This window comes from Rothia koreensis, assembly GCF_004136575.1.
Taxonomy (GTDB): Bacteria; Actinomycetota; Actinomycetes; order Actinomycetales; family Micrococcaceae; genus Rothia; species Rothia koreensis.
Genome location: NZ_NOIQ01000006.1, coordinates 1 through 57,671 on the forward strand (window position 1 = coordinate 1; position 57,671 = coordinate 57,671).

General features: G+C 64.7%; 46 protein-coding genes and 1 pseudogene (1 of these 47 running past the window's edge). 9 read left to right on the forward strand and 38 right to left on the reverse strand.

All coding sequences use genetic code 11. The features are described 5' to 3' along the window. The first annotated feature begins 114 nt into the window (after positions 1-114). A complete protein-coding gene (locus tag EWU68_RS06480; RefSeq protein WP_238692356.1) occupies positions 115-432 on the forward strand; it encodes a hypothetical protein in 318 nt (105 codons plus the stop codon). Positions 433-491: 59 nt separating this feature from the next. Here EWU68_RS06480 and EWU68_RS06485 read toward each other — a convergent pair whose 3' ends face one another. Both EWU68_RS06485 and glnA read right to left on the reverse strand, forming a co-directional pair. Next, the gene (locus EWU68_RS06485; protein ID WP_129315313.1) at positions 492-3,578 is read right to left on the reverse strand and encodes a bifunctional [glutamine synthetase] adenylyltransferase/[glutamine synthetase]-adenylyl-L-tyrosine phosphorylase; all 3,087 of its coding nucleotides are present in this window, start codon (positions 3,576-3,578) and stop codon (positions 492-494) included. Between the two features lie 4 nt (positions 3,579-3,582). Further along, a complete protein-coding gene (glnA, locus tag EWU68_RS06490) occupies positions 3,583-4,923 on the reverse strand; it encodes a type I glutamate--ammonia ligase (protein WP_129315314.1) in 1,341 nt (446 codons plus the stop codon). 89 nt (positions 4,924-5,012) lie between these two features. Between glnA and panB the strand changes: the two genes are divergently transcribed. After that, the gene (gene panB, locus EWU68_RS06495; protein ID WP_129315315.1) at positions 5,013-5,876 is read left to right on the forward strand and encodes a 3-methyl-2-oxobutanoate hydroxymethyltransferase; all 864 of its coding nucleotides are present in this window, start codon (positions 5,013-5,015) and stop codon (positions 5,874-5,876) included. A 19-nt stretch (positions 5,877-5,895) separates the two neighbouring features. On the opposite strand, the gene EWU68_RS06500 is transcribed toward panB, so the two are convergent. Beyond that, positions 5,896-6,108, reverse strand: a complete 213-nt coding sequence (locus EWU68_RS06500; RefSeq protein ID WP_129315316.1) for an SPOR domain-containing protein — start codon at positions 6,106-6,108, stop codon at positions 5,896-5,898. A 43-nt stretch (positions 6,109-6,151) separates the two neighbouring features. On the opposite strand from EWU68_RS06500, the gene map reads away from it, so the two are divergent. Both map and ppgK read left to right on the forward strand, forming a co-directional pair. Further along, on the forward strand, positions 6,152-7,066 hold the full coding sequence (gene map / locus EWU68_RS06505; protein WP_129315317.1) for a type I methionyl aminopeptidase: 915 nt from the start codon (positions 6,152-6,154) through the stop codon (positions 7,064-7,066). A gap of 37 nt (positions 7,067-7,103) precedes the next feature. Beyond that, entirely contained in the window at positions 7,104-7,988 is an 885-nt protein-coding gene (gene ppgK / locus EWU68_RS06510) for a polyphosphate--glucose phosphotransferase (RefSeq protein ID WP_129315318.1), read from the forward strand. Between the two features lie 387 nt (positions 7,989-8,375). Here ppgK and nrdR read toward each other — a convergent pair. The 25 genes and pseudogenes from nrdR to dinB all read right to left on the reverse strand — a co-directional run. Next, positions 8,376-8,834, reverse strand: a pseudogene (gene nrdR / locus EWU68_RS06515) (transcriptional regulator NrdR); the annotation flags it as partial. 1 nt (position 8,835) lies between these two features. Beyond that, positions 8,836-10,167, reverse strand: a complete 1,332-nt coding sequence (hisD, locus tag EWU68_RS06520) for a histidinol dehydrogenase (protein WP_129315400.1) — start codon at positions 10,165-10,167, stop codon at positions 8,836-8,838. Between the two features lie 84 nt (positions 10,168-10,251). Next, positions 10,252-13,767, reverse strand: a complete 3,516-nt coding sequence (gene dnaE, locus EWU68_RS06525; RefSeq protein WP_156265408.1) for a DNA polymerase III subunit alpha — start codon at positions 13,765-13,767, stop codon at positions 10,252-10,254. Between the two features lie 69 nt (positions 13,768-13,836). Further along, positions 13,837-14,811 carry an RluA family pseudouridine synthase gene (locus EWU68_RS06530; RefSeq protein WP_129315321.1) on the reverse strand — a complete coding sequence of 325 codons (975 nt, stop codon included), beginning with the start codon at positions 14,809-14,811 and terminating at the stop codon, positions 13,837-13,839. Then, positions 14,808-15,362, reverse strand: a complete 555-nt coding sequence (lspA, locus tag EWU68_RS06535) for a signal peptidase II (protein WP_238692357.1) — start codon at positions 15,360-15,362, stop codon at positions 14,808-14,810. The genes EWU68_RS06530 and lspA overlap by 4 nt, the downstream gene beginning before the upstream one ends. Before the next feature lie 121 nt (positions 15,363-15,483). Beyond that, a complete protein-coding gene (locus EWU68_RS06540) occupies positions 15,484-16,290 on the reverse strand; it encodes a DivIVA domain-containing protein (RefSeq protein WP_129315323.1) in 807 nt (268 codons plus the stop codon). 236 nt (positions 16,291-16,526) lie between these two features. Continuing rightward, complete coding sequence (locus EWU68_RS06545; RefSeq protein WP_129315324.1) at positions 16,527-16,829, reverse strand: YggT family protein; 303 nt, start codon at positions 16,827-16,829, stop codon at positions 16,527-16,529. A gap of 45 nt (positions 16,830-16,874) precedes the next feature. Beyond that, positions 16,875-17,612 carry a cell division protein SepF gene (locus EWU68_RS13475; protein ID WP_129315325.1) on the reverse strand — a complete coding sequence of 246 codons (738 nt, stop codon included), beginning with the start codon at positions 17,610-17,612 and terminating at the stop codon, positions 16,875-16,877. A gap of 110 nt (positions 17,613-17,722) precedes the next feature. Continuing rightward, positions 17,723-18,532, reverse strand: coding sequence for a YggS family pyridoxal phosphate-dependent enzyme (locus tag EWU68_RS06555; RefSeq protein ID WP_238692358.1), 810 nt, complete (start codon positions 18,530-18,532; stop codon positions 17,723-17,725). Between the two features lie 49 nt (positions 18,533-18,581). Continuing rightward, positions 18,582-19,376 (reverse strand): purine nucleoside phosphorylase YfiH/LACC1 family protein, encoded by a 795-nt coding sequence (locus EWU68_RS06560; protein ID WP_129315327.1) that lies wholly within the window; start codon positions 19,374-19,376, stop codon positions 18,582-18,584. Between the two features lie 104 nt (positions 19,377-19,480). Beyond that, positions 19,481-20,740 (reverse strand): cell division protein FtsZ, encoded by a 1,260-nt coding sequence (ftsZ, locus tag EWU68_RS06565; RefSeq protein ID WP_129315328.1) that lies wholly within the window; start codon positions 20,738-20,740, stop codon positions 19,481-19,483. A gap of 246 nt (positions 20,741-20,986) precedes the next feature. Beyond that, complete coding sequence (locus EWU68_RS06570; RefSeq protein WP_129315329.1) at positions 20,987-22,096, reverse strand: cell division protein FtsQ/DivIB; 1,110 nt, start codon at positions 22,094-22,096, stop codon at positions 20,987-20,989. Continuing rightward, a complete protein-coding gene (murC, locus tag EWU68_RS06575) occupies positions 22,093-23,550 on the reverse strand; it encodes a UDP-N-acetylmuramate--L-alanine ligase (RefSeq protein WP_129315330.1) in 1,458 nt (485 codons plus the stop codon). Before murC ends, EWU68_RS06570 begins: the two co-directional genes overlap by 4 nt. A 53-nt stretch (positions 23,551-23,603) precedes the next feature. Continuing rightward, a complete protein-coding gene (gene murG, locus EWU68_RS06580) occupies positions 23,604-24,719 on the reverse strand; it encodes an undecaprenyldiphospho-muramoylpentapeptide beta-N-acetylglucosaminyltransferase (protein WP_129315331.1) in 1,116 nt (371 codons plus the stop codon). A 69-nt stretch (positions 24,720-24,788) separates the two neighbouring features. Then, a complete protein-coding gene (gene ftsW / locus EWU68_RS06585) occupies positions 24,789-26,051 on the reverse strand; it encodes a putative lipid II flippase FtsW (protein WP_129315332.1) in 1,263 nt (420 codons plus the stop codon). Continuing rightward, positions 26,048-27,610: a UDP-N-acetylmuramoyl-L-alanine--D-glutamate ligase gene (gene murD, locus EWU68_RS06590; RefSeq protein ID WP_129315333.1), complete on the reverse strand. Its 1,563-nt coding sequence runs from the start codon at positions 27,608-27,610 to the stop codon at positions 26,048-26,050. The genes ftsW and murD overlap by 4 nt, the downstream gene beginning before the upstream one ends. Further along, positions 27,610-28,731 (reverse strand): phospho-N-acetylmuramoyl-pentapeptide-transferase, encoded by a 1,122-nt coding sequence (gene mraY, locus EWU68_RS06595; protein WP_129315334.1) that lies wholly within the window; start codon positions 28,729-28,731, stop codon positions 27,610-27,612. Before mraY ends, murD begins: the two co-directional genes overlap by 1 nt. An 18-nt stretch (positions 28,732-28,749) precedes the next feature. After that, positions 28,750-30,231: a UDP-N-acetylmuramoyl-tripeptide--D-alanyl-D-alanine ligase gene (locus EWU68_RS06600; RefSeq protein WP_129315335.1), complete on the reverse strand. Its 1,482-nt coding sequence runs from the start codon at positions 30,229-30,231 to the stop codon at positions 28,750-28,752. Next, positions 30,228-31,928, reverse strand: coding sequence for a UDP-N-acetylmuramoyl-L-alanyl-D-glutamate--2,6-diaminopimelate ligase (locus EWU68_RS06605; protein ID WP_129315336.1), 1,701 nt, complete (start codon positions 31,926-31,928; stop codon positions 30,228-30,230). Before EWU68_RS06605 ends, EWU68_RS06600 begins: the two co-directional genes overlap by 4 nt. 90 nt (positions 31,929-32,018) lie before the next feature. Next, positions 32,019-33,869 carry a peptidoglycan D,D-transpeptidase FtsI family protein gene (locus EWU68_RS06610; protein ID WP_238692359.1) on the reverse strand — a complete coding sequence of 617 codons (1,851 nt, stop codon included), beginning with the start codon at positions 33,867-33,869 and terminating at the stop codon, positions 32,019-32,021. A 207-nt stretch (positions 33,870-34,076) separates the two neighbouring features. After that, positions 34,077-34,832 (reverse strand): cell division protein FtsL, encoded by a 756-nt coding sequence (ftsL, locus tag EWU68_RS06615; protein WP_129315337.1) that lies wholly within the window; start codon positions 34,830-34,832, stop codon positions 34,077-34,079. After that, positions 34,829-35,839 (reverse strand): 16S rRNA (cytosine(1402)-N(4))-methyltransferase RsmH, encoded by a 1,011-nt coding sequence (gene rsmH / locus EWU68_RS06620; protein ID WP_238692366.1) that lies wholly within the window; start codon positions 35,837-35,839, stop codon positions 34,829-34,831. Before rsmH ends, ftsL begins: the two co-directional genes overlap by 4 nt. A 169-nt stretch (positions 35,840-36,008) precedes the next feature. Beyond that, positions 36,009-36,440: a division/cell wall cluster transcriptional repressor MraZ gene (gene mraZ, locus EWU68_RS06625; RefSeq protein ID WP_129315338.1), complete on the reverse strand. Its 432-nt coding sequence runs from the start codon at positions 36,438-36,440 to the stop codon at positions 36,009-36,011. Positions 36,441-36,768: 328 nt separating this feature from the next. Beyond that, a complete protein-coding gene (locus EWU68_RS06630) occupies positions 36,769-37,164 on the reverse strand; it encodes a DUF3040 domain-containing protein (RefSeq protein WP_129315339.1) in 396 nt (131 codons plus the stop codon). 94 nt (positions 37,165-37,258) lie between these two features. Continuing rightward, positions 37,259-38,560, reverse strand: coding sequence for a DNA polymerase IV (gene dinB, locus EWU68_RS06635; protein WP_238692360.1), 1,302 nt, complete (start codon positions 38,558-38,560; stop codon positions 37,259-37,261). 98 nt (positions 38,561-38,658) lie between these two features. Here dinB and EWU68_RS06640 point away from each other — a divergent pair, with 98 nt between their 5' ends. Then, positions 38,659-39,798 (forward strand): polyprenyl synthetase family protein, encoded by a 1,140-nt coding sequence (locus EWU68_RS06640; RefSeq protein WP_238692361.1) that lies wholly within the window; start codon positions 38,659-38,661, stop codon positions 39,796-39,798. Positions 39,799-39,852: 54 nt separating this feature from the next. On the opposite strand, the gene EWU68_RS06645 is transcribed toward EWU68_RS06640, so the two are convergent. Then, complete coding sequence (locus EWU68_RS06645) at positions 39,853-40,221, reverse strand: Rv2175c family DNA-binding protein (protein ID WP_129315341.1); 369 nt, start codon at positions 40,219-40,221, stop codon at positions 39,853-39,855. A gap of 66 nt (positions 40,222-40,287) precedes the next feature. Between EWU68_RS06645 and EWU68_RS06650 the strand changes: the two genes are divergently transcribed. Continuing rightward, entirely contained in the window at positions 40,288-41,697 is a 1,410-nt protein-coding gene (locus EWU68_RS06650; RefSeq protein WP_129315342.1) for a protein kinase domain-containing protein, read from the forward strand. A gap of 89 nt (positions 41,698-41,786) precedes the next feature. Here the strand turns inward: EWU68_RS06650 and EWU68_RS06655 are convergent, their stop codons facing one another. Continuing rightward, the gene (locus EWU68_RS06655) at positions 41,787-43,178 is read right to left on the reverse strand and encodes a class II 3-deoxy-7-phosphoheptulonate synthase (protein WP_129315343.1); all 1,392 of its coding nucleotides are present in this window, start codon (positions 43,176-43,178) and stop codon (positions 41,787-41,789) included. A 124-nt stretch (positions 43,179-43,302) separates the two neighbouring features. Further along, the gene (locus tag EWU68_RS06660) at positions 43,303-44,283 is read right to left on the reverse strand and encodes a 1-acyl-sn-glycerol-3-phosphate acyltransferase (RefSeq protein ID WP_240896349.1); all 981 of its coding nucleotides are present in this window, start codon (positions 44,281-44,283) and stop codon (positions 43,303-43,305) included. Between the two features lie 143 nt (positions 44,284-44,426). On the opposite strand from EWU68_RS06660, the gene EWU68_RS06665 reads away from it, so the two are divergent. Both EWU68_RS06665 and EWU68_RS06670 read left to right on the forward strand, forming a co-directional pair. Next, positions 44,427-45,284, forward strand: coding sequence for an alpha/beta hydrolase (locus EWU68_RS06665; RefSeq protein WP_129315345.1), 858 nt, complete (start codon positions 44,427-44,429; stop codon positions 45,282-45,284). Beyond that, positions 45,281-47,116: an AMP-dependent synthetase/ligase gene (locus EWU68_RS06670; protein WP_129315346.1), complete on the forward strand. Its 1,836-nt coding sequence runs from the start codon at positions 45,281-45,283 to the stop codon at positions 47,114-47,116. The genes EWU68_RS06665 and EWU68_RS06670 overlap by 4 nt, the downstream gene beginning before the upstream one ends. 101 nt (positions 47,117-47,217) lie before the next feature. Here EWU68_RS06670 and EWU68_RS06675 read toward each other — a convergent pair whose 3' ends face one another. Together EWU68_RS06675 and EWU68_RS06680 are read right to left on the reverse strand one after the other, a co-directional pair. After that, on the reverse strand, positions 47,218-48,636 hold the full coding sequence (locus EWU68_RS06675; RefSeq protein ID WP_129315347.1) for a mycothione reductase: 1,419 nt from the start codon (positions 48,634-48,636) through the stop codon (positions 47,218-47,220). Between the two features lie 195 nt (positions 48,637-48,831). Continuing rightward, positions 48,832-52,278 (reverse strand): pyruvate carboxylase, encoded by a 3,447-nt coding sequence (locus EWU68_RS06680; protein ID WP_129315348.1) that lies wholly within the window; start codon positions 52,276-52,278, stop codon positions 48,832-48,834. Positions 52,279-52,549: 271 nt separating this feature from the next. On the opposite strand from EWU68_RS06680, the gene EWU68_RS06685 reads away from it, so the two are divergent. Beyond that, on the forward strand, positions 52,550-53,347 hold the full coding sequence (locus EWU68_RS06685) for a ParA family protein (protein WP_129315349.1): 798 nt from the start codon (positions 52,550-52,552) through the stop codon (positions 53,345-53,347). Between the two features lie 69 nt (positions 53,348-53,416). Here EWU68_RS06685 and EWU68_RS06690 read toward each other — a convergent pair whose 3' ends face one another. From EWU68_RS06690 to EWU68_RS06710, 5 genes are all read right to left on the reverse strand, one after another. Then, positions 53,417-53,998: a MerR family transcriptional regulator gene (locus EWU68_RS06690; RefSeq protein ID WP_129315404.1), complete on the reverse strand. Its 582-nt coding sequence runs from the start codon at positions 53,996-53,998 to the stop codon at positions 53,417-53,419. A 258-nt stretch (positions 53,999-54,256) separates the two neighbouring features. Continuing rightward, a complete protein-coding gene (gene ftsR, locus EWU68_RS06695; RefSeq protein ID WP_129315350.1) occupies positions 54,257-55,000 on the reverse strand; it encodes a transcriptional regulator FtsR in 744 nt (247 codons plus the stop codon). A gap of 12 nt (positions 55,001-55,012) precedes the next feature. Further along, entirely contained in the window at positions 55,013-55,465 is a 453-nt protein-coding gene (locus EWU68_RS06700; protein ID WP_129315351.1) for an FHA domain-containing protein, read from the reverse strand. Between the two features lie 250 nt (positions 55,466-55,715). Further along, the gene (gene gcvH, locus EWU68_RS06705; protein ID WP_129315352.1) at positions 55,716-56,102 is read right to left on the reverse strand and encodes a glycine cleavage system protein GcvH; all 387 of its coding nucleotides are present in this window, start codon (positions 56,100-56,102) and stop codon (positions 55,716-55,718) included. 99 nt (positions 56,103-56,201) lie between these two features. Further along, positions 56,202-57,671 carry the 3' portion of a bifunctional proline dehydrogenase/L-glutamate gamma-semialdehyde dehydrogenase gene (locus tag EWU68_RS06710; protein ID WP_129315405.1) on the reverse strand. The gene runs 1,977 nt beyond the window's last position, so only the last 1,470 of its 3,447 coding nucleotides appear in the window; its start codon lies beyond the right edge, outside the window; it ends in the stop codon at positions 56,202-56,204.

Below are 57,671 nucleotides of genomic sequence, written 5' to 3' on the forward strand. Positions count from 1 at the left end.
CCCCCGACCAGAGGGTCAGTCCGGTCAGACCGATCGTGGTGGCTCCAGCTCTGAGCCCGAAAGGTAGACCATGGTGTACTGCCTTTCCTCCTCGACCCGAATATCGTGGGCACCATGACGACATACTACGAAGGATTGAACCACAACTCCCCCGACGTCGAAGACGCAGGTCGCCGCCCCGTCGCCGTCCACGGCGGCACCGGTCTCGGTACAGCGAGTCTGGTGCTCGGGATCTGCTCGATCGCGGCCGGATGGCTGGTGGTGGCACCGTTGATCGGCCTGGTTCTGGGCATGAAATCTCGGCAACGGGAGCCGCTGGCGCGGGGCAGGTCGCTGTGGGGCATCATTCTCAACGGAGCGTGCCTGGCAGTGTGGATCGTGCTGGGCATCATCATGCTCGCAGGCATCATCCTTGGAGCCGTCAACAGATAGGCAGACCGCCGCCGAGACGTCCGTCGGCAGAGCCGCCCGGCTTCTGGACGTCCCGGCCGCTACTCCATGTGGCCGTAGAACAGCTTCTCGACGACGGACCGTGCTCGACGAGTGAGCCTGAGGTAGTCCTCCTCAAGATTCGCGGCATTCCCGGACCCGTATCCGCTCCAGCGGGCGGTTGCCTCCAAATCCTTGCGGGACGACGGAAGCGAATCCGAGGCGCGGCCGTGCCGCAGCACGTTGGCCCCTCGAATACGAGTCGCGAGTCTCCAGGCGGATTCCAGAATGGCGGCATCCTCGGCGTCGACGATGCCGACGTCCACCGCGGCCTGGAGAGCACGGAGCGTGCTGGTCGTCTTGAGCTCAGGATGTTCATGGGCGTGTTCGAGCTGAATGACCTGGACCAACCACTCGACGTCGCTGAGCCCACCGCGCCCGAGCTTGACCTGCCGGTCGGGATCGGCCCCTCGGGGCATACGCTCCGCCTCGACTCGAGCTTTCATGCGTCTGATCTGCCGCAACTGGTCCTCGGAGAAGTTCGCCGGATACCTGTACGGATCGATCAGCCTGATGAATTTGTCGGCGACCTCGGCCGACCCAGCCAGCGGGCGCGCGCGCAGCAACGCCTGGTATTCCCAGGTATCTGCCCACCGCGCGTAGTACTCGGCGTAGGAATCCAGGGTTCGGACCATGGGACCGGATTTTCCCTCCGGTCGAAGGTCGGCGTCGATTTCCAGTGCCTTCTCCGCCCGGATGGCGGGTTTCATGGGGATCTTCAACAGTTGCGTCGTGCGGCTGATCAGCGCGTTCGCCTGCGCCACCGCTTGGCCCTCATCAGCATCTTCTCGCGGCTGGTGCACGTACATGACGTCCGCATCCGAACCGTAGCCGATCTCGGCACCTCCCTGACGCCCCATGCCGATCACGGCGACGTCGGTCAGGACCTCCTCGCCCTTCTTCTGGTAGAGCTCCCGTTCGGCGGTGTGCAGGGCCCCCAGGATGGTTGCCTGGTCGGCGTCGGAGAGTCCCTTCATGACGTCGTCCAGGTCGGTCACGCCGGCGGTCTCCCCCAGCGCCGTCCTCAGGATCTCCCGACGGCGGATGAGCCGGATCATCCGGATCGCGGACATGGCATCGGAGTGCCTGGATATCTTGGATCTGATTTCGGCCCAGAGCGTCTCGAAGGTTTCCGGTCGGAGCCTCTCGTCCCGGTCCAACCAGGAAATCGACTCGGGCTCGTCCTCCAGGAGGTCCATGACGAACCTGGACGACGAGAGGACCGCGCACAGGCGCTCGGCGGCCGCCGGCGAGTCCCGAAGCATTCGCAGGTACCACTGGGTCTGGCCGAGCGACTCGGAGACACGACGAAAGCCCAACAGCCCGGCATCGGGATCGACCCCCTGTGCGAACCAGCCGAGGAGCACCGGCAGAATCGTTCTCTGGATCTCGGCGCGGCGCGAAACCCCCTTGGTCATGGCCTCGATGTGGCGCATCGCGCCCTTGGGATCCAGGTAGCCCAACGCCGCCAGACGATCCTGGGCCGCCTCCGGGGTCAGCGCGACTTCGTCCGCCGACAGCTTGGACACGGCGGCCAGGAGCGGGCGGAAGAACAACCGTTCGTGGAGTCCCCGCACGGTCCGTTGGGATCGCCGCCGCTGTTTGAGGAGGTCCTCCGGCGTGACCCTCGCCCTGTCGCCCAGCCCTCGCATTCCGCGAGCGACGGCCGCCTGTTCGCTCTCCTTGACCGGCATCAAATGGGTGCGCCGCAGACGCAACAATTGCACCCGGTGTTCGAGAGTGCGCTGCCAGCGGTATTCGTGGTCGAGGCTGCTCGATGCGTCTCTGCCCACGTAGGAGCGGTCTCTCAGCGCGGCGAGCGCTTGCGTCGTCGAGCGTTCACGCACGCAGTCGTCGGTTCGGCCGTGGACCAGCTGCAGAAGCTGGACCGTGAATTCGACGTCGCGGAGCCCGCCCGGGCCCAGTTTGATCTGGCGATCGCGTTCGTCGTCGGGGATATTGTCCGTGACCCGGTGGCGCATGGACTGGACCGAGTCCACAAAGTGGGGTCGGCCGGAGGCGTCCCAGACGAACGGCCAGATCGCCTCGATGTACTCTTCTCCCAGAGGCCGGGACCCGGCCACGGGCCTGGCCTTGAGGAGCGCCTGGAATTCCCAGTTCTCGGCCCACCGCTCGTAGTAGACGCGGTGGGATTCGACGGTCCTGACCAGTGGGCCGTCCTTGCCTTCCGGGCGAAGGTTCGGGTCGACTTCCCACAACCCCGGCTCCGGTCCGACGCCGTGGACCACTTTCGTCATGGCCTTGACCAGTTCGGTGCCGATCCTGCCCATGGCTCGTTCGTCCGGCTCGTCGAGGTCACCGCGAACCTCGACCGGTGCGGGACCGACGGCGTAGACGACGTCGACGTCCGAAATGTAATTGAGTTCTCGGGCGCCGCATTTGCCCATGGCGATGACGGCCAGGTCCACCGAAGCAGTGGCCGGTTCCTCCTCGGAGACCTCTGCTCGCGCCACCGCGAGAGCGGCGTCGAGCGCGGCACCCGCCAGATCGGCGAGGGCCGCACCGACCTTGGGCAGATCCTCCACCGGGTCGTCCGACATGAGGTCTGCCAAGGCTATTCGCGTCAGATACTCACGATACGAGGTCCGTACGGCCAGTTTGGCGTCGTCGCCGGTCATCCTGGCGACGGGCTGCGGGGACGCGGCGTCCGCGCCGACCGCCCCGAGCAGTTTGTCGCGGTACTCGTCGGCCAGGTCGGTATCCGAGGGGTCAGGCAGGGAGCGCGGTTCCCCGTCGAAAAGACGCAGGTGTTCCGGGTGTCGCATGAGGAACTCGCCGAGCGCTTCGGAGGCCCCCAGGACCCTGAACAGGCCCGCTGCCTCACGGCCTCGTTCGACGTATTTCCGCAGCTCGGGAGAATCCGTGAGCATGCGGACAATGGCTTTGAGCGCCAGGTCCGGTGACGGGCTCAGGGTGAGCCCGTCGAAGAGCGCCGCCTTGTCGATGCCCTCCAACTCGGGCGAATCCAACCACCGGTTGGCACCGCCGAGATCGCTGAACCCGACGGCGGCCAGGCGTCTCTTGGCCTCGGGCCCGGCGTGGTCCTTGCTGCTTTCCTGGGCCACCATGTCGTTACAGGAGACCCAGGTTGTACTTCAGCTCGTACGGGGTCACTTCCATGCGGTACGCCGTCCAGTCGTCCTGCTTGTTGCGCAAGAACTGGTTGAACACCTGCTCCCCCAACGTCTCGGCCATGAATTCCGAGTCCTCGGTCAGGCGGATGGCGTCATGCAGGGAGGAGGGCAACGGATCGTGCCCCAGGCTGCGCCGCTCGGTTGCCGACATCGACGCGACGTCCTCCGCTTCGGCCTCCGGCAATTCGTACTCGTTCTCGATGCCCTTGAGGCCGGCGGCGAGCAACACGGCGTAGGCCAGGTAGGGATTGGCCGCCGAGTCGATGCCACGGTATTCGATGCGGGCCGACTGCATCTTGTTGGGCTTGTACAGCGGCACCCGGACGAGCGCGGAACGGTTGTTGTGGCCCCAGGACAAGTAGCTCGGCGCCTCGCCGCCGCCCCAGAGCCGCTTGTACGAGTTCACGAACTGGTTCGTGACCGAGGTGAATTCCGGCGCGTGCTTCAGGATGCCGGCGATGAAGTGACGTGCGGTGCGGGACAGCTGATACTCGGCTCCGGCTTCGAAGAACGCGTTGGTGTCCCCTTCGAAGAGGGAGAAGTGCGTGTGCATGCCGGACCCGGGGAATTCGGTGAACGGCTTGGGCATGAAGGTCGCGTAGATGCCCTGCGAAAAGGCGACTTCCTTGATCACCGAACGGAACGTCATGATGTTGTCGGCCGTCTGAAGGGCGTCCGCATGGCGGAGATCGATCTCGTTCTGGCCCGGTCCGCCTTCGTGATGGCTGAACTCCACGGAGATCCCGACGGCCTCGAGCATCGTGACGGCCCGGCGTCGGAAATCCTGGACGACGCCGCCGTACACGTGGTCGAAATACCCCTCACGATCGACCGGGACGGGGCTGCCCTCGGCGTTCAGCTCGGCCGACTTCAACAGGTAGAACTCGACCTCGGGAGCCGTGTAGCAGGTGAAACCCATGTCGCCGGCCTTGGACAGGATGCGCTTGAGCACTCCGCGGGAGTCCGCCGACGAAGGCTCCCCGTCCGGGGTGAGGATGTCGCAGAACATGCGCGAGGTCGGTTCGGTCTCGCCTCTCCACGGAAGCAGCTGGAACGTGGACGGGTCGGGTTGGAGGAGCATGTCGGATTCGTGGACACGGGAGAGGCCCTCAATGGATGAGCCGTCGAAGCCCAGCCCTTCCTCGAAAACCGTTTCGACCTCGGCGGGCGCCAAGGCAACGGATTTCAGCGTGCCGACGACGTCGGTGAACCACATGCGGACGAACCGAACGTCTCTTTCCTCGATCGTCCGGAGAACGAATTCCTGCTGACGGTCCATGACACTCCTCCGTGGTCGATGTGCCGGGTTGGCGGTCTGGTTCCAACTCTATCCGAGACGCGACCTCGGCCCCGCGTAGACTGGTCACCATGGCTTCGTACCTCCAGGACCCCCAGCAGAACACCCCCGACGACGACGATTGGCTCGGCTCCGTGCGCAGGATCCGAACCACGCACCTGCAGCGGTGCAAGGACCGAGACCAGCGCTTCTCCATGCTGACGTGCTACGACGCCCTGACGGCAGGGATCTTCGACGAGGCCGGGATCGAGGTTCTCCTGATCGGCGACTCCGCGGGCAATACCGTCTACGGGTACGAGTCCACGGTCCCTGTGACGCTGGATGAACTGATCCCCCTGACCCGAGCCGTGTCAGGGGCCGCTCAGCGGGCCATGGTTCTCGTTGATCTGCCGTTCGGCAGCTACGAGCAGTCCCCCTCCCAGGCTGTAGCCAGCTCGGTCCGCCTCATGAAGGAAGGCGGAGCCCACGGCGTCAAGATGGAAGGCGGCGCCTACTACGCCGACCACGTCCGCGCCATGGTTCAAGCCGGCATCCCCGTGATGGCGCACATCGGGTTCACCCCGCAATCCACGAATTCATTGGGCGGCTTCCGCGTCCAGGGCAGAGATGACGCCGCCACCGCGCTCCTCGAGGACGCCCGTGCCCTGGCGCAAGCGGGAGCCTTCGCCGTGCTCATGGAGATGACGGCCAGCCCCGCCGTGGAAACTGTCACGTCCGAGATCACCGTGCCGACGGTCGGTATCGGTGCGGGCGCCTCGACCACAGGTCAGGTTCTCGTGTGGCAGGACATGGTGGGGCTCACCCCCGGGAAGGCACCGCGTTTCGTCAAGAAGTACGCCGACCTGCGCTCGGTCATCGCCGAGGCAGCGGGGTCATACAGAAAAGACGTGCTCAAGGGCAGTTTCCCAGCCCCGGAGCACGTCTTCGACGAGTGAGTAGTTGCTCACGCTCTGATCAGGAGTCGCCTCTCCAGCGAGCGTCTTCCTCGTCCCACTTCTCGTTGCGCTCCTGCGCGGTCTCCAAGGCGTTCTCCGCGTCCTTGCGGGTCGCGTAGGGGCCCAACAGCTTGCGGTAGTCCGACTGCGCGCCCTCCTCGACCTGATGCGTGTAGGTGTTGAACCAGAACTGCCGGTCTTCCTCGCCCTCAGTGCTGTCGATGATGCCCATCCCATGACCTCCTCGTCGACGAAATTGTCCTAGAGTTGACTATATGTCCCGTACCAATACTTCCACGACATCCCACAATGTGCCCACGGGCAAGGGCGGCGCTCCTCTGGGCAATCTGACGCCCGGCGTCGTCGGTCCGACCCGGAAGGTCCCCCGGACCATCGAGCGTCCCGAGTACGTCGGCAAGGCGACCGCGCAGGAAGGCCAGGGCTCGAATTTCTACACCCCGGAAGAAGTCGAGCTGATCCGTGAATCGGGGCGGATTGCCGCCGGATCGATCGTTGCCGCGGAAGAGTACTGCGTCCCCGGGCGGACCACGGAGGAGATCGACCGCGTCGTCCACGAGTACATGTGCGACCACGGGGCCTATCCCTCGACCCTCGGCTACAGAAATTTCTGGAAGTCGGTCTGCACGTCCCTCAACGAGGTGATCTGCCACGGGATCCCCGATTCCACGGTCCTTGAGGACGGGGACATCATCAATCTCGACGTCACGGCGTACAAGAACGGGATGCACGGGGACACCAACCGAACGCTGTTGGTCGGCGACGTCGACGAAGAATCCCGTTTGCTGGTCGAGCGGACCGAGGAATCCCTCAACAGGGCCATGAAGGCCGTGAAGCCCGGCCGCGAGATCAACGTGATCGGGCGCGTCATCGAAAAATACGCGTCCCGTTTCGGATACGGAGTGGTCCGTGACTTCACCGGGCACGGGGTCGGTCGGGAATTCCATTCGGGCCTGATCATCCCCCACTACGACGCCGCTCCGGCCTACAACACCGTGATCGAGGAGGGCATGGTCTTCACCATCGAGCCCATGCTGAACCTGGGCACCGTCGATTGGGAGATGTGGGACGACGACTGGACCGTCGTGACCAAGGATCGCAAGCGGAGCGCCCAGTTCGAGCACACCATGCTCGTGACCGCCGACGGCGTCGACATCCTGACCCTCCCGTAGTTCGCCCGAGACACACAGAACACCCTCTAGGAGACTCATGCCTCATTCTTCGCCGGACCGCCCCGAGGTCGCAGTACAGCAGGATCTCAGCGCCGGTCACGAGCTGCCCCAGCCCAAACCGCACGAACTGGCCATCGGCGTCGACATCGGCGGAACCGGAATCAAGGGTGGCGTGGTGGATCTGCGCAACGGTTCGCTGGTCGGCGAACGGTACCGGATCGACACCCCGAGTCCCGCGACTCCGGACAATGTGCTCCCCGTCGTGCGCGACATCGTGGAAGAGCTCCAGTCTCGAGAGACCGTCCCTGTGGCCGAGAGCGCCATCGGTGTGGACTTCCCGGCGATCGTCAAGAACGGCGTCACCTGGTCCGCCGCCAACGTGGACGAGTCCTGGATCGGGGCCGAGCTGCGGAATCTCGCCGAGGAGCATCTGGGAAGAACCGTCTACGCCGTCAACGACGCCGACGCCGCCGGGCTCGCCGAAGGAATCTACGGACAAGGGCGGGACAACGACGGCCTGATCATGGTCATCACGCTGGGCACCGGCATTGGCTCCGCGATCGTCCACAACGGCGTCCTGGTTCCGAATTCCGAGCTGGGCCACCTGGAGATCGACGGCTACGACGCCGAGTCCCGCGCTTCCGTGAGGGCCCGCGAACGCGAAGACCTGTCCTGGAAAGAATACGGCGCACGGTTGCACACCTATTTCTCCCGCGTCGAGGCCCTGTTCTCCCCTGATCTGTTCGTGATCGGTGGCGGCGTGTCGAAGAAGCCGGAAAAGTTCATGCCGTATCTGGAGGACATCCGGACCCCGATGGTTCCCGCCGCGCTGCGCAACAACGCCGGAATCGTCGGTGCGGCGCTGTGGGCCGCAGGCCAGCCGGGAGAACGCGAGCATCACGACCAGGACCTGCGCGGCTGACCCGCTCTGCCGGGGTCACCTGCCGGTCCCACCACGAGGCACGAGAACGGGCCAGGTCGAAGACCTGGCCCGTTGCCCATTGAAGTGAAGCGCCGGTACCTGACGGCTTCCCCTCCGCAAGTACCGGCGACTGATTCCTATCTAACCACACTCTTTCGTCGAGGTCTAGAGCAGAGTTGGCTGATCCGGATCTTCCGGTTCCTGGGGAGGCTTGGCGGGCGACGTCCGGCCGCGCTTCTGCGAGGCCGTCCTGGGCTTCTTCTGCGTCCCCTCGACCTTGTTCCCGGCCTCGGCGCGTGCAGATCCGTCGGACTCGTCCGATCCGGTGGCCGCCCCGGCGACCCCGGTCGCAGAATCCGTCGGGTCGTCGTCAGGCTGGGTCATCGCCGCGGCAGGCCTCTCGGATCCCTCGCGCAGGTTTTCGATGGCCCTCTCGAAGTCCGCCAGGCCGTCGAAGGCCTGGTAGACACTCGCGAACCGAAGATAGGCGACCTCGTCGAGGCGCTGGAGAGGATTCAGAATCGCCAGGCCGACGTCGTTCGCGTCGATTTCGGCCAGCCCTTGGGCGCGAATGGATTCCTCGACTTCCTGGGCGAGCAGAGCCAGGTCGTCCTCGCTGACCGGACGACCCTGGCAGGCCTTGCGCACCCCGGAAATGATTTTGGCGCGTTTGAACGGTTCCGTGGCCCCCGAACGTTTGATCACGTTCACGGAGGTCGTCTCCAGGGTCGAGAAGCGACGTCCGCACGAGGAGCACTGTCGGCGACGCCGGATCGACGAACCGTCGTCGGCGACCCGCGAGTCGACAACGCGCGAGTCGGGATGGCGGCAATACGGACAATGCATATCAGGAGTCCCCCTCGGTGTCGGATTCCTTGATTCGGGCCGCAACGGCCGCTCCGTGGGCCGGGAGATCCTCTGCGCGGGACAGGGCCTCGACGGCCGGGCCCACGTGTTCGAGGGCCTCCGCGGAGTAGTCGATGATCTGCACGGCCTTCATGAACGACGTCGTGCAGAGCCCACTGCTGTACCTCGCGGAACCACCCGTGGGCAACACGTGGTTGGAACCCGCGGCGTAGTCACCCAGCGGGACCGGGCTGTAGGGGCCCAGGAAAATCGCGCCGGCGTTCCTCATCCTCGCGGCCACATCACCCGGGTTCTCCGTCTGGATCTCGAGATGCTCGGGTGCGTAGGCATTGGCGACGTCGATGCTCTGGTCCAGGGAATCGGTCAGGATCACCCCGGATTGCGGACCGGTGAGGGCCGTCTCGACCCTTTCGCGGTGCTTGGTGCGGTTGACCCGCTCTGCGAGCGCCAGGGCAACTCGATCCGCCAGGTCTTCGGAATCGGTGATGAGCAAGGACCCTGCGTGAGGGTCGTGTTCGGCCTGGGACAAGAGGTCGGCCGCCACGTAGTCCGGGTTCGCGTGCTGATCCGCGATGACGGCGATCTCCGTGGTGCCCGCTTCGCCGTCGACGCCCACCAGAGATCGCAGTTGCCGCTTGGCCATCGCGACGAAGATATTGCCCGGTCCTGTCATCGTGTCCACCGGTTCGAGGGTTTCGGAGTCGTCGAATCCGTAGGCCATGGCCCCCAAGGCTTGGGCGCCTCCGATGGCCCAGACCTCGTCGATGCCCAACAAGCCGGCGGCGGCCAACGTGGTCGGGTGCGGCAGCCCGCCGAATTCCTTTTGCGGCGGCGTGCTCAGGACCACCGACTCGACGCCGGCCGCCTGGGCCGGAACCGCGTTCATGATCACGGAGGACGGGTACACGGCCAGGCCGCCCGGGACGTACAGTCCCACGCGCCGGACGGGAGTCCACCGGTGTGTCAGGCGCGCGCCGGGGGCCACCTCGAGGTGTGCGTCGTCCGGTCTTTGGGCCGCGGCGAAGGCCCGCGTCCGTTCGATGGCGGTCTCGAGTCCGTCGCGCACCGCGGGATCGAGCTCTTCGACGGCCCGATCGATCGCGTCCTGAGGCACCCGGAGATCCGCCTGCTCGACGCCGTCGAACCTGGCCGCGAGCTCTCGCAGGGCGGCGGTTCCGCGGGACTTGACGTCGGCGAGAATCGAGGCTACGGATTCCTCCGCCGAGGAGACGAACTCGCTCGTCTGACGGGGCACGATCGACCTCAACCGGGCCTCGCTCGGCCGCTGTCCTCGAAGGTCGAGAACGCGCATCGACGGGGGCTGGACGGGTCTCGGTTCTGTAGTAGTCACCCCTCCAGCTTATCGCCCGTCGCCGTCACGCACGGCCCGGAGGGTTCACACACCGACTTCGACGGCCGGCGACGATGACTTCTCCAAGCACGAGGACCCGAAGAGGACTTTCAGGTCTCCGTACAGCGCCGGATTCGGATTCACCCTCAGCCTCGGCGAGAGGCGCATCAGAACATCCTTCGTCCTGCAGGTCAGGTTGATGCGCACCTCGGCGTCGCCCCGATGATTCAGCAGGATCGTCTCGAGTTCGCGCAGGTTCTGCTCGGTCGCACGGTGCTCCGGGAGCGTGAGGATGATCGGCCCCTTCTGCCCGTCGGCGTCGATGTCGGGGACCTTGAGCTCCATGGCGGTGATGGTGACGCTTCCGTCGTCGCGGCGTTGCAGGCGTCCCTTGATCGTGCAGATCAGGTCCTCGGAGAGCACGCCCGAAATCGGGGTGTAGACCTTCCCGAAGAACATGACTTCCATCGAACCGGTCCGGTCCTCCAGCTCGACCCGCGCGTAGGCATTGCCGCTGGTCTTGGCCACCTTGCGCTGGACCGAGGTGATCATGCCGGCAATCGTGACGATCGAGCCGTCCGGTTTGCCGTCCTCGTCCAGAAGCGACTGCACGGAGGAATCGGAGAGCTGGCCCAGCGTGTCGTCGAGGCCTCTCAAGGGATGGTCGGAGACATACAGCCCGAGCATTTCCCTCTCGAAATTCAGTTTGTCCCGGCGCTCCCATTCGGGAACATCGGGAATCGCCACGGACAGATCCGTGGTGGGATCCTCTTCTTCCGCCCCGAATCCGCCGAACAGGTCGAATTGGCCGGCGGCCTCCTGGCGCTTGACCGAGACCGTGGAATCGATGGCTTCCTCATGGATCAGTGACAGCGCACGACGCCGGTGCCCCAAGTCGTCGAAGGCACCCGCCTTGATCAACGACTCGATGGTCCGCTTGTTGCAGCACACCGCCGGGACCTTCTTGAGAAAGTCGTGGAAGGAGGCGAATTTTCCTTTCTCCTCCCTGGTCTCCACGAGTGCGGAGACCACGTTGGCGCCGACGTTGCGCACCGCTCCCATACCGAAACGGATGTCGTCCCCCACTGGCGTGAAGTTCAGGGCCGACTCGTTGACGTCCGGAGGCAGCACGGTGATGCCCATGCGCCGGCACTCGTTGAGGTAGAGAGCGAGCTTGTCCTTGTCGTCCCCCACCGACGTGAGCAACGCGGCCATGTATTCCTGCGGATAGTGGGCCTTGAGGTACGCGGTCCAGTAGGAGACCAGCCCGTAGGCGGCCGTGTGGGCCTTGTTGAAGGCGTAGTCGGAGAAGGGCAGGAGAATGTCCCACAACGCCTTGATGGCCTCTTCGGAGTAGCCGTTGTCCAACATGCCCTGGTGGAACGTCACGTACTGGCGGTCCAGTTCGGCCTTCTTCTTCTTGCCCATGGCTCGGCGGAGAATGTCCGCCTCACCGAGGGAGTAGCCGGCGACCTTCTGCGCGATGGCCATGACCTGTTCCTGGTAGACGATCAGGCCGTAGGTCGTATCCAGAATCTCGGCGAGCGGCTCCTCGAGCTCCGCGTGAATCGGCGAAACCTCCTGGAGCCCGTTCTTGCGCAACGCGTAATTCGTGTGCGAGTTCGCACCCATGGGTCCGGGGCGGTAGAGGGCCAACACGGCCGAGATGTGCTCGAAGTGATCCGGCTGCATGAGCTTGAGCAGCTGCCGCATGGGACCGCCGTCGAGCTGGAAGACGCCGAGGGTGTCGCCGCGAGCCAGGAGGCGGTACGACTCGGCGTCATCGGTCTCCAGACTTTCGAGGTCCAGCGAGAAATCTCGGTTGGCCTGAATGTTCTCGATCGCATCCGAAATGATCGTCAGGTTCCTCAGGCCGAGGAAGTCCATCTTGATCAGGCCGAGGCCCTCGCAGGTCGGATAGTCGAACTGCGTGATGACCTGGCCGTCCTGCTCGCGACGCATGATCGGGATGACGTCGATGATGTCGTGGCTGGACATGATGACGCCGGCCGCGTGCACTCCCCACTGGCGTTTGAGGCCCTCCAGCCCCTCGGCAGTCTCGAAAACCTTCTTGGAGTCCTCGTCCGAGGACAGGAGTTCCCGCAGCTCCTCGGCCTCGCCGTAGCGTGGGGCTTCCTTGTTGTAGACGTCCTGCAGGGAGATGCCTTTCCCCATGACGTCCGGCGGCATGGCCTTGGTCAGGCGCTCCCCCATGGAGAACGGGTAGCCCAGCACGCGGGACGAGTCCTTGAGGGCCTGCTTGGCCTTGATGGTCCCGTAGGTCACGATCTGTGCGACCTTGTCCTCGCCGTATTTCTCGGTCACGTAATGAATGACCTCGGACCGGCGGCGGTCGTCGAAGTCGACGTCGAAGTCGGGCATCGAGACACGATCCGGGTTGAGGAACCGCTCGAAGATGAGGTCGTGTTCGAGGGGATTGAGCTCGGTGATGCGCATCGCGTACGCGACCATGGAGCCAGCGCCGGATCCGCGGCCCGGACCGACCCGGATCCCGTTGTTCTTGGCCCAGTTGATGAAGTCCGCCACCACCAGGAAGTAGCCCGGGAAGCCCATCTGGGTGATGATCCCGACCTCGTACTCGGCCTGCTTGCGCACCTGGTCCGGGACGCCGTCCGGGAAACGGTAGTGCAGCCCGTTCTCGACCTCCTTGACGAACCACGATTCCTCGTTCTCACCGGGAGGGCACGGGAAATTGGGCATGTAGTTCGCGCTCGTGTCGAACTCGACGTTGCAACGCTCGGCAATCTCGAGGGTGTTGTCACAGGCCTCAGGAAAATCCCGGAAGAGTTCCCGCATTTCCGCGGCTGACTTGAGGTAGAACTCGTCCGCGTCGAACTTGAATCGCTTGGGATCCTGGATCGTCGCGCCGGATTGGACGCAGAGCAGGGCCGCATGTGCCTTGGCGTCCTCGGCGTGCGTGTAGTGCAGGTCGTTGGTGGCGACCAGCGGGAGCTCAAGATCCTTGGCCAGGCGCAACAGGTCGCTGGTGACCTGCTTCTCGATGCCCAGACCGTGGTCCATCAGCTCGCAGTAGTAGTTCTCTTTGCCGAAGATGTCCCGGAATTCCGCGGCGGCTTCACGTGCTTCCTTGTACTGACCCAGGCGGAGTCGGGTCTGCACCTCGCCCGACGGGCATCCCGTGGTGGCAATCAGCCCGTCCGAATAGAGGTTCAGGAGTTCGCGGTCCATGCGGGGCTTGTACAGCTGCCCTTCCAGCGAAGCTCTCGAAGACGCCCTGAACAGGTTGTGCATCCCGTTGGTGGTCTCCGCGAGCAGGGTCATGTGCGTGTAAGCACCACCGCCGGAGACGTCGTTGCGGCCACCGTCGGCAAACTTCACGCGGGTACGGTCCTGCCGAGCGGTCCCGGGAGTCACGTATGCTTCGACACCGATGATGGGCTTGATGCCGGCGTTGCGGGCCTTGTTCCAGAAATCGAACGCGCCGAACAGGAACCCGTGGTCGGTCGTGGCCATGGAGTCCATGCCCAGTTCATGGGCGTGTTCGAACAGGTCGTCGAGGCGCGCCGCGCCGTCGAGCATCGAATACTCGGTATGGACGTGGAGGTGGGTAAAGCCTTTGGATTTTGCCGCGGAAGTCACTGAACCATTTTAGGACTTCCAGGTGCCCAGGGCATCCCCGGACCTCATCGACTCGAGGGCAAATCGCAGGTCAGGCGAGTATTGGCTCTCGAATTCGGTGTACCGACCCGTGCCGGGGTGTTGGAAGCCGAGTCGGTGGGCGTGCAGCCACTGACGTGTCAGGCCGAGCCTCGCAGCAAGTCTCGGGTCGGCCCCGTACGTCAGGTCCCCGCAGCACGGGTGGTTGAGGGCCGAGAAGTGCACGCGGATTTGATGTGTTCTGCCGGTCTCCAGGTGAACCTCCGCCAGGGAGGCAGGCCCGAACGCCTCAATGACCTCGTAATGCGTCACGGCAGAACGGCCGTCGTCGACCACCGCGAACTTCCACTCGTGACCAGGGTGGCGGCCGATCGGTGCGTCAATGGTTCCCTGGAGGGGTTCCGGGATGCCCTGAACCAGCGTGTGATAGACCTTCGTGACAGTCCGTTCCTTGAAGGCACGTTTGAGCAGGGCATAGGAGTTCTCGTTCTTGGCCACGACCATGAGGCCCGAGGTTCCGACGTCCAATCGGTGCACGATCCCCTGCCGTTCGCCGGCTCCGGAGGTGGTGATGGCGACTCCCGCCGCGGACAGGGCGCCCAGGACGGTCGGGCCGTGCCAGCCGGGCGACGGGTGGGCGGCCACGCCCGACGGCTTGTCCACCACCACCATGTCCGAATCCTCATGGATGATGCGGAAGCCGTCGACGCTCTCCGGAACAATCCGGACCTTGTCCGCCGGGTCCGGCACATCAGCCACAACCACGGCTCCCTCGCTGACCTTGAGCGACTTGGCGACCTTGACCGCCCGCCCCCGTTCGGTCACCGTGACCCGGCCGTCCGCACACCACGACGCCGCCGCGGAGCGGGACTGGTTCGTGCGATCCGCGAGGAAGGCATCCAGTCGGGCACCGGCGTCCTCGGAGGACACCGTCCATTCGTGCTGTCCCACGACGTATTCGCTCACGAGGCGCCTCCTTCGGTCTCGACGTCCGCGGTATCACCCTGGCGCCCCTCGAGGGGAATCCCCCGGAGCACGAGGATGGCGATCACGGCAATGCTCACACAAATACACGCATCGGCCACGTTGAAAATCGCATAGTGCGGCACCGACACGAAATCCACCACGTGTCCCCTGCCGAATCCGGGCTCCCGGAACAGCCGATCGGTGAGGTTGCCCAGAACACCCGACAAGAGCCCGAACAGGGCCAGTATCCATCCTCGGGTGCCCGCGCGCGGCAGGTAGTAGAGAACAATCACGGCGACCACGGCCATAATGATCGTGAAGACCCACGTCACCGACTCGCCCATCGAGAATGCGGCGCCGGGGTTGCGGATGAAACGCCACCACAGCAGACCGTCCACCACCGGTATCGCTTGACCCTCGACCATGTGAGTCACCACGGCCAGTTTGGACAGCTGGTCCCCGAGGTAGAGGACCACCAGGAGCACCAACCCGGCCATTCGGTAGGCACGACGACGCCCGGTGGTCGCATTTCGTGCGGCTGTTTCGCTCACGCTTGCTCGTACTCCTGACGCTGCTCTCGAAGGGATCATGGTGCCCGATCCGGCAACGGGGCCAGCAGAGAAACTCTGCTGGCCCCGTCAATGCTGGTCACGCGCTGTGCGGACTGTCGGCTCAGCGGGCCTCGGTCGGCTCCACGCGGGGCGACTGTTCCAGATCCGAGAGCTTGCCTTCCAAGTAGGCCTTCAGATCGCGACGGTACTTGGTCTCGAAACTGCGCAGGGTCTCGACGTCGGTCTCCAGGTTGGTCTTGGACTCCTCGAGGGAGGCCAGAATCTCGGAGCGCTTGGCCTCGGCCTCGCTCAGCATGGAGTTGGCCGTGGTCTGGCCTTCTTCGATGAGGCGTGCCTTCTCGGACTCGCCCTGCGACACGTAGTCGTCGTGCAGTCGCTGGGCCATCGCGATGACGGCGGCGGCGGAGGCGGCGGACTCGGTCGACTGTCCTTGGACTGCGTTCTGCCCGGTGGCATCGGAGGTCTGGACGCCGGCCGAGGAAGCGGAGTTCGCACCCGAAACCGAGGAATCGGTCGATGCCGACTCGTCCTTCTCGGCAGCGGCCGGGACCTGCTCGTTGCTGGGGTGGATTTCCGAATCGAGGTTCTCCGGTTCGACGTCGGAGCTCGAGTCCGACTCGACGTTCAAGGCTGCCACGGAGGCGGCGTCGGCGCCCTGGGCGCCGGCCGAATCAGTGCCCTGCGAGCTCGAGGCGCTGCTGGCACCCTCGGCGGAGGCTCCACCGGCCGCGGGGTCAACACCCGATTCCTCGAGCTTTCCACGAAGCTCCTCGTTCTCCTTGTTGAGGCGGCGCAGTTCGTCGACGACCTCGTCCAGGAAGAGATCGACCTCTTCCTGGTCGTACCCCTCGCGGAATTTCGTGGGTTGGAAGGTCTTGTTGATGACCTGTTCCGGAGTCAATGCCATGAATAAACACCTCTTGTTTCGTCGATGCGGCGGCAGTCGCACCATAGGTCTGCGCGGGCAACCATCATCGGTAGAAGATTCCCGCAAGTCTGTGTCCTACGAGCCCAGGGCCAATGACGCGTGGCTCGTTCCTGCATCACATCTTAATGATTCACACGCGAGGCTATGAGAATTTTCTGGGTATACGCTGAGCGCCGAATTCGGCGTCCGGCCCAGGCACGCGGCCCGGCAACCGTTTACATGACCATGGAGCCCAGGGACGATCCAACGATGGCACGTACGATGCTCAACGCGATCAACAGGACCAGGAACCCCATGTCCAGGGAAACGGTCCCAATGCGCAGCGGCGGGATCCACTTGCGCATAAGCCTCATCGGAGGATCGGTGACGGTGTAGACCGATGAGGCGAACACCAGGGCGACACCCTTCGGACGCCAGAAACGCGCGAAGGTCTGCACCCAGTCCAGGATCAGCCTGAACATCAGCACCAGGAACGCCAAGTAGAGGACGAAATCAATGATGGCCAGAGCCGAGATCACCTGGTTGCACCTTTCTCACGCCGGACGGATCGATAACTATCGGCCTTAGCTCTGGTTGAAGAGCGAGTCGTCCGTATCCGGAGCCGACGACGAAACATCTTCCGAAGCGAGGACCTCGAGATTCGCGGGGGTGAGCAGGAAGACCTGCTCCGTGACCCTCTCGATGCTTCCGTTCAGCGCGAATGTCAGGCCGGACGAGAAGTCGACCAATCGCTTGGCCTCGGCCACATCCATGTCCGTGACGTTCATGATCACGGGGATGTTGTTCCGGAAAGATTCTCCGATCACCTTCGCATCGTTGTAGGAGCGAGGGTGAATGGTGGTGATACGTCGCAATTCGTTGTCGCTTTCGGTCTGTGCCGCGGCACGGTTGATCGGGGTCACGGGAGCGCGATAGTCATCGCGCACCTCGTCCCTGGCTGGTTCGGTGTCTCGACGAGCAGGAGCCGCGGAGCCTTCGGAGGACCGAACGGACGGGGCCGCCTCGCGGACCTCCCGCTCAGCAGCGGGTCGGCTCGCACCATTTCTCCGGTCCTCGGTTCTGACGGGTTCCGAGCGACGCGGTTCGGCCTCGGCCTCGGGTCGCGGCGCGACTGCGGTCGCGGCTGCCCCGGCGTCGGTCTCGCGCGGCGCTCGTTCCTCGTACTGGGCATAAGGCTGTGCCGCAGTTTCGGGCTCGGCCCGGCGCTGTTGGGACGCGGGTTGTTGCGACGCGGGCTGGGCCTCGTACCCGTCGTCGGCGAGGCCAAGAAAGACCATCGCCTGGCGCAGTGTTCCGGCCATGTGAACTCCTCGAGAATTGTTCGTTGAGACGGGCGCTACCCGCCAATGGCTCCATTATTCCCACCGACTTGGGCAATTGCAGTCGGCAACACGCCTGATCCAGGGAATACTCAGGTGTTGCTGGGACGTCGACCCATGATCGCGCTGCCCACGCGGACACTGGTCGACCCCCATCGTATCGCCTCTCGCATATCGGCGCTCATCCCCGCCGAAATCTTCCAGGCCTCGGGATGACGACGCCGCAATTGCACACTGAGGTTCCACAGTTTTTCGAATGCCTGCGCCGGGTCCGCTCCGAGCGGGGCCACAGCCATCAGTCCACCGACCCGGAGCCCATCGGCCTCGGCAATGTGGTCCGCGATTCGCCAGACGTCGTCGGGGTCGGCCCCGCCGCGGGCGCCTCGGGCGGCTTCTCCCGGCGTGGCTCCGGTGTCGTCAAGACCGACTTGGATCAGGCATTCGAGTCCGCCGTTGGCCGCGGAGGCCGGCTCGGGCCCTTCCTCGGACTCGTACCGAGCCACGGCAGACCGGTAGGCCTTGCCCAACGCGGTCGCGAGTGAGGATCGATCGACCGAGTGGACCGCCGTCGCGTACTTGACCACGGACTTGGCCTTGTTGGACTGCAACTGACCAATGTAGTTCCACGCGGGTGGGTCCCCCGCCGCATAGTCGGCCAACGCGGCCGCCTTGGCGGAGGCCTCCTGGTCGCGGTTCTCTCCGAAGACGCGCACGCCGGCGTCGTAGAGGGCCGCGACATCCGAGGCCGGGAAGAATTTCGTCACGGTCATCAGTTCCACGCCAGATGCCGGGCGGCGATCCCGGGGCGTCTCTGCTGCCCATTCGTCGATCTCGGCCCGGATGCGGGCGTGCGCTTCGGCGAGCTCCTCCGCCCGCTCGGGGGCGTACGTCAATTCACTCACGGTGTGTTTTCCTTCCTTGGCAGACAGGGGGCCACGGCCGAGAAGCGGCCTACCGCGCCGAGACCTCCGACCGCCACACGAGGCCCGCAATTCGTCCTTGCCCCGGGGCACGTCGGTGCGAGTAGAGATCCTCCGTCTCGTACGTGCACTCATGGTGCTCCCCCGATTCGACCTCGACCCCCAGGTCATGGAGCTGGATACGGGCCGCCCGAGGCAGATCGAGTCCGGGCGTGTTCCAGCGCGTGGTCGAGGCGATGCCCGCATGCGTACGACTCGACGCGGTGACCATCTCTTCCGGAACCTCGTAGCAGTCGCCACAGATCGCGGGTCCAATCCATGCGCGGATCTCCCGAGCATCGTGTGACCTGAGGGCATCGACGACGTTCGGCAGGACCCCGTCCAGCAAGCCCTTGCGGCCCGCATGGGCCACGGCGAACAGATCCTCACGTTCGGTGGCCAGAACCACCGGCAGGCAATCGGCCGTCATGATCGCAAGAGGTCGGCCCGTGGCCGTGACAGCGGCATCGGCAACGGGAGCGAATTCGCGTTCCTCGTGCGGACTCAGCCCTGCGGGCACCACGGGCGCTGCATCGGCGTCGGCCACCCGCGTTCCGTGGACCTGCTCGAGGAAAAGCAGCGTCCCGCGCCGAACTCCCATGGCCTGTTCGAGGAGGCGGCGATTCTCCTGCGGGTCGGACGTCCCCTGCACATGCAGACCGAGATTGCCGGCTCCCAGCCCGGTGAAACCGATGGATACCCCCTGGGGCAGGTCCACGCGGTGGCGAAGGGCTTCCGGGCCCGGACGCGGAGCCGCCGTGTCGACGGAGGATGGATTGTCGGTCATGGTTTCTCCTCGGCTGTGGGCCGGCTTCTGTCCGGGACAGAAAGAACGGGGCGGGACGATCGTCTCGTCCCGCCCCGTCGGCTTCACACGCGTCTCGTTATGGGTTACTTCAGGAAGTCGGGGACGTCCAGGGAATCCTTGCCGGACTTCTTGGACGACGAGGAGCTCTCTCCGTCATTGCCCACGACCGGGGGCAGGTCCAGATCGAAGCCGGCATTGGCCGGAACGTCCGAGTCGTCCTGCCACTGGGACCCCGACCGGCCACCGAAGGAGCCGCTCGAGTAGGAGCCGCTGCCGCGCTGGGGGTTCTCGGCGACCTTGGCGGGCTGCGATGCACCGCCGCCGTAGGTCTGCTGGGTCTTCTGGGCCTGGTTCGCCGCCGCGTTGTTTTCGTTGCTGTTCGTCTCGGGGTTGAGCGAGTCGAAGCCCGCAGCAATGACGGTGACACGGGCTTCGTCGCCCAGGGCATCATCGATCACGGCGCCGAAGATGATGTTGGCATCCGGGTGGGCGACTTCCTGCACCAGGCGAGCGGCCTCGTTGATCTCGAACAGGCCGAGATCCGATCCGCCCTGGATCGACAAAAGCACACCGTGTGCGCCGTCGATCGAGGCCTCGAGCAACGGAGAAGCTATCGCCAGCTCGGCCGCCTTGACGGCCCGGTCCTCGCCCTGAGCGGAGCCGATTCCCATCAGAGCGGACCCGGCCCCCTGCATCACGGACTTGACGTCCGCGAAGTCGAGGTTGATCAGACCGGGAGTCGTGATGAGATCCGTGATGCCCTGGACGCCGGAGAGCAGGACCTGGTCTGCCGACTTGAAGGCGTCCAGCATCGACACGTTGCGGTCGGAAATGGACAGGAGCCGATCATTGGGAATCACGATGAGCGTGTCGACCTCGTCGCGCAGTGCTTCGATGCCGGTCTCGGCCTGGTTGGACCGACGACGACCCTCGAAAGTGAACGGACGGGTCACGACGCCGATCGTCAGGGCACCGAGCGACCGTGCGATGCGGGCGACAACGGGCGCGCCGCCCGTACCGGTTCCGCCGCCCTCGCCGGCCGTCACGAAGACCATGTCGGCCCCCTTGAGGACCTCCTCGATCTCTTCGTCGTGATCCTCGGCGGCCTGACGGCCGACCTCCGGATTCGCGCCTGCGCCGAGTCCGCGGGTCATTTCGCGCCCGACGTCGAGCTTGACGTCGGCATCCGACATCAACAGTGCCTGGGCGTCGGTGTTGATCGCGATGAATTCGACACCGCGAAGACCGACCTCGATCATGCGGTTGACCGCATTGACGCCGCCGCCGCCGATGCCGACGACCTTGATGACGGCGAGGTAATTCTGGGGAGTTGTTACGTCCATGGGGATCCTCGTCTTAGCGTGTGAAGCCGAAACACATGATTCCGTAGCTTGAACCATCACTTGAAGGTTGAGATTCAATGCTCGGCACCTGCGCCCAGCTTGTTCCTATACCAGGTCTACAGTACCAACCACCTGTTGCCGTGTCGCACCGATTTGCCCATCGAAGTCTAAGAATTTCCGGCAAATATTGTGTTGTGACTCAGAAAGTTAAACCTTCACTGGTACATTCAATTCTCGGTTCAGGAACTATTTGGTGACCGGTCGGTCTGGGCTCGAGACGTCGTAGACCGACGCACCACCACTGTCCTTGAGGCCTTGCACCAGGCTGTTCAGGACCTCGGCCTTGTAGTCGCTGTCTTCACCGGTGCCCCACTTGACCTTCGACCCGTCCTTCATGTCGAGCTGAATGTTGTTGGATGATTCGGCGTCGACCTTGTTGAGCTGGTTGAGCAGGGAGCGCGGCAACGTCTGCAGGGCCTGCACCGCGGACTCGAAAGCGTCGCTCTTGACCGCGTCCGGGCCGCCGTCGAGCAACGGCACACCGGCCTCCTCGACCGACTTCTTCGACCCGATGGCGACGCCGTCCTTGTCGACCAGAATGTACTGGTCCCCGGACTTGACGACCGCGACGGGGGCGCGCTCGTGGATCGTCACCACGAGTTCGTGCGGCGGGTGCGCCTCAATGCTCACGTTTTGCACGGCGATGTCGTCGCCGACCTTGCTCTCCACGTCCTTCGTCGTGACACGCGTCAGGGGCTTGCCTTTGAGGGAGTCCAGGGACTTCTGGAGGGACGCCTTGTCCGTCAGGTTGGCGCCCTCGATCGTGACCTTCTGTGTCGCGAGCAATGGCGAGAAGAACACGATGCCGAGGAAGAGGACTGCGGCCACCACGAAAACGCCCAGGCTCACCAGGACTTTCCGTCGTCTGCTGCGCCGAGGCTTCTCATGGGAATCCCCGCCCGAGGATGATGACGCCGCACTGCTCGTCCCGGCTGTGCGGCCACGAACGGCGCGGCGTCCCGGGAACGCGACAATGTTGTCCTGATCCGCCTTGTCACCGGCAACGTTTTCTTCGGGGTCAGGATGGGATGACCTATCAGTCCGAGTTCCCTCACCGCCCTCTGCCCGCGATGCCGCGTTCTTCGTCGAGGCGTCAGGCGTGGTCTCTGCGGTGTCCGGCTCGGCCCGACTCGAATCCTCGACCGGCACCACACGGACCTTCGACGGATCGTTGACACGAACCGTCGCTGGTTCTCCGGTCTCTGAAGAGGCCGGTGTGTCCGCGGCCGGCTTCGTCCCGGTATCGTTCTTGCCCTGGTTGCTGCGGGGCAGGCGCGGCCTGCGTGCCGGACTCACGATTCGTCCCGGGCCGTGGCCGGCCCGCCCTCGGAGAGTTCGTCGAGGATCTTGTCCCCGAACGTGGTCACGTCACCGGCTCCGATCGTCATCACGATGTCTCCCTCGGAGGCCGCAGAGGCCACGCGGCCCGCTGCTTCGCCCGAGCTGGACGCGTACCTGACCTCTGTGTGACCGGACTCGGTGATGAGCCGACTTGTCACGCCCTCGATCGGCTCCTCACGCGCGGGGAAGATATCGACCACGTACGCCCGGTCGGCAAGGGACAGGGCTTCGGCGAATTCGGCGGCAAATTCCCGAGTGCGGGAGAACAGATGTGGCTGGAAGACCGCGTACACGTTGTGTCCGCCCGACGCCGTCCGGGCGGCTTCGAGGGCAGCGGCGACCTCCGTGGGGTGGTGCGCGTAGTCGTCGTAGACCCGGACCCCCCGGCGTTCGCCCTTGAACTCGAACCGGCGTGCCGATCCGGTGAACGCTGTCAGAGCCCTCGCCGCGTCGGCCGCGTCGAACCCCCCGATGAGCGCGCAGCACAGAGCCGCCGCGGCGTTCCTCAGATTGTGCTGGCCCGGGACCGATAGCTCCAGATCGCACGTCCCGGCCAGGGCCGTGCTGCCCGTCCGGAAGTCCCAGTCCACCCTGGCTGTGCTTCGGGTGCCTTCGCCGCTGATGTCCGTGATGCGGACGTCGGCGCCCTCGGCTGTCCCGTAGGTAACCACGGGGCGGTTCTCGGCCCGCTGGACTTCGGTGAGCGCCCGGGAGCCGGCGTCGTCCTCGCACGCGACCAAGACTCCGTCATCGGTCATGGTCTGTACGAACCGATCGAATGCAGCGGTCACGGCCTCGGGGCTTCCGTAGAAGTCCAGGTGGTCGGGTTCCACATTGGTGACCACGGCGACCGAGGGATTGTATTTGACGAAAGAACCGTCGGATTCATCCGCCTCGGCGACGAACCAGCTTTCGGGTCCTGTGGCACCCAGCGCGGCATTCGTACCGAGAGCAGCGACCGTCGAACCCACGGCGAATGACGGACGGGCACCCAGCCCGTCCAGCATCACAGCAATCATGGAACTCGTGGTCGTTTTTCCATGGGTGCCGGCAACGGCGATCGTCTTCGAATCCGCCATCGCCGAGGCCAGAGCATCCGAGCGGTGGATCACGCGGAGGCCCGCGGACCGCGCCGCGGCGAGCTCCGGGTTCGACTCCTTGATCGCGGTGGAGACGACCACGGTCTGGGCACCCTCGATGTTGGCGGCGTCCTGCGGCACGAAGACGCGAGCGCCCTTTCCCTCGAGGACGTCCAGCGCCGCGTTGTGTTTCATGTCGGATCCGCTGACGTCGAGGCCGCGGGAGACCAGCAGGTCCGCCACGGCGGACATTCCGGTCCCACCCATCCCGATGAAGTGCACCCGTCCGAGGTCCTCGGTGCGGATGCGTTCAGGAAACGGAGGGTTCATGGAGTCGGGCAGCAATCCTGGCTGCTCCCCCGATCTGTGCGATGAGCCCATGCTCAGGCGCTCCCTTCGTGTCGCGCCGATTGTGCGATCAATCGTGCCATGTGCTGTGCAGCATCCCGAATACCGTGACGGTAACCGTTCGAGGACATTCGGTCCAAACGCTCCTGGTCGGTCACCGTGGGCAGCACGTTGTCGACGAACCAGTCGGCCGTGAATTTCTTGTCCTCGACCATGAGGCCGGCCCCGGAATCGACCAGGTCCTTGGCGTTGAGTGATTGTTCGCCGTTGCCGATCGGCAGCGGCACGAAAACGGCCGGGCATCCGACTGCGGCGACCTCGCTGACGGTCGCGGCTCCGGAACGGGCCACCAAGAGGTCGCAGGCGGCATAGACGTTCTCCATGCCGTCGATGTATTCGACCTGATGGTACCCCGGGGTCTCGAGGGGCGCCCCGTCCGCACCGAGAAGCTGTTTCCCCCGACCGGTGATGTGAAGCATCTGGACGCCGGACTCTTGCCACTCGGGCCGCTCGACGACGTCGGAGATCGTTCGGTTCATGTTCTGGGCGCCCAGCGATCCGCCGGTGACGATGATGGTCGGCACATCCTCCTGGAGCGAGAGGAGCTGCCGGGCACCCGCGCGCTCGGCGGCCCGGTCGCAACCGGAGATCTGCGGACGCATCGGCATGCCCACGTGTTGACCGTGAGGAATCGGGGTCCCTTCGAAGGCCGTGGCCACGACCGCCGCCCGACGCGCACCGACCTTGTTGGCCAGACCTGGACGCTGATTGGCCTCGTGGATCACGACTGGGATTTTCTCCTGGGCGGCCGCCAGATACATGGGCGTGCACACGTACCCGCCGACGCCGACCACGACGTCGGCGTCATTGCGTCGCAGAATCTCGCGACCTTGGTTCACGGCGCGACGCAGTCTGACCGGAAGTTTGAGCAGATCCACCGTGGGCTTCCGCGGCATGGGCACTCGATCGACGAATTCGAGGTCATACCCTGCCTCCGGAACCAGACGGGTTTCCATACCCGACGCCGTCCCGACCGCGACGATGCGGGATTCGGGCTCCATCTCCCTGACGGCATTGGCGATGGCGAGCATCGGAGAGATGTGCCCCGCGGTTCCGCCTCCCGCAACGACTACGGACAGTGGCTTGGTCATGGTCTCGTCTCTCCCAATGGTCGAATGGTCTGTCAGTCCTCCCCTGCATCGGGGCCCTGCGAGCGGTCCCTAGTTTACGTGTGCGTCGTCGGGGTCGAGGGATGTGAGGCTCATAGCCGGGTGCGTGGGCGTCTTGGTCAACGACATCGCGAACCCGGAGGCGAATAAGGACATCATCAATGATGTACCTCCGTACGAGATGAACGGCAACGGAATGCCGATGACGGGAAGCAACCCGGTGACCATGCCGATATTGACGAAGGTCTCGCCGACGAACCACGCCATGAGTCCCGCGGCGGCCAACCGGACGAAGCGGTCGCTCGACCGGAGGATGATGCGTGCCAGGCAGAGCGCCAGGACGGTGAACAGAGCGATCACCACGCAGGTACCGATGAATCCGAGCTCCTCACCGAGGATCGCGATGATGTAGTCGTTGTGCGCCTCGGGCAGGTAGCTGTACTTCTGCCGGGACTGTCCCAGGCCTTCTCCCCACCAGGAGCCCGTGGCCAGCGCCGCCATGCCCGAGTTGGCCTGGTAGCACTCCTGCCCCTGCGTGCAGGTCGAGGGGAACAGCCAGGTGATGACGCGGGACAGGCGGTGCGGGCGAGCGACGACGATCAGGACCATCAGCGCCGCACCGATCAGCAGAGACCGGGTGAAAATCTTGCGCGGAGCGCGGGCGAACCACAGGGCACTGGCGTAGATCAGAGCGAAGACGATGCACGTACCGGCGTCACCACCGACGATCACCAGCCCGCAGACACCGAGAAAACCAAGGCACGAGGGCAGCAGTGCTTCTCGGGCACTGGTGGCGACGCGCGTGGACTTGGCCAGTGACCAGACGACCCAGAGAAGCAGGGAGAACTTGGCGATCTCCGAAGGCTGGAAGCTCAGCGGTCCGAGGCCCAGCCAGTTCCTGTTTCCGTTGACCTCCTTGCCCAAGGGGGAAAGCACCAGCAGAAGCATGAACAGCGAGATACCCATCAGCCAATACGTCAGCTTCCGGTTCTTCCAGACGGAGATCCTGATCCGGCTGGCCACGAACATCGCGACGATGCCTGTCAGGGCGAAGAGACCCTGCCTCAGGAACAGGCCGTACGGGGACTGACCGTGGCTGAGCTGTTCGACCGACGACGCCGAGAGCACCATCATGCACCCGAGGATCGTCAGACCGATCGAGGAGACCGCGATACCCACCGACGCGCTCGTCATCGACCCCGTGGCCACCCAGCGGTAGAGGGGCCTGGTCACGTGCCGGTAGCCCTCGGCGAGTCGGGTCCACAGGGTGTCCTTGCGGCGGTTCCGCGGTTGTTCCGGGGCTGCGGTACTCATGAGGAGCGGTCGCCTTCGTCGGGGTCGTGGTCCTGGATGCTTTCTACGAGCTCGGTCACCGATTCGATGAAAGCGTTGCCGCGTTCGGCGTAGGTCGTGAACTGGTCCATCGACGCCGCCGCGGGAGCCATGAGCACCGTGTCACCGGGTTCGGACAGCTCGTGTCCGAGACGCACGGCCTGGGCCATGACGGCCCGGCCGTCCTCGACGGGTGCCGAGATTCCCTCGGCGGCACGGAGCACCGGAACGTCCGGCGCATGGCGGTCCAGCGCTCGGAGCAGTGAATCCGTATCGGTGCCGATCAGCACGACGCCTTTGAGGCGGTCCGCGTGCTTCTCGACGAGTTCGTCATAGGCGACGCCCTTCGACAGGCCTCCGGCGATCCAGATCACCGGTGAGAAGGACGCAAGCGAAGCGTCCGCGGCGTGAGGGTTCGTGGCCTTGGAATCATTGACCCAGAGAACGCCGTGCGTGGTGGCGACAGGCTGAATCCGGTGTGCCCCGGGTTCGTACGAACGCAGGCCGTCGCGCACGGCGACGGCCTCCACGCCGGCCGCACGGGCGAGCGCCGCCGCGGCCAGAGCGTTCTCCACGGTGTGTCTGGTCGGCAATTCGCCCGTGTCCTGGATCGAGGCGAGCTCGGCGGCGGAACTCCGCCGTTCCTCCACGAAGGCTCGGTCGACCAGCAGACCGTCCACGACCCCGAGCTGGGACAAGTACGGCGTGTCGGTCGTGAAGGACACCGCCCGGCACCCCTCCTGCACGTCCGCGTCCTCGACCATCTTCTCGGTGAGGGGTGCGGAGGCGTTGTAGACGCAGGCGACTTTGGTGTTCTCGTAGATCCTGGCTTTGTCCGCCTGGTAGTTCTCGTAGCTGCCGTGCCAATCGATGTGGTCCTCCGCAATGTTGAGGACCACGGAGGCCAAGGGTTCGAGCGATGAGGACCAGTGCAATTGGTAGCTCGACAGCTCCACGGCGAAGACCTCGTACTCGACCGGGTCACGAAGCGCGTCCAGGATGGGCGTGCCGACATTGCCGACGGCGATGGCCTTAAGCCCGGCCGCCTGCAGTATGGATTCCGTCATTCCGACTGTCGTCGTCTTGCCGTTGGTCCCCGTCACGCACACCCATTCGGCGGTCTTCCTGCCTTCGCGTCGGCGCAGCCTCCAGGCCAACTCGACCTCACCCCAGATTTGGATGCCTTCGCGCGCGGCCTGGGCCAGGATTCCGAGGCTCGGGCGCAGGCCCGGTGAAGTCACGACGAGGTCCGGACGCTGCCCCTCGACGTCGGGCAATGCGTCCATCGCGCCGTCGCCGAGCGTGACGTCCGCCGCGCCGACGATCTCGAGGGTCTGGCGCTTGTAGCGGTTCTCCTCGGTGTCCTTGCCGTCGACGACGACGACACGCGCACCGAGTTCGATCAGCGTATCCGCGGCCGCGAAACCTGACACCCCGATCCCGGCGACCACGACTCGCAGGCCGGCCCAGTCGGAGTCCCAGGTCGTCAGGGACTCGAGGCGAGGGTTGCCGACGTCCGGGTTCTCTTGGGTTGATCGCATCAGAGCGTCACACCTCCATGACTGATGAGCCAGTCACCGTAGAAGACCCCCAGGGCAAGGGCGACGAAGAGGCCGGCAATGATCCAGAAGCGAACCACCACGGTGACTTCCTTCCAGCCCTTGAGCTCGAAGTGGTGCTGCAGCGGTGCCATCTTGAACACGCGCTTTCCTCCCGAGATCTTGAAGTATCCGACCTGGATGATCACGGATGCCGAGATCATCACGAAAAGACCGGCCAACAGGACCAGGAGGATCTCGGTCCGGGTCAGCATGGCGAACGCCGCAAGGGCCCCGCCGAGTCCCAGGGATCCCGTGTCGCCCATGAAGATCGTCGCGGGAGACGTGTTCCACCAGAGGAAGCCGATCAGCGCGCCCACGAGCGCCGCGGCGACCACGGACAGCTGGGCGGGATCGCGCACCTCGTAACAGACGGCACCGGGTGAGACGGATTCGCACAGGTGATTGGCCTGCCACATCGAGATCATGAGATACCCGGAGAAGACCAGGATCGATGCGCCCGTGGCGAGGCCGTCGAGCCCGTCGGTGAGGTTCACGGCGTTGGTGGTCGCCGTCGAGATGAGGTTTGCCCACACCACGAACAGAATGATGCCCAGGATCGGGAGGCCGAAGGAGAGATCCAGCCAAGGGATGTCCCTCGTGAAGGAAATGTGGGTCGAGGCCGGCGTCCATCCGTTCTCGTTGGGAATCGTCAGGGCGAGGACACCGAAGATGATCCCCACCGTCCCCTGCAGCACGATTTTCCCCTTGGGCGTCAGGCCGAGGGACTGCTTCCGAGCGATCTTCTTGAAGTCGTCGATGAACCCGACGCCGGCCATGCCGATCATCAGGAACAACAGAAGCAGGGCGGACACCGACGGAACGGGGTTTCCCCCGAACACGAGGCCGTTGATGGCCAAGGAGAGGAAGAACGCCAGGAGGGTCGCGACAATGATGACGACGCCGCCCATAGTCGGCGTGCCGCGCTTCGTCTGGTGGCTCGTGGGGCCGTCCTCACGAATGAATTGGCCGTACTGCTGCCTGACCAACAATTTGGTGAACAGCGGCGTTCCGACGAGCGAGAGGATCAGGCCAAAGGCCGCCGCCAGCAGAATGGAGATCATGCGGTACTTTGTGCCTTTCTACCGTGTTTCGGGTTCGGTCGGGTCGTCGGTTCGGTCCTGAGCAACTCTATCCCCCAAGTGGAGCAAGCCGGCATCTCTGGAGGACTTGAAGAGGGCAATGTCGCCTCCTCGCAGGTCGCGTCGGAGAATGTCGAATGCTTGCTCGGTCGTCTCGACCCACACGGCTTCTTCTCCCCAGGATCCCTCCAGATGGGCGGCGTTGAAGATCGGCGCCGCTTCCTGGCCGATGGCGATCAGTTTGGGGATGTTCAGGCGAACGACGTCCCGCCCGAGTTTATCGTGTTCCTCGCGCGAGGCGTCGCCCAGTTCGAGCATGGCGCCGAGCACAGCCCAGGTGCGCCGTGGCGGTTCGGCATCGCGCCCCATCTGGGCCAACGTCCGGAGTGCCGCGGCCATCGACTCGGGATTCGCATTGTAGGCGTCGTTGATCACGGTCACGCCGTCGGGCCGGTCGGTGCGTTCCATGCGGTACCGGCTGGCCGCCCCCAGCTCGCTGAGGGCTCGGGCGATGTCCGCCGTCGGAATCCCCGCGGCGTGCGCAAGGGTCGCGGCCGCCAAGAGGTTGTACACGTGGTGTTCGCCGATGAGTTTGGACGCGACCTCGTACGAGTCCCCCTCGGGGAACGTGAGTCTGAACTGGGGACAGCCGCTGTGGTCGGTCCTCAGCTCCGAGGCGCGGACCACGGGCGCCTCGATGTCCCGGACGTGGCGTCCTTCGACCCCGAACCAGGTCACCTCGGCCGTGGCCTTGTTCTCCATGGCAGCAACCCTGGGATCGTCGAGATTGAGCGCGACGCCGCCGGTCGGCACGACGCCGTCGGCCAACTCCGACTTGGTGATCGCGATGTTCTCGACGCCGCCGAATTCGCCCGCGTGGGCGGTACCGACTTTGAGAATGGCCCCGAAATCGGGGTTCACGATGTCGCAGAGGTATCGGATGTTCCCGACGTGGTTGGCCCCCATCTCAATCACGAGATACTGGGTGTCCCAGTCTGCGCGGAAAACGGTCAACGGAACGCCGACCTCGCCGTTGTAGGAGCCGACGGGTGCCACGGTGGGACCGTGTTCGCTGAAGATGCCCCGGAGCAGGTCCTTCGTGGTCGTCTTGCCCGCCGACCCGGTGATACCGAGCACCGTCACTTCGCCCTCGGACTTGAGACGCCGGACGATCTCGTGGGCGAGTCGGCCCATGGCCTCGACCACCTCCGGAACGATCACGCTGGGAAGGACCCGGCCTTCGTCGTCGCGAATCTCCCGTTCGGCGAGGGCGAGCGGGGAACCGGCCTCCCGCGCGGTGCCGATGAACCGGTGGCCGTCCGTGGTCTCTCCCGGCTTGGCGATGAACAGGGTTCCTTCGACGACCTCGCGCGAGTCGGTGGTGGCGGAGGTGCACCGCACCGAATCCTCTGCACCCTCTTCGAGCCCGACCAGGGTGCCCCGGACGGCCTCGGCGATTTCTCGTGCTGACAGTTCGATCATCGGTTTCCTCCTGCGGCGTGTCGCCGCGCCTGCCACGTGCGAAGCGCACTCCGCAATTCCTCACGATCGTCGAGAGCGTTGTCCACCCCGGCGATGTCCTGACTGACTTCATGACCGCGTCCCGCGACGAGGATCGAGTCCTCGGGTCCGGCCAGTTCCACGGCGCGCTCGATGGCTCTCGCCCTGGGGGCTACGTTCTCAACCGTTCCGGCCCGGGCACCGGCTTCGACGGCCTCTCGCGCGCCGGCCGCCACCGCGTCGCGAATGGGGCCCGGTGCCTCGTTGTGGGGGTCGTCGTCGGTCACGATCACCACGTCCGCGTTGCGGGCAGCGACCGCACCCATCATGGGGCGCTTGGTCTGGTCGCGCTGCCCCGTGGCCCCGAAGACAATAATGACCTTGCCCGAACTGTCGCTGCCAGGATCCACCGCGCCCAGTGCTCGCTCGAGCGCATCGGCGTTGTGGGCGAAATCGACAATCGCCACCGGCTCCTGGGAAATGACCTGCATCCGTCCCGGGACCAGGGGCGTCAGGGATTCCGGGTGGGACAGCACGTCGCGGAGGGCGCGGTCGTCGACCCCCGACTCTGCGATCATGGCCACCGCGAGGGCGGCATTGGAGACGTTGAAGTCGGCCGGCAGACCGGTCGTTGCCCGAAGTTCCCGCCCGTCGCGATGTGTGAGCACGAAGTCGTGACCAATGCCGTGCGGTCGGACAGCCGTGAGCGCCCAGTCGGCGGGCTCCTGGTCGGCAGGTTGTTCGCCTCCTCGCCCGTAGTCGGTCCAGAGGGTGACCACGGCTTCTTCTCCCTGGGCGCTCCGGGCCCTGTCGGCCATGGCACGCCCCCAGGCGTCGTCGACCGTAATGACATTGCGGCGGGAGTGGGACGGTGTGAACAGCTGGGCCTTCGAAGAAGCGTAGGCGTCCATGGTGCCGTGGAGATCGAGATGGTCCTGGGTCAGGTTGGTGAATCCGGCGACGTCGTACACGAGCCCGTCCACCCGCTTGTAGTCCAGCGCGTGGGAAGAGACCTCCATCGAGGCGGACGTGATCCCGTGTTCCCTCATGACAGACACGAGCGAATGGACGTGTGTGGACTCGGGGGTGGTCAGCTGGCTGGGGATCGCTCGGCCCCCGGCGAGGATTTCGATGGTCCCGATGAGACCGGTGGTGTGCCCGAGAGCCGCCATGATCGCGTTGATCATGTACGTGGTGGTCGTCTTGCCGTTGGTGCCGGTCACGGCGAACAGGCGCTGGACCTCGGGCGAGGACGGCTGGCTCGCGTACATCAGGGCAGCCAGGGGCCCGACGACGTCGCGGACCCGATCGACGACGAGGACCGGGAGCTGAAGCCCCAGCGCCCGGACGGTCGACAGCCCGGCCTCATCCGTCAGCACGGCGACCGCGCCCCGGTGTGTCGCGCCCTCGACGAAGTCGGCTCCGTGCGCGTTCGCCCCCGGAAGGGCCACGTACAGGTCGCCCGGCTGCACTTCGCGGGAGTCCATGCTGATACCGGTCGCGGTCACCCCAAGGGTTCCCTCAGTCCGAACTGTGTGACCCTGAGCGCCGATCGCGTCGGTCAGCTCTCGCAGGCTCCGAGGGACAACGGACTGCGGACGCAAGCTCTGTGCGGTCCCCTCCAGACCGGTACTTCCGATACCGGAACCACTCTCCGTTGGCTCATCCTCAAGGGGCATGGGGTGCGATCCTTCTCTTCCGTGCGGGTTGTGTGTGATTCGTGGGGGTTGCGCCGGGCGCTCCCCCGAGCAATAGCTTAGTATCGCGTTCTATTCATGGTCGCCGTCCGTGAACTTCGGTATCTCGACGGGCTTCGAGGTCGAGTGCGGAACCTTGTAGTACTGCAGGACCTTCTCCATGATCTTGGAGAACACCGTGGTGCACCCAATGGCGGTCACCTCGCCCTGGGGTCGTTGGAGCACGATACCGACCAGGTACTGCGGGTCGTCGATGGGGGCGACGCCGATGAACGACGTCGTATACCCGTCATAGCCGCCGCCCTTGTCCGCCGGGGCCTCGGCGGTACCGGTCTTGCCGCCGACGCGCCACCCCTCGACCGCGGCCTCCTTGGCTCCGCCTTCGGTGACGACCGTCTCCATGATGTCCTTGACCTGCTGGGAGGTCTTCTTGGAGATGATCCTCTTGCCCTCGGAGACGGGATGCTTGTCTTCCTTGCCGTCCTTGTCGACCACCGCATCGATGATTCGGGGCTTGAGCTGGACTCCGTCGTTGGCGACGGCCTGGTAGGCCATCATGGTCTGCAGTGGAGTCTGGGACACGCCCTGCCCGAAGAGGACCGTGTACTGCTGGCGTTCGTCCCATTCCTTGGCGGGGGCCAGAATACCGCGGCTCTCGCCCGGCAGCTCGATACCGGTGAGGGAACCCACACCGAACTTCTTGAGCCAGTCGTGTCGCTGGTCCTTGTCCAGTTGCTTGCCCGCGAGCACGGTTCCCGTGTTCATCGAGTCCGCAATAATACCGGTCAGAGTTCTCTTCTCGGCGCCGTGGTCGAAGGCATCGGTGAACGTCTGCCCGTCGATGTGCAGCTCGGCCGGAACGTCGAATCCTGAGGTCGGCGTGGACAGGCCTTCCTCGAGGACGGCCGACGTCGTGAGGATCTTCTCGGTCGAGCCCGGCTCCGTCGCTGCGCTGACCGCTCTCGCGGCGAAGTCGCCGGAGTCGGCGTCCTCGTAATTATTGGGGTCGATCATCGACGAATCGGCCAGGGCGAGGATCGAGGCGTCCTTGATCCGCATAACGACCGCGGTCCCCCATTCCGCCTTCAGTTCGTCGGCTCGGGCCTTGACCTGCTGCTGTGCGAAGTACTGGATGTCCCGATTGATGGTCAGCCGAACGGTCTTGCCGTCTTCGGCGGGCTGGTTGATGTCCTCGCCCACCGGAATGCGGATGCCGTCCGCGCTGATTTCGTAGACTCGTTCGCCGTCCTTGCCCGTGAGGTCCTTGTCGAATTGGAGTTCTATGCCACCCGCGGCGCCATCGGAATTCAGGAAGCCCACCACGGATCCACCGATGGATCCGTCGGGATAACTGCGCTTTGATACCGGCTCACCGTAAATGTAGTCCGCGCCGATGTCCATGATCGCGTTGTAGACATCAGGCGTCACCTCTTCGGCGACGACGGCGTACTTGCTGTCCCCGTCGAGGCTTTCCTTGACCTCGTTGTCGGACTTCTTGAGGATGTCGGCCAATTTGTAGACGACGTCCTGGACACTGAGCTCTTCCTGCTTCTTGTCCTTGGTGAACCGCTTGACCGGAGCCACCGCGGTCTGGTCGGCGGTGATTTTGTAGCGTTGGATGGACCGGGCCAGGACATTGCCCTCGGTGTCGTGGATTTCGCCACGCAGGGCCGGGATCTTCTGGGTGCGGCGTCGATCGTCGAGGGCTTTCTTCGCGCGGCCCGTGGGATCGATGGCCTGGACATAGAAGAGGCGCCCGACCAGAAGCGCGAGCATGGCCAAAAACGCCGAGATGCCGATGAAGCTGCGCCGCAGGATTCCCTGCGCCTCTCCCGTCTGGGGATCGTGATCCCCTTCGGCGTAGCGCCCATCGCGGGGACCCTCTTGGCTGGGGTCGCCCGGCCGATCCTCCGTAGAATCCACTGACTCCTCTTCCTGCCCCGGGCCTGCCGACCGGGGGAAACGTCGCAACGGGTGGTTGGCTCGCGCCTCACTTCACGGTGACCGGCGCGTCCGGTACATGACGTGCCGTCGTGGCGGAAGTTATCAGTCTAAAGCCTGGCACGGACGATACGGCATTACGTGGGCCTGTATGCTCCGCCACGGCCGTGGTGCGGGTGTCCCCGTGGGTCAGCCGTTGCCGTGGTTCGCGTTCTGGCCGTTGCCGCCCTGGTTTCCACCGTTGTTCGCCTGCTGGTCGGAGGTGGAGGATCCCTCGTCCTTCGTGGAATCGGAGTCCTTCTTGTCCTTGTCCTGCTGCTTCTTCTGTTCCTCTTCGGCCTGCTTCTTCTGTTTCTTGGCATCCTTGGCAGCATCCGTGTCGCTGCCCTTGGGCGGATCGATGAGGTTGGTCTGGCCGTTCTTCTTGGCATCTTCCGGATCCGACGGTGCCTTTTCGGCGGGGGTCGGCGTCCCGGAGACGGTCGAGTTCTTCAGGTCCAGTTGGGCCTGGTCGGAGGCGGAGACCATGCCGAGTTGCGAGGCCCTGATGGCCAGGTTCTGCGGTGCCTGGTGGTACTCGTTCTCCTGGCTGATCTTCTGGTTCTCCTCGGAGAGGCTGCGCTCCTGGTCCCGCAGCTGCACCAGGTCGTACTGATTGGACGACATCGAGATGTTCAGCAGCAGAACCACGCCCAGCGTGACGCAGACACCCAGGATGGTCGCGACCACCATGGACAGCCGACGACGCCGACGAGCGACCGGCTGCACGGCCAGTGGCTTGCGACGGCGGGGTTCCGCGGCCTCGGCGAGCTCATGCTGCTCGTCCTGGATCTCTGCGTCGCCGACGACGCGAAGGTTGCGACGCTCCTTGACCGCGCTCAGATGGAGGGCGGCGGGTACACCGTTCTCGGTTTCCGAGTCTGTGTACTGCGGTTCTGCACTCATGCTGCCGTCCTTGATTCACGGATACGTTCGGCGGCACGCAGTTTCGCGGATGCCGCACGCGGGTTGCTGTCAACTTCTTGGTCGGTTGGACCTTCGGCGCCTCGTGTCAAGACCTTGACTTCGGGCTGATGCTCTTCCAACTCGACCGGAAAACCTTTGGGAGCCTTGGATACGGCCAACGCCGCCACGGCTCGTTTCACAATTTTGTCCTCAAGTGAGTGATAGCTCACGGCTACGACACGGCCGCCAACACTGAGAGAATTCAGTGCATCGGGGACGGCTCGTTCGAGAGTCTCAAGCTCACCGTTAACTTCAATGCGCAGCGCTTGAAAAGTGCGCTTGGCGGGATGCCCCGAATTGCGTTGCGCGGCGGCCGGAATGGCTTTCTGGAGGATGCTGACCAACTCACCGGTCGTGGCAATTCGGTGTTCTTGGCGAACCTCAACCAGAGCTTTGGCGATTCGACCGGCGAATTTCTCCTCGCCCCAATTCCTCAGGATGCGGCGGAGGTCGTTTTCGTCATATTCGTTAACGATGATTTCAGCGGTCAGCGCATCGCTCGCATTCATGCGCATGTCCAGGGGCGCGTCGTACGAATACGCGAAACCCCTCTCCTTCTCGTCCAATTGCAAGGAGGAGACGCCCAGATCGAAGAGGACCCCGTCGACGCTCGGAATTCCTCGCGTGGACAGGACTTCCGAGATCTCGTCGTAGACGGCCTGGACCGGCACGAACCGACTGCCGAAGCGCTTCAGACGCTGGGCGGCAAGCGCATGAGCCTGTGGGTCACGATCGATTCCGATCACGGTCAGTCGCGGGAACCTGTCCAGGAGATTCTCGGTGTGCCCACCCATACCCAACGTCGCGTCGACGACGATCGGGGATGATCCCTGCAGTGCGGGTTCCAGGAGGCCGATGCAGCGCTCGAGCAGAACCGGCACATGGCGCTCATGGGCCGGACGCATACCGGCTGAGGTCTCTGCGTGCACCCAGGGCCTCCGTTCCATGGTCCGGCCAACGCCCGGTCGTTGGCTTTCGCTGCGTGACATCCCACGGCGATGCAGAGCTCTGATACCTGATCCCCATCCAAACAAGTTCGGCCCTCATTCGGCCTGGCTCAGGGGAAGTTGAGCCAGGACGATTCCGAACTGCCGGCTGGAGACCACATACCAGAGGTCACATCAGACCGGGAATGACTTCTTCGTCGGTCGCGGAGAATTCCGATTCCTTCTCCTGCAGGTACTCGTCCCAAGCCTGAGCGTCCCAAATCTCAGCCCTGGTCCCGGCGCCAATCACGGCGAGCTCTTTCTCAAGTCCTGCGTACCCCCGAAGCGACGGCGGGATGGTGACCCGCCCCTGCTTGTCGGGGACTTCATCCGAAGCGCCGGAGAGGAACACGCGAATGTAGTCCCGGGCCTGCTTCGACGAAATCGGCGCCTGGCGCATCTGTTCGTGCACCCGCTCGAATTCCGCCTCGCTGAAGACGTACAGGCACCTTTCCTGCCCCCTGGTCAGAACCAAACCCTCCGAGAGCTCGTCCCGGAATTTGGCGGGGAGGATCAGTCGCCCTTTGTCATCGAGACGGGGCGAATACGTTCCGAGGAACATCTCGCCACCGCCTCCCCTGGTTGCATTCCGTGCATCCGCCGTTTCGGATGCGAGGGAAGATAAGGAACCACCCTTGCCTCCCCTGCTTGCCCCACTTTACTCCACTTCCCTCCACACGCAACACCTTCGCCCCCATTCGTTCCCTCTTTCCGCAGATCAGCCCCAGAATTCCGCGAGTTTCCGGGGGTGGAGCGTGGTGGAGGAAAATATGCCGGCGCTTCGAACCGCCCCGGATTGCGGCCGATTCGGGCACGAAAAAGGGCCGATACCGTTTCCAGGTATCGGCCCTTCGCCCTCGTGGAGGAAAGTGGGGCGGAATGTGGAGGACTTAGCTCAGGCCCCCGCGTTCCTCCCATTTTTTCTCAAGTTTCTGCATCAGAGTGGATTGGTTCTGGGGAGAAGTGGGGCGGCCGCCGCGGCTCTTCTCCCCTCCCCTCCCCTTGCGGGAGGATCCCTTGCTCGTGGCCATGTAGACGCCGAATCCCATCAACAGGAATCCGACGACCCCCAGGACGATGAGTTTGGTGGCTACCCCGGCCAAGACAACGGCCAGGCCAACGATCGCGACGACGATGCCGAGCACCAGATAACGCACGGACACTCCACCCGAAGCGCGCGACGACGAGCCTTCGGAATCCATCGATCGAGCGAACTTGGGATCCTCCGCGTTCAGCTGTTGCTCCAGCTGCTCGAGAAGCTTCTGCTCGTGTTCGGACAGTGGCATGGTCATCTCCTCTTCCCGGGATGGGGGATGTCGAAACGGTTGGGACCACCGTGTTCCATCCGTCCATTAAGAATAGTGCTTCTGGCGCACAATTTCACTGCCGAGAAGGCCCTTCCTCGCTCTCCTGCCCATCACTGGTCCGGGACCCATCCACTTTTTCCTGCTTCCTTTCGTAGCGAGGGGAAATGGTGCCTTCCAAGAGCGTCGCCGGACGAAGACCGCTGGGCCCGAATTTTGCCCAGATCAGGTCCATGGTGGATTCGGCCTGCCCCCACTCTGCTTCGTGCACGAAGGTGTCCTCCGACGCTTGGTCCCACAGGGACAGCTGCCGACCGGCGTCGTGGGCATCGAACCTTTCCGCTCTGACCCCGACCAGCCGGATCCTGCACGGAAGCGGCCCGAGGTCATCGAAGAGCCTGGCGGCAGCCTCATAGACTTCACGTCCCGTGGTGGCCCCCTGCTCGAGAGCTCGTGCCCGACTCACGGTGTGAAAGTTTTCGTCGCGGACCTTGATGGCCACACCGTAGGCACGTCTCTCCGCGGCCCTGATTCTTCTGGCCACATCGTGACTGAGTTGGAGCAACGCGGACTTGATCTCGCGTACGTCGTCGGTGTCGTAGCTGAAGGTGTGCTCCGCACCCATGGACTTCTCGACCCGCTCAGTGACCACGGGGCGCTCATCGATGCCCCGGCACAGTTCGTACAAGTGGGCGCCCGCAGCTTTGCCCAAGCGGCGCTGGAGCAGGGAATACGGCGCCTCCTGAACCGCCCCGACCGTGTCGAACCCGGCGTCGTGGAGGATCCGCGCCGTTTTTTCGCCAACGCCCCAGAGCTTTCGAACCGGCAACGGGGCGAGAAACTGCTCGGCCATGGACCCGGGCACCAGCCACAGTCCATCCGGTTTGGACCCGGTCGAGGCCATCTTGGCCAAAAACTTGTTGCTCGAAATGCCGATCGAAGCGACCAGCCCGGTTTCTTCGGTGATCCTGCGGCGGATATCCCGTGCGATCCCCACCGGAGGCCCCAACCGCCGGATTGCTCCGGTGACATCCAGAAAGGCCTCGTCCACGCTGACTTGTTCGAGCTGGTCGGTCACCGATCCCAGGATCTCCATGATCTTCTGCGAATACTTTCGGTATTGGCCGTGGGAGGGATCGATGTACACCGCATGAGGGGCCAGTTGTCGGGCCTTCGTCGTGGGCATCGCAGATCCGACGCCCAGGGCCCGCGCCTCGTAGGACGCGGAGAGCACCACGGATCTGGGCCCGGATCCGGCGACGACGACCTGTCGCCCCACGAGTTCGGGCCGGGTCAGCAGCTCCACGCCCACGAAGAACGCGTCCATGTCCACGTGCATGATGACGCGGTCGCGGGAACTCTCCCTCTGTCTCGGCACTGCTCCTCCCATCGCGCATCCGACCAGTAAAGTGGAACGTGCTCTCCGCCCCTACTATTCCTGCTCGCATCGCTTGCAGGAAGTCAGGAACCGCCGCCGTGAATGATTCCGGACCCAAGCCTCACGCATCCACGAACCCTCCCCCGGACGCCGCGCGCGCGGACCGGGCGGAAGCCGAGAAGCGTTACATCGAATTGGTCGACGAAGCCATCACGGATTTTCTGACCAGGCAGCGCTTGGTGATGCTCGAGATCTCTCCGGAGGCCATGCCACTGGTGGATCATATCGAGACGCTGTGCTCCGGCGGCAAACGCATGAGAGCGCTTCTCGCGTACTGGGGATGGCGGGCCGCGGGAGGTTCCGCTCGTGCTCCCGAGGTCGTCCTTGCCGGAGCAGCCATCGAACTCTTCCAGTCGGCAGCGCTGATTCATGACGACATCATCGACCACTCGGACACCCGTCGCGGACGTCCTTCCGTGCACCGCGCCTTCGAGGCGATGCATCGGGACGAGGGCTGGTCCCTCAATGGGGAGGAGTTCGGAGTGATGGGCGGGATCGTCGCCGGGGACCTCTGCCTGTCCTTCTCCGAGGCAGTCTTCGCGTCGATCGGCAGCCAGCAAGCTTCCACTGGTCGTGCCCGTCGCATATTCGACATCATGCGAACCGAAGTCATGGCCGGCCAGTACCTCGACGGCCTTTCCGAAGTCATGGGGACGGAAGACCCGGAGGAAGCCATCCATCGGGCGTCCACGGTGATTCGGTACAAATCGGCCAAGTACTCCTGCGAACATCCCCTGACCCTCGGAGCCGCTCTGGCCGGGGCCGACGAGGCGCTTCTGAAGGGCCTCTCGGACTTCGGGCTCCCCCTGGGGGAAGCCTTCCAGCTTCGGGACGACGTCCTCGGCGTCTTCGGGGAACCAGAGGTCACCGGGAAGCCGGCGGGTGACGACCTGCGTGAGGGCAAGCGCACCGTACTGATCGCTCTCGCGGAAAGAACCGCCACGGAAGAGCAGGCCGCATTCTTGGAGAGCCACCTCGGGCATCCCGACATGGACGAAAAGACGGTGGAGGCGATGGTGGACATCATTCGAGACACGGGAGCCCTGGCCGAGGCCGAGAGCATCATCCGGACCACCGAGAGACAGGTCCAGGCCGCGTTGCGGAAGATCGATACGGAACCGTCGATCATCGGGGCGCTGGAGGATGTGGCCTCCAGGGCCTTGCACCGGTCCTCGTGACCCCGCGGCAGTCCCCCGGGCCAGGGACCGGAGGGACTGCCGCGGTCGAGCGGCTCACCAGGCCAGTGCCTGCGCCCTCCGTCGGATCTCGGTCTTCTTTCCCTCGTGCAATGCGTCGATGGGCCGTCCGGGGAGGGACTCGTCCTCCGTGTACAGCCACCGGATCGCTTCTTCGTCGTCGAACCCCGAATCCTTCAGCACGGTCAGGGTGCCCTTGAGGGAATCCAGGACGCCGTCCTCGCGCATGAACAACGCGGGCACCCTGCGAACTCCCTCCTGGTCTCGGACGGCAATCAGCTGTCCTTCGGTGATCAGGGTGTGGACTCGTGTGACCTTGACGTCCAGGGTCTCGGCGATCTCGGGGATGGTCGTCCATTCCCCCACGAGGTCGAACAGCTCGGCAATGTTTTCGTTGGAATTCACGTCTCCAGGCTAAACCAGTATGGCCCCTCGCTCCTCATCTCCCGGCGATCCCCTAGAATCGGTTCAATGAAAAGGACTGCACCGGGGCCTTTGACCGGCCGGAGACTCGAGGGCAGATATCTCCTCGGCGACCTCATCGCGCGCGGCGGGATGGGAGTCGTCTACCGTGCCCAGGACACCCGACTCGCCCGCCCCGTGGCGATCAAGGTGCTCAAGGAATCCGTGGGTGCGGCACCGGACACGCGGGAACGATTCGTCCGCGAGGCCCAGGCCGCCGCGGCCATCTCGGATCCCCACGTTGTCTCCGTGTGGGACCAGGGCGTGGACGAATCCGCGTCCGAACCGGTGGTCTATCTCGTCATGGAACTCGTGGACGGGGCCACACTGCGCGACCTGATCAAGCGTCGGTCTCCGATGACCGTTCGGGAAGCGCTTCGCGTTCTGCGGCCTCTGAGCCAGGGACTGGCCGCGGCGCACCGGACGGGACTCGTGCACAGGGACGTCAAGCCCGAAAACGTGCTCACCTCCCCGGAGGGTTCGGTCAAGGTTACGGATTTCGGCCTGACGCGCCACGTCCAAGCCGAATCGGCCACCTTGAGCCTGGTGGGATCGGCCAATTACATCGCCCCAGAACTCGTTCGGCGGCAGCCCGCGGGCAAACCTGCCGACATATACTCCGTGGGAATCATCCTCTACGAGATGCTCACCGGCGTCCCGCCCTTCCGAGGCGACTCCCCCTACGCCGTGTCCATGGCTCACGTCGACGACCCCATGCCCGACCTGCGCCAGAGGTTCCCCGACGTCGACCCCGAGATCGCGGAGGTCATCGCCTGGTGCTGCGCCAAGGATCCGGAGGCAAGACCTCAGGATGCGGATGCACTCCAGGGCGAGCTCGAGCATCTGCTTCAACGGTTCTCGGACGAGGCCCTGGATCGCCGTCCGCCCGGCTATCGAGACGACGCTGCCGACCTCTTCAGCGGCTTGGAGACCGCGAGCCACACGAACGCCATGCAATTGGCGCCTTTCGCTCACGGCGGCCCCCCGGGCTCTTCGCAGGGCGAGCACGAGGCACCCTCCGCTGCGTCGGAGGACGAGGCACGGACCGCTGACGACGCCGACGAGCCGTCAGACCCGGACACCACGAGCGTGCATGCGCGGAGGTCTCTGGACGATGCCACCCGGGTGCTCCCCGAAGGAGCCGTGGCCGATGAGCCGGCCGGCCCGTCGTCCGCGCACGGGGCGGGGTCGGTGGCTTCCGGGACAGATCCCGGTGCCCAGCAGGACCCCGCGGTACCGACTCATGTCCTCGGCTCGACCGAGCCGTATCGGGCCTGGGTGTGGTTGCTCATCTTCGTCCTGGCGGCGTGCATGGTCGCGTACCTCGGCTGGCTGGCCGGCGTGACTTTTCTGTCCCAGGGGTCCTCCGACCCGTCCGTCGGGGCCGCGGCATTCACCATTCAGGCTCCGCCCGCCTAGCTCACGAAACAGGCGGGCGGGCCCAGCGCGCGAGCCGGACCCGCCTGCCCCGGTGTGCACCGTGATCGGGCGACGTCGCCCCGATGCAACTACCGCTTCGAGAGGTACTCGGCAACCAGGAAGGCGACCTCGAGCGACTGCATGTGGTTGAGCCTCGGATCGCACAATGTCTCATAGTGGTCGGCGAAAGCCGTCTCGTCCACGGCATCCGATCCTCCGAGGCACTCGGCGACGTCGTCGCCTGTCATCTCCACGTGGATTCCGCCGGGAACGGTGCCGAGGGCCTCGTGGACCTCGAAGAATCCGCGAACCTCATCCACCACGTCATTGAACCGACGGGTCTTGTACCCCGAAGGCACCGAGATCGTGTTGCCGTGCATGGGGTCGGTGACCCAGACGACCTTCGCCCCGGAGTCCCGGACGCCCTCGACGATCGGGGGCAGGCTCTCGCGGATCTTCGACGCACCCATGCGGGTGATGAAGGTCAGACGCCCCGGGCGACGCTCGGGGTCCAGGGTATCGATGAGACGGAGGACGTCGTCGACGTCCGTCGTCGGGCCGAGCTTGACGCCGACGGGGTTGTGTACCTTGGACAGGAAGTTCACGTGGGCATCTTCCAGGTTGCGGGTGCGCTCCCCGACCCACAGGAAGTGACCGCTCGTCCCGTACGGAAGATGCGTTCGTGAATCGATGCGCGTCAGGGCGCGCTCGTAGTCCAGGAGCAGGGCCTCGTGGCCCGCGTAGAACTCGGTCCCCTTGATCGCCTCGAAGTCCGCGCCGCACGCGTCCATGAAACGGATCGCGCGATCGATTTCTCGCGCCAGGGACTCGTACCGGGCGTTGGCCGGGTTGGACACGAACCCCTTGTTCCACTCGTGGACGAGGCGGAGATCCGCGAAACCACCGGTCGTGAAGGCCCGAATCAGGTTCAGCGTCGATGCGGATGTGTGGTAACCGCGCAACATGCGATTCGGGTCGTGCCGCCGCGATTCCTCGGTGAAATCGAAGCCATTGACCATTTCGCCACGGAACGAAGGCAGCGTGACGTCCCCGCGTGTCTCGCTGTCGGAAGAACGCGGTTTGGAGAACTGTCCCGCCATGCGCCCCATCTTGACCACGGGCATGGAGGCCCCGTAGGTGAGAACCACGGCCATCTGAAGCAGAGTACGGACCCTGGCGCTGATTTTGTCGGCCGTCGCGTCCAGGAAGGTTTCCGCGCAATCGCCTCCCGTGAGGAAGAACGCTTTTCCTTCGGCGACGTCCGCCAGACGCTGCCGCATCTGGTCCACTTCACCCGCGAACACGAGCGGGGGCACGGACTCGAGCTCCGAGACCACCGTGCCGAAATCGGGGTGGTCGGCCCAGTTCGGTTGCTGGTCGGCAGACAACTCGCGCCACTCGTCCAGTCCCGGATAATTCTTGGCCTCGGGAGCGGGCTGGTTCCGGAACGGGGTGAGCGGATTCTGATTCTGTTCTGCCATGTCGACCAGTTTACGGACACACGTCAAAACGTGCGCACTCAGAACATTTGTGTCGAATATCGAGACGAGGGATCAGACCGTACTGCGACCGGTGCCACATCTGCGCCCACGCGGTGGGCCGGGATCACTGCTTCGACGAGCCGGCGTCGTCCTCCGCGGAACCGTGCGAGCCGGTGCGTCGATTCTGTGCCTTCTTCACGCCGTCCTCGACACGCATCCTGGCCTCGTGGAGTTTGTCCTCCACGCGGTCCAGACCGGGGCGGATGCGTTCGCGCGCCTGGTCCAGGCCGGGTTGGATCCTGTCCCGCGCGGTCTCCACGCTCGCTCTGGCGGAATCGACCGAGGCCTGAGTCCGCGACTTCGCGTTCTCCAGGATCTCGGCCACGGCGGCCTTCGCATCGGCCACCCGCTGCTTCTCCATGGCGTTTTTGACCGTGGACGCATACAGGTCCACGTACTCCTGCCCGGACAACTCCTGAATGGCTCGAATGATCTCGTCCGCAACCTCACGCTGAACGGAATGTTCGGCCTCGCGACCGGCAAATCGGGAGAAGTCCAGGGGCTCCCCGATGATCGTGCGGACGGGCGCGATACGACGACCGTCGCGCGACGTCCGGCGCGGGAGCTTGCTCCCCTTCGGCTGGACCTTCTCGGTGTTGACCATGGCCACAGGAATCACCGGGACCCCGGTCTGGATCGCGAGCCGGGCGACGCCGATCTTGGAACGATACAGCCGACCATCGGGTGAGCGTGTACCTTCCGGATAGATCCCCAAGAGCTTTCCGTCGCGCAGGGTCTGCGCGGCCTGGCTCAACGACTTCGCGGACTTGTTCCCGCCGGACCGGTCCATGGGAATCTGGTTGATTCCCTTGAAGAATGCTGCGGTCGCACGTCCGACGAGGCCCTGGCCGGTGAAGTATTCCGATTTGGCCAGGAAGTACACCTGACGGTCGACGGCCACGGGCAGGAACACGGAGTCCGCGAAGGACAAGTGGTTGGACGCCAGGATGGCACCGCCGCGATCCGGTATGTTCTCCAAGCCTTCCGCCTCGGGGCGGAATACTCCATTGACCAATGGCCCGACGACGAACCGCTTGAGGAACATGTAGAGCACAGGTGTTTTCCTTTCGGGTGGCTGCTGCACGCCATGGTTGCGCCGCATGACGTATAAGAGCCTAGCGGCTCCGGAGCATGTTGCCCACGATTCGGTTGCGGCTTCGATTCTGTATGACGTGACACAATGATTCTATGGGCCACATCACAGATCACTTCGGGAAACGGCGCGACGTCGCTCCCGCCGGCCGGGGCTATTCCGGCGACGTCGACGTGTCACCAGCCCAATGGGACGGCGGCCCGGACGGAGTGCTGGTACTCCATGGCTTCACGGGGTCCCCGCACAGCGTCCGCCCGTTGGCCGCGAACTTCGCGGAGGCCGGCTTGGCCGTCGAGATGCCGCTGCTCCCCGGACATGGCACGACGGTGCACGACATGTCGACGAGAACGTGGCGGGAGTGGACCCAAGCGGTCGATGAGGCGTACTGGAATCTCCGCTCCCGTGCGGAGAAGGTAGCGGTCGCGGGCCTCTCGATGGGAGGGGCGCTGGCGCTCCACCTCGCTGCCAGGCGCAGCGTCGAGGCTGTCGTTCTGGTGAACCCCGGCGTCGTCGATCCCGTCAAAGGCATGGCCTGGGCCCGTTGGCTGGCCTACGCGATTCCGAAAATACGCGGCGTCGGTGACGACATCGCGAAGCCCGGAGTCACGGAAGGCTCCTATCCCCAGGCGCCCCTGAGGGGCGCCGCGCAGCTGCACGAACTGTTCAAGGAGACCCGCCGAGTCCTGCCCGCGGTCACCGCTCCCGTGCAGATCTACCGGTCCCTCGTGGACCACGTGGTCTCGGACGCGAGCCACGAGTACCTCATGACGCATCTGGTTCCCGAACCCGAGCTCGTTCCGCTGCCCTCGAGCTACCACGTGGCAACCCTCGACCACGACGCCCCGACGATCTTTCGGGGCTCCCTCGCATTCCTGGATCGGTGCGGTCTGCGCCTGCCTGTCCACGATTCGTCACCGCTCCCCACTCTCGAAACGAAAGAAAGGACGTCATGAAGGAAACCACGGTTGAGCTCTATCAGCAGTTCGATCCGCGTTCGAACACGACCGATCTGCTGGAGTCCAAGTTCCCCGAGCTGATGGATCAGCTCCTGTTCAAGATCCAGCGCTCGGAAGGCCAGTGGGAGGGGATCACGGCCGCTCGCTTCCGTCAGGACGTCGTGTCCCTGGCCAAAGGCCTCATCGCCGCGGGCATTCGACCCAAGGACCGGGTCGGGATCATGTCCCGCACCCGCTACGAATGGGCGGTCGCTGACTTCGCGATCATGTACGCCGGGGCCGTGACGGTCCCGGTCTACGAGACCTCGTCCCCATCGCAGGTGGCCTGGAACCTCGGGGACTCCGGGGCCACGGCCGTCATCGTGGAATCGCGGCAGCACGCGGCGGCGGTTCGCCGAGCAACTCAGCACGAGGACCTCGACGTCGAGAATGTCTGGCAGATCGATGCCAAGGACTCGGACAAGGCCTCGCTGGCCTCACTGCGAGCGCTGGGATCCGATGTGGACGACGAGACTCTCGAAGCCGCGCGAACCTCGAGCGGGCTCGAGGACATGGCGACCATCATTTACACCTCCGGAACCACCGGCAGGCCAAAGGGATGCGTGCTGACCCACGCCAATTTCGTCAAGCTGTGCGCCTCGGCTCGGCAAGCGATTCCGGAGGTCGCCAACGAAGAGAACTCGACCCTGATGTTCCTGCCATTGGCACACGTCTTCGCTCGGTACATCCACGTGCTGTCGATCGACGTCGGGGTCGTGGTCGGCCACAGTCCGGATCTGAAGAACCTCACGAGCGATCTGAAGAGTTTCGCCCCGACCTTCCTCCTCGTGGTGCCTCGGGTGTTCGAGAAGATCTACAACGGTGCCCGCGCCCAGGCCCACGACGCCGGCTCGTTGAAGGGAAGAATCTTCGACGCGGCCGAGAAGATCGGCGTCGCGTGGTCGGAGGCCTTCATGTCCGGGGGCAAGGTCTCGCCGGTCCTGAAGGCCAAATACGCGCTGGTCGACCGGTTGGTCTTTTCGCAATTGCGCGCGGCGATGGGCGGACGTGTCCAGTTCGCCGTCTCCGGGGGCGGCCCTCTCGGGCAGCATCTGGGGCATTTCTTCCACGCGGTCGGCATCAAGATCCTCGAAGGGTATGGCCTGACCGAGACGACCGCCCCGGCCTCTGTCGGAACGGTCAAGGACTTCCAGATCGGAACCGTCGGTCCCCCGCTTCCGGGCATCGGGATCAAGATCGCCGACGACGGCGAGGTTCTGTGCCGCGGGGTCGGAGTGATCGATACCTACTACAACAATCCCGAGGCCAACCGGCAGAGCTTCACCGAGGACGGCTGGTTCCGCACGGGGGACGTCGGAGAACTGACGGATCGCGGAATGCTCAAGATCACCGGGCGCAAGAAGGAGATCATCGTGACCGCCGGGGGCAAGAACGTGATTCCGGGAGCGGTCGAGGACGAATTGCGCAAGTCACCGCTGATTTCTCAGTGCCTCGTCATCGGTGATCAGAGGCCGTTCATTTCGGCCCTGGTGACCTTGGATGCGGAGTCGCTCGAAAGAGAGCTTCCACGTCTCGGCCTCGATCCCGGGCTCACCCCGGAGCAGGCCGCCGAGGAGGACGCGGTCAAGGACGAGATCCAGAACGTCATCGATCGGACGAACGAGAACGTGTCCCGCGCGGAATCAATCCGCGCGTTCCGCATCATTGCCCAGGACTTCACGGAAGAATCCGGGCACATGACGCCGTCGCTCAAGATCCGCAGGCCTCAGGTCCTCAAGGACTACTCCGACGTCGTGGAGGACATTTACACGGCCGGCAAACCCTCATGACTCGCAGCGGTCGCGATCGGGCGGTGACCGGTCCGCCGAAGGCCCGATGAGCCGAGCCGACCCCGCGCTGCCCGGCGCGGCCGGCTCGGCTCATGAACGACTCAGTTGCCCGGGACCTCCAGACCGAGGAGCGCGTTCTCCACGACCTCGGTCAGCGCCGGGTGGATCCAGAACTGTCCTCGAGCCATCTCGTGGGCGGTCAGCCCGAAGCTCATGGCCTGGATCAGAGGCTGGATCAGCATGGACGCCTCGGTGCCGATAATGTGGGCGCCGAGGAGCTCCCCCGTGTCCTTTCGGGCCACGAGCTTCACGAAGCCTTGGCTGTCCTCCATCGCCCAGCCGTAGGCGACGTCGCCGAAGTCCTGAACCTTGACGGTGACGTCGAACCCCTGGACGGCCGCGAGGTCCCTCGCGTCGCTCTCGCTCATCCCCACCGAGGCAATCTGGGGGTTGGTGAAGACGGCGTGCGGAACATACCGCTGATCCGTGCTGCGCAGATCATCCGGGTGGAGCAGGTTGTGCTGAACGGTGCGTTCCTGGGCATTCGCCAGGTGCTTCAGTTGGGTCACGGAGCTGACATCACCCAAGGCCCACACGCCGTCCACGGGTTCCCCGGATGAGAGCACCCGCTGGTACTCGTCCACGGCGAGCACCCCGTCCCGAATGTCCAGCCCGGCACCCTCCGCGTCCAGGCTGTCCGCGTTGGAGACCCGCCCGGTGGCGACCAGGACGACGTCGGCCGCGAGCGTTTCGGAGGAGCCACCCGATTCGAGGGTCACATCCAAACCGTCCGACCCCTGCTCGATCGAGGAGATGGTGGTGTCGAGCCGCAGGTCCCACTGCTGCGAGGCTTCCCGCGCAAACCGCTCGGCGATCTCCTCGTCGTGGTCTCGCAGGAGACGACGGGACCGGTTGACCTGCACGACCTCGGTACCCAGCCCGTGGAAAATGCCCGCGAACTCCGCGGCGATGAATCCGCCGCCGAGGATCACGACCCGTCGCGGAAGATCGTCGATGCGCATGATCGTGTCCGACGTGTGCACGCCCGGGAGATCGATTCCCGGGAGTTCCGGGAGCACGGACCGTGATCCCGCCGCCACAACCACCTGTCGGCCCCGTAGAAGCTGACCGGAAGCGGTTTCTACGGTGTGGGGGTCGCGCAGGGTGACGAATTCGGTCCACAGATCCACGTTCGGGAGCTTTTGCCGGTACTCCAGACCGGACTCGGAAATGGCGTCGATCCGCCCGAAAATGCGGTCCCTGATCTCGCGCCACCGGACGTCGGTGCGTTCCATCGAGACCCCCAGACGGTCGTCGTCGAGCCCGTGGACCGCGGTCGTGGCCGGGTAGGCGAACATCTTGGTCGGGATGCACCCCTTGTTGAGGCAGGTGCCACCGAAGACGCCGCCGTCAACGATCGCGACCTTCTTGTCCTTCCATTCCTCGTCGATCAGGCTGTTGCCCGACCCTGACCCCACCACGATCAGGTCGTAGTCATGTACCCCATGCGTCTCGGTCACGTCAGCTCCTTCTCGTGCGACTATCAAGCGGTCATTTCCGGGGCCTGCGTCAGCACGAGGCCCCCAGGCCTTCCATCCATGCGAACGCACCGGGCCCCGGCTTCATTCCATGGAGCCGGGGCCCGGTGCGCCCATCTCGATCGCGGCCCGGGTCCGTCACCGCAGCGCGGCGACGGGACAAGGGCGATCGCTGGTTCAGCTCTCGATCACGATGACGAGGTCTCCACCGGCGGCCTGTCGGATGTCATTGAACATGACACGCGAGACCTTGCCGGATGTCGGCGCGGTGATCGAGGCTTCCATCTTCATCGCTTCGATCGTCGCGACCTGGTCGCCTTCGCTGACCTCGTCACCCTCCGCGACGGTGATGGTGACGGCCCCGGCGAAGGGTGCTGCCACGTGTCCCGGATTCGATGTATCCGCCTTCTCCGCGGCCTTGACGTTGGACTCCACGGATTCGTCCCGGACGTCGATGGACCTCTGCTGGCCGTTGAGGGTGCACATCACCTGGCGCACGCCCTTCTCGTTCGGTTCGGAGATCGCCTGGAGCGTCGCGAGCAGTCGCACACCCTTGCCGAGGGAAATGACGTGCTCGCGCTTCTCGACCATGCCGTACAGGTAGTCCCTGGTGTGCAGTACCGAGACGTCCCCGAATTCTTCGGTCGCCTTCTCGAAGTCTCCCGTGGGTCCGGGGAAGAGCAGACGGTTCAGCGTCGCACGCCGGGTCGCCGAATCCCCCTGGAGCGCCTCCTTGTCCTCCGGGGACAACTCGGTGATCTTGGGTTCTTCCTTGCGACCTTCGAGCGCCTTCGACCGGAACGGTTCCGGCCACCCTGCGGGCGGGGTCCCGAGCTCGCCGTTGAGGAAGCTGATGACCGACGCCGGGATGTCGAACTTGGCGGGGTTCTCCTCGAATTCCTTCGGATCGACGTTCATGCCCACGAGCTGAAGTGCCAGGTCGCCCACCACCTTGGAGGACGGGGTGACCTTGACGATGTCTCCCAGCATCCGGTTCGCCGCCGTGTACATGTCCTCGATGGCTTCGAAATGCTCCTCCAGGCCGAGGGAGATGGCCTGCTGACGCAGGTTCGTCAACTGACCGCCCGGGATCTCGTGCTGGTAGACACGGCCCGTGGGAGCAGTCAGCCCCTTCTCGAACGGTGCGTAGATCGATCGCACGGACTCCCAATACGGCTCGAGGGAGGAGACGGCGTCCAGGGACATCCCCGTGTCACGCTCCGTATTGGCCATGGCCGCAACCAGGGCCGAGGCCGATGGCTGGCTCGTGGTTCCGGCCAGCGCGGCACAGGCGACGTCGACCGCGTCGACGCCGGCGTCGGAGGCGGCCAACAAGGTCGCCAACTGGCCTCCCGCGGTGTCGTGGGTATGCAAGTGGACCGGGATGGTCGGGAACTTCTCGCGCAGGGCGGAGACCAGACGACGAGCGGCCTCGGGCCTGAGAAGCCCGGCCATGTCCTTGATCGCGAGGATGTGGGCGCCGGCGTCGACGATCTTCTCCGCCAGATCCAGGTAGTAGTCGAGCGTGTAGGTCTGCTCGTCCGGATCCAGCAGATTGCCGGTGTAGCACATGGCGACCTCGGCCACGGCAGTCCCGGTGCCGCGGACAGCCTTGATGGCGGGCTCCATCTGCGACACGTCGTTGAGGGCGTCGAAGATCCGGAAGATGTCGACGCCGGTTTCGGCCGCTTCCTGGACGAAAGCGTCCGTCACGTCGGTCGGGTACGGCGTGTATCCCACGGTGTTCCGTCCGCGCAACAGCATCTGGATCGGAATATTGGGCATCGCCTCGCGCAGCAGGCGGAGTCGCTCCCACGGGTCCTCGCTCAGGAATCGCAGGGCGACGTCGTAGGTCGCGCCTCCCCAGGCTTCCATGGAGAACAGTTCCGGCGTCACGTGCGCGACGGCGGGTGCGGCCGCCAAGAGGTCACGGGTGCGGATGCGGGTCGCGAGCAAGGACTGGTGGGCATCGCGGAACGTCGTGTCCGTGACCGCGAGGGGCTTGTAATCGCGCAGAGCCTGGGCAAAGCCCTCGGGACCGAGGTCCAGCAGCTTCTGCCGCCACCCGGCCGGAGGGACATGATCAGATCCGTCGAAGGGGCTGCGGAAGGGCTCCTCGACCTTGTCGCCCGGGAACCTCGGCAGTTTCGTCCGGGGGTCGATGCCCTCGATCCTGGGCCCATTGGGCTGATTGACCGTGACATTCGCCAGGTAGGTCAGCGCCCTCGTCCCGCGGTCCGAAGAATGCTTCTTGGTCAGCAGTTCGGGGTGCTCATCGATGAACGGCGTCGAGACGTCGCCTGCTTGGAAGGTCGGGTCCTCGAGCACCGCGGCGATGAACGGGATGTTCGTGGCGACGCCTCGAATCCGGAATTCGGCCAACGCGCGCTGAGCCCGCTGGACGGCCGTGTCGAAATCCTTGCCTCGACAGGTCACCTTGCACAGCATCGAGTCGAAGTGCGGGGAGATTTCGGCGCCCGCGTAGACCGTGCCGCCATCCAGGCGCACCCCCGCACCACCGGCCGACCGGTAGGCGTTGATCTTTCCGACGTCGGGCCGGAAGCCGTTGGTCGGGTCCTCCGTGGTGATGCGGCACTGGAGTGCGGCACCTCGGATGCGCAACGAATCCTGGCTGATGCCCAGGTCCTTGAGGCTCTGCCCTGCGGCGATCCTCATCTGGGACTGGACGAGGTCGATATCGGTGATTTCTTCGGTCACGGTGTGCTCGACCTGGATGCGCGGGTTCATCTCGATGAACACGTGCTGTCCGGCGCGTTCGCCGACCGTGTCCACCAGGAACTCGACGGTTCCCGCGTTGACGTAGCCCAGCTCCTTGGCGAACTTGACGGCGTCCCGGTAGAGGTTCTGCCTGATCTCCTCGTCCAGGTGGGGTGCGGGAGCGATCTCGACGACCTTCTGGTGACGGCGCTGGAGCGAGCAGTCGCGCTCGAAGAGGTGAACGGTCTCCCCCGCCGCGTCGGCCAGGATCTGCACCTCGATGTGGCGCGGCCGCAGCACGGCCTGTTCCAGGAAGACCGTCGGGTCGCCGAATGCGGTCTCCGCTTCGCGCATGGCCGCGGCGAGCGCATCCGGAAGCTCCTCACGGGTGTTGACCCGCCGCATGCCTCGTCCGCCACCGCCGGCAACGGCCTTGACGAAAATCGGGAAGCCGATGTCATCGGCTTCCTTGATGAGCTTGTCCTTGTCCGCTGAAGGTTCGGTCGAATCCAGGACGGGAATTCCGGCTCGTCTCGCCGCCTTGAGCGCCTCGACCTTGTTTCCTGCGAGGTCCAGGACGTCAGCGGGAGGTCCGATGAAGGCTATGCCTTCCCGCTCCGCGGCCTTGGCCAGGTCGGGGTTCTCCGACAGGAATCCGTAGCCGGGATAGATGGCATCGACGCCGGCTTCCTTGGCCACACGAATAATCTCGTCCACATCGAGGTAGGCCCGTACGGGATGGCCTTCCTCGCCTATCGGGTAGGCCTCATCTGCCTGCTGGCGATGAATGGAGTGACGGTCCTCGTAGGGAAATACGCCAACAGTCTTGGCGCCCAACTCGTACGCCGCGCGGTAAGCACGGATGGCGATCTCGCCGCGGTTGGCGACCAGGATCTTGGAGAACATTGATAACCGTTTCCGCCCCGGCTCGCGATAGGTTTGCGAGCACCGGACTTGTCTCGACGATCGGAGCTCTTCAGCTCAGTGGTATGTCGTATATTACGGGTTTCCGTGATTGCACTAACCTAGTAGACCACCCCGCCGTCCGAAACTTTGTGACGTCCGACCAACACTCGCATTCCGGACTCCGCGGGTGCGGATCCAGCGGTCAGGATTTCGGGTCCGAGCCCGGTATGATGTTGGGGCATTTGGTCGTCGACATCATCGCGAGGTTCGTGTGACGCAGGTTGTCAGTATCAGTTCCCTCAAGGGCGGCGTCGGGAAGACCTCGGTGACTTTGGGGCTGGCCTCTGCCGCCGCCGTTCGAGGCCTCAACACTCTGGTGGTCGACCTGGATCCTCATGGAGACGCGAGCACCGGCCTGGCGGTCTCCACCCACACTTCGGAAGGTGCCGACGCCGCCGCGGTGCTGAGATCGCCCAGAAAAAAGGCCATCGGCTCCGCACGTGTTCCCGCGGGCTGGCGCTGGGACCCCGCGGCGGGCCCCCGACCCCGCCTGGACGTCATCGTCGGTTCCTCCGGGTCCGTTGCCTTCGACCACCTCCCGGCGACCCGGAAGAACTTGAGCCGGTTGCGTTCGGCGCTGTCCGCGACGGAGGACTATGACCTGGTACTGATCGATTGCCCGCCCACACTCAACACATTGACCATGATTGCCTGGGCAGCATCGCAGAAGGTCCTCGCTGTCGCCGAGCCGAGCCTGTTCTCCGTTGCCGGCACCGAGCGAACCATGCGCGCGATCGCCAGGTTCGAATCCGAGAACGAGTTCAAGGTCGAGGCGGCCAGCGTCGTCGTCAACAAGGTCCAGGAAGGATCGGCCGAGCACCGGTACCGCATCGAGGAGATGAAGGGGATGTTCGGCCGTCTGGTGGTCTCTCCGACGATCTCGGACGACTCCTTGTGGCAGCAGATTCAGGGTTCGGCCTCGCCTGTCCACGCGTGGACCGACTACCGGGCGGCGGAAACCATGGCCGAGGCTTTCGACACGATTCTCAAGGGTCTCGTGGCCGGCTGATCCCGTCGCGCGGCCTCACGGCGGGGCCTGTTCGCCAACTGGTCCGGGACCAAGTGCTGGCTGCGCTGATCAGCCCGCGGCGTTGTTCCGGGCGGCACGTCGTGCCGAAAGCTCGTCCCCGGGGAAGTCCTTGCCCTCTTCCGCAAGAGGTCCGCGCATGTCCTCGCCGGGCATGGTCGAGAGGTTGGTCTCCAGCTCCCGCCAGACTCGCCCGACGGCGATTCCGAAAACACCCTGTCCGGCCTGGACGAGATCGATGACCTCGTCCGGTGACGTGCATTCGTAAACACTCGCACCATCGGACATGAGCGTGATCTGGGCCAGGTCTTCGACGCCCCTGGTGCGCAAGTGTTCGACCGAGGAACGAATCTGCTGGAGCGAGACTCCCGTGTCGAGCAGGCGCTTGACGATCTTCAGGACCAGGACGTCACGAAAGGAATAGAGACGCTGGGTCCCCGACCCCTTGGCTCCGCGGACCGTGGGCTCGACCAGTTTCGTCCGTGCCCAGTAATCCAGCTGGCGGTAGGTGATACCCGCGGCCTTGCAGGCGATGGGGCCCCGGTACCCGATGTTTTCGTCGAGGGCCACGAGATCGTCGTCGAACAACATGCCCTGGCGACCCGTCGGAGGGGCCGGAACGATGCCTTCCATTCCGGGAAGAAGCTGCTCGTCGAACTCGGGAGGCTCGACCGTGTGAGGGATCTCCGAGGATGCGATGGTAAGACGATCCCGCTGCGGGTCGTTGTCCGATCCATGCTGGCCCACGCGGGTCCTCCTTCAACCAGTGAGGTCATCGTCCGAATTAGACGTTAGAGCGACGGAGCGGGCTAATCAAAGACATTCGTCCGTGTCTTGCCGGTTGCTCGTCGGTCACGTCCCCCGCGCCTTGCCGTGCGAGTGTGCCCCACTCTACCAACTCTTCTCCACGAGGTCCGCGACCAGCGTGGCGTGCAGGTTCGTGCACAGTGCCGAAAGCTCGCGTGCCGTGCGCGACGCCTTCTCCTGGGACTCCTCGTCCCGGCGGCTCGCCATCGGCGCTATCGTCTGCCCCACCAAGGCGACTTCCCGATCGGCGGCCGCACGGAACGGTCGCAAGTGCCTGGGCTGGAGACCATGCGCGGTCAATTGGGAGCACAGGTTTGTCACCTGGGCCGCGTATTCGTCGAAGGTTCCGTCCGACTGCTCCTGAATCAGGCCGTAATTGATCAGTTCGCGAAGCATGGGAAGATCCACCGAGGTGTGACGGGACAGCTCCCGCATCGTGTATCGACGCGGCTGCTGCGGGCGTGCCTTCACCGCGGGGACTTCCCCACCAGGTTCACCGGCTTCGGATCCGCTCTCGGGGAATCCCTGGCGTTCGAGCTCGTCCACCTTCGCCTTGATGACCTTGAGCGGGAGGTACTGGTCGCGCTGGAGGGTCAGGACAATGCGGAGACGTTCGATGTCTTCGCTCGAATACTTGCGGTATCCCGTGTTGGTCCGTTGGGGGAAGACCAGACCTCGATCTTCGAGGAACCTGATTTTGGAAGCGCTCAGGTCGGGGAAGGACTCTTCGAGGTGGCTCAGAACCTGGCCAATGGTCTTGTCCTTGGTTTTCCTGCCGGAATCCTGCTCGGATGATTCGTCGTTGCTCTCGTGCTGCGTCGTCGTCATTTCGACGCCGCCCTACTGAGCGTCGCTCGCGTAGTAGATGAAAGCGAACTTCCCGATGCGGACCTCGTCGCCGTTCTTGAGCGTCACGTGGTCCACGCGGTCCCCGTTCACATAGGTTCCATTGAGCGAGCCCACGTCCGTGAGGTCGAAACGACCCGCGTTGAACTGGAACAGGGCGTGGCGGCGCGAGACGGTGACGTCGTCGAGGAAGATGTCCGCCTCCGGGTGACGGCCGGCGACGATACCCTCGTCGTTCGTGCCGCCCTTGGCCATGCTCGCGTCGAGCAGGAAGCGAGCGCTGTGCTGAGGCCCTTCCTGCGCGATGAGCAGCGCCGATTCGGAGGGCAGGGCCTTGATCGCCGCGATCTCCTCTTCGGCCAGTTGTCGTTGGTGTCCGGCGTTCGCGCCGGGTGCGGTCACGCCGAACGCGGTCGTATCCGGGCTCGGATCCTGATGATCGGTCATATGTTTCTTCCCCTTCGATCGTGGGCGCACACGAGCGCCCCAGCATGGCTCAGCAGGAGAAGGCTGAGGGGCCTTCCCCTGGAGCCGGGTCCGTCCGCTCCGACACGGCCTCATGCATTCTCCCGTTGCGAGAGAAAGCGACGCGCGAGCTTGGACCTGGACCTGAGACTTAAAGTCTAGCGTTCAGACCTGAAAAGGACTGCCCACCAGGCTAGGCAATAGTGATGAATTCCCTGACAACGCGATCGGATCAGGAGATCTCGGCTTCGTAGGCCTTCGCGTCGAGCAGCCCCTTCAGGGACTCGGGGTCGGAAGGGCGCACGCGGACGAGCCAGCCGGCACCGTACGGATCCGAGTTGAGAACCTCCGGCTGATCCGCGAGTTCCGTGTTGACCTCCACGATCTCGCCCGCGACCGGCATGTAGAGATCCGAGACCGACTTGGTCGATTCGACCTCGCCGAAGGATTCGTTGGCCTCGAATGTCGACCCGCTGTCCGGAAGATCCACGTAGACGACGTCGCCCAAGGAGTCCTGGGCGTGATCGGTGATGCCCACGCTGACGACTCCGTCCGAGTCCGCGGCCGAGATCCATTCGTGCTCAGAAGTGTAGGAAAGTTCGGCGGGGATAGTGCTCATGAATCGCCCTCTCGACAATGAAGGATTGCAGTGATGATGCCGGTGCCGACCAAGGTCGGCACCGGCATCAATATTACACGGGCCACGTGGGGCGGGGTGCTAGATCACACCATCCGAGAAGTGGTTCGGATTGCCGAAACGATGGGCCGTGATCGACACTGCCTGTTCGCGAACGAACGGAAGCATTTCGACCCGGCCGGCTTCGGTGACCTCCCCGTGGTAGACCGCGACGTCGGGGCGGCCGTTGAGGGCATCGAACACCGACCCCGAGTCGTTTCCGATGTAGCGGATCCGACATCCCTCGAAGCGGGTTCCGTCGAGGTCCCTGGGCTTGATGTCCCGGATTCCGCGCAATGCGGTGCGCCAGGCCTCGTCGGTCTCCACGGTGATGTTCACCCCTGCCGAGTCGAGGGCACCCCGGACGTAGACCGGCAACTGCCGCGAAACGGAGAGTTCGACGGGGGCCTCGGCGGCCAGCCCGGCTGCCACGACGCGCAGAACCTCCGCCAACGAGGCCTCCTCGTCCCCGCGCACATGCACCTTCTGCGGGACGTAACGGAGAATGTTCCGTTCGATACCCAGCTGGGACGGATCGTGGCGCACGCCGAACTCCGAGCTCCACGCTTCTGCGTCCGCCGACGCGGACCGCGAGAGGAACTCGATCTCCTCGCGGGTCAGGGCGTGCGGCTCGCGCGCCCTGTTGAGGAGCTGATTCACATTCTCGTTGGACGGCGAGGCAATCGCGGAAGCGGGCTGGGACGTCCACTCGCCCAGGGCGACCAGGTAATTGGGCCCACCCGCCTTGGTTCCCGAACCGACCGTGGACTTCTTCCACCCGCCGAAGGGCTGACGGCGCACGATCGCTCCGGTGATCCCCCGGTTCACGTACAGGTTTCCTGCCTGAACGCGGTCCAGCCAGGTGGCCAGCTCGTCCGAATTCAGCGAATGGAGGCCGGCGGTCAGGCCGTACTCCGGCGCGTTCTGGAGCTCGATGGCTTCCTCGAGCGTCTTCGCCGTCATGACGCCGAGGATCGGACCGAAGTACTCGGTCATGTGGTATTCGCTCCCGGGCTTCACGCCTGCGCGGACCCCTGGGGACCACAGCTTGCCGGAGTCGTCCAGCTGCTGAGGCTCGATGATCCACTGCTCGCCGTCGCCCAGAGTGGTCAGGCCGCGCTTGAGCTTCCCTTCCGGAGCCTTGATCACCGGCCCCATTTCGGCGCGGATGTCGGTCGGGTATGCGATGTGGAGGGACTTGACCGCATCGACCAGTTGGTTCCTGAAACGCTGTGAGGTCGCTGCCGTGCCGACCAGAATCACGGTCGAGCAGGCGGAGCATTTCTGGCCGGCATGGCCGAACGCCGAGTTCACCACGTCCTTGACCGCGAGGTCCAAGTCCGCGTTCGGGGTCACGATGATCGAGTTCTTCCCCGAGGTCTCGCCGAGAAGCGGCAGATCCTTGCGGAAGGACCGGAACAGTTCGGCGGTCTCGTATCCTCCGGTGAGGATCAGCCGGTCGATGTCGGGGTGGGAGACCATCGTGCGCCCCAGATCCCTCTCGGACAGCTG

What these genes read in the sequence shown, in the direction of transcription:
- EWU68_RS06480 (WP_238692356.1), top strand. Translation starts at nt 115, where the DNA reads ATGACGACATACTACGAAGGATTGAACCACAACTCCCCCGACGTCGAA.
- EWU68_RS06485 (WP_129315313.1), bottom strand. Translation starts at nt 3,578, where the DNA reads ATGGTGGCCCAGGAAAGCAGCAAGGACCACGCCGGGCCCGAGGCCAAG.
- glnA (WP_129315314.1), bottom strand. Translation starts at nt 4,923, where the DNA reads ATGGACCGTCAGCAGGAATTCGTTCTCCGGACGATCGAGGAAAGAGAC.
- panB (WP_129315315.1), top strand. Translation starts at nt 5,013, where the DNA reads ATGGCTTCGTACCTCCAGGACCCCCAGCAGAACACCCCCGACGACGAC.
- EWU68_RS06500 (WP_129315316.1), bottom strand. Translation starts at nt 6,108, where the DNA reads ATGGGCATCATCGACAGCACTGAGGGCGAGGAAGACCGGCAGTTCTGG.
- map (WP_129315317.1), top strand. Translation starts at nt 6,152, where the DNA reads ATGTCCCGTACCAATACTTCCACGACATCCCACAATGTGCCCACGGGC.
- ppgK (WP_129315318.1), top strand. Translation starts at nt 7,104, where the DNA reads ATGCCTCATTCTTCGCCGGACCGCCCCGAGGTCGCAGTACAGCAGGAT.
- hisD (WP_129315400.1), bottom strand. Translation starts at nt 10,167, where the DNA reads ATGCGCGTTCTCGACCTTCGAGGACAGCGGCCGAGCGAGGCCCGGTTG.
- dnaE (WP_156265408.1), bottom strand. Translation starts at nt 13,767, where the DNA reads ATGCTCGACGGCGCGGCGCGCCTCGACGACCTGTTCGAACACGCCCAT.
- EWU68_RS06540 (WP_129315323.1), bottom strand. Translation starts at nt 16,290, where the DNA reads ATGGCATTGACTCCGGAACAGGTCATCAACAAGACCTTCCAACCCACG.
- EWU68_RS13475 (WP_129315325.1), bottom strand. Translation starts at nt 17,612, where the DNA reads ATGGCCGGAACACTGCGCCAGGCGATGGTCTTTCTTGGCCTCGCCGAC.
- EWU68_RS06560 (WP_129315327.1), bottom strand. Translation starts at nt 19,376, where the DNA reads ATGACCGACAATCCATCCTCCGTCGACACGGCGGCTCCGCGTCCGGGC.
- ftsZ (WP_129315328.1), bottom strand. Translation starts at nt 20,740, where the DNA reads ATGGACGTAACAACTCCCCAGAATTACCTCGCCGTCATCAAGGTCGTC.
- murC (WP_129315330.1), bottom strand. Translation starts at nt 23,550, where the DNA reads ATGAACCCTCCGTTTCCTGAACGCATCCGCACCGAGGACCTCGGACGG.
- murG (WP_129315331.1), bottom strand. Translation starts at nt 24,719, where the DNA reads ATGACCAAGCCACTGTCCGTAGTCGTTGCGGGAGGCGGAACCGCGGGG.
- ftsW (WP_129315332.1), bottom strand. Translation starts at nt 26,051, where the DNA reads ATGAGTACCGCAGCCCCGGAACAACCGCGGAACCGCCGCAAGGACACC.
- murD (WP_129315333.1), bottom strand. Translation starts at nt 27,610, where the DNA reads ATGCGATCAACCCAAGAGAACCCGGACGTCGGCAACCCTCGCCTCGAG.
- mraY (WP_129315334.1), bottom strand. Translation starts at nt 28,731, where the DNA reads ATGATCTCCATTCTGCTGGCGGCGGCCTTTGGCCTGATCCTCTCGCTC.
- EWU68_RS06600 (WP_129315335.1), bottom strand. Translation starts at nt 30,231, where the DNA reads ATGATCGAACTGTCAGCACGAGAAATCGCCGAGGCCGTCCGGGGCACC.
- EWU68_RS06605 (WP_129315336.1), bottom strand. Translation starts at nt 31,928, where the DNA reads ATGCCCCTTGAGGATGAGCCAACGGAGAGTGGTTCCGGTATCGGAAGT.
- ftsL (WP_129315337.1), bottom strand. Translation starts at nt 34,832, where the DNA reads ATGAGTGCAGAACCGCAGTACACAGACTCGGAAACCGAGAACGGTGTA.
- rsmH (WP_238692366.1), bottom strand. Translation starts at nt 35,839, where the DNA reads ATGGAACGGAGGCCCTGGGTGCACGCAGAGACCTCAGCCGGTATGCGT.
- mraZ (WP_129315338.1), bottom strand. Translation starts at nt 36,440, where the DNA reads ATGTTCCTCGGAACGTATTCGCCCCGTCTCGATGACAAAGGGCGACTG.
- EWU68_RS06630 (WP_129315339.1), bottom strand. Translation starts at nt 37,164, where the DNA reads ATGCCACTGTCCGAACACGAGCAGAAGCTTCTCGAGCAGCTGGAGCAA.
- EWU68_RS06650 (WP_129315342.1), top strand. Translation starts at nt 40,288, where the DNA reads ATGAAAAGGACTGCACCGGGGCCTTTGACCGGCCGGAGACTCGAGGGC.
- EWU68_RS06655 (WP_129315343.1), bottom strand. Translation starts at nt 43,178, where the DNA reads ATGGCAGAACAGAATCAGAATCCGCTCACCCCGTTCCGGAACCAGCCC.
- EWU68_RS06660 (WP_240896349.1), bottom strand. Translation starts at nt 44,283, where the DNA reads ATGTTCCTCAAGCGGTTCGTCGTCGGGCCATTGGTCAATGGAGTATTC.
- EWU68_RS06665 (WP_129315345.1), top strand. Translation starts at nt 44,427, where the DNA reads ATGGGCCACATCACAGATCACTTCGGGAAACGGCGCGACGTCGCTCCC.
- EWU68_RS06670 (WP_129315346.1), top strand. Translation starts at nt 45,281, where the DNA reads ATGAAGGAAACCACGGTTGAGCTCTATCAGCAGTTCGATCCGCGTTCG.
- EWU68_RS06680 (WP_129315348.1), bottom strand. Translation starts at nt 52,278, where the DNA reads ATGTTCTCCAAGATCCTGGTCGCCAACCGCGGCGAGATCGCCATCCGT.
- EWU68_RS06690 (WP_129315404.1), bottom strand. Translation starts at nt 53,998, where the DNA reads ATGGAAGGCATCGTTCCGGCCCCTCCGACGGGTCGCCAGGGCATGTTG.
- ftsR (WP_129315350.1), bottom strand. Translation starts at nt 55,000, where the DNA reads ATGACGACGACGCAGCACGAGAGCAACGACGAATCATCCGAGCAGGAT.
- EWU68_RS06700 (WP_129315351.1), bottom strand. Translation starts at nt 55,465, where the DNA reads ATGACCGATCATCAGGATCCGAGCCCGGATACGACCGCGTTCGGCGTG.
- gcvH (WP_129315352.1), bottom strand. Translation starts at nt 56,102, where the DNA reads ATGAGCACTATCCCCGCCGAACTTTCCTACACTTCTGAGCACGAATGG.